Genomic DNA, 47,569 nt, shown 5'->3' on the forward strand with positions numbered 1-47,569 from the left:
GCGCCTGTGTTACCTTGAACACCTTGAGGTCCAGTGGCACCAGTAGCGCCTGTGTTACCTTGAACACCTTGAGGTCCGGTCGCACCCGTGTTACCTTGGGCCCCTTGAGGTCCAGTAGCACCCGTGTTACCTTGAACGCCTTGAGGTCCGGTCGCACCCGTGTTACCTTGAGCGCCTTGAGGTCCAGTGGCACCAGTAGCGCCTGTGTTACCTTGAACACCTTGAGGTCCAGTGGCACCAGTAGCACCGGTGTTACCTTGAATACCCTGAGGTCCAGTGGCACCAGTAGCGCCTGTGTTACCTTGAGCGCCTTGAGGTCCAGTCGCACCCGTGTTACCTTGAACACCTTGAGGTCCAGTGGCACCAGTCGCACCCGTGTTACCTTGAACGCCCTGAGGTCCAGTGGCACCAGTAGCGCCTGTGTTACCTTGAACGCCTTGAGGCCCAGTAGCACCCGTGTTACCTTGAGCGCCTTGAGGTCCAGTGGCACCAGTAGCACCCGTGTTACCTTGAACACCTTGAGGTCCAGTGGCACCAGTAGCACCCGTGTTACCTTGAGCGCCTTGAGGTCCAGTGGCACCCGTGTTACCTTGAACGCCCTGAGCTCCAGTCGCACCAGTAGCGCCCGTGTTACCTTGAATACCTTGAGGCCCAGTAGCACCTGTGTTACCTTGAATACCTTGAGGCCCAGTCGCACCAGTAGCGCCCGTGTTACCTTGAATACCTTGAGGCCCAGTAGCACCTGTGTTACCTTGAATACCTTGAGGCCCAGTAGCACCTGTGTTACCTTGAACACCTTGAGGTCCAGTAGCACCAGTGGCACCCGTGTTACCTTGAGGTCCTTGAGGCCCAGTAGGTCCAGGAGGCCCACCAGAAGGTCCGGTAGGTCCGGTAACTCCTATACCAGTGGCACCAGTAGCACCCGTGTTACCTTGAGGCCCAGTAGCACCCGTGTTACCTTGAATACCTTGAGGTCCAGTGGCACCAGTAGCGCCCGTGTTACCTTGAACGCCTTGAGGTCCAGTGGCACCGGTAGCACCCGTGTTACCTCGAGGCCCAGTGGCACCAGTAGCACCCGTGTTACCTTGAGGCCCAGTGGCACCAGTAGTACCCGTGTTACCTCGAGGCCCAGTGGCACCAGTAGCACCCGTGTTACCTTGAGGCCCAGTGGCACCAGTAGCACCCGTGTTACCTTGAGGCCCAGTGGCACCAGTAGCACCCGTGTTACCTCGAGGCCCAGTGGCGCCAGTAGCACCCGTGTTACCTTGAGACCCAGTGGCACCAGTAGCACCCGTGTTACCTCGAGGCCCGGTGGCACCAGTAGCGCCCGTGTTACCTTGAGGTCCGGTAGCACCAGTAGCGCCCGTGTTACCTTGAGGTCCGGTAGCGCCAGTAGCACCCGTGTTACCTCGAGGTCCGGTAGCGCCAGTAGCGCCTGCTGGCCCAGTAGGCCCGGTAGGTCCTTTAATGAATGAAGCAGAATTAACTAGAGCGGTTTGTAATGCTGCTATTAATTTAAGAAGCTCTTGAAGTGTGCAAGGGTCGATTCGGAATAGTTTTGTAATGTAAAGTAAATAATTAATTAGATTTTGAAGCTCGATAAATACAGCGCTTGCTACGAAGGTTGGATTTTTTAATATAGTTATTAAGTTTTTAATAATAGCTAACCCTTGTGCTTTCAGGGAGGAAGTAGCGTCTAGTGAACAAATAAATTTACTTAGTAGGTTCAATGTATCGATTAGATCTTCAATGTTTTGAGGAGATGGATTTGCGAAAAGTTTTGGGATTATTTTTGTTAAATCAATAATGATTGCACGGAATGTTCTAAGTTGTACCTTAGTAACTGGGATTGATGGGGTATTTGGGATTCGTCCGGCGCTACTTGGAAAGCATGGTTTGGAGAATTTGTTCTGACTGTCGTTAAAATGAGACATTAAATCTCTCCTTTCTCATGAGGATATGAACGAAACTCATCATAGTAGATGCAAAAATTAGTTAAATGGTCATAGTAAAATCGTTTGTTTAAAGAAAAAATAGAAAAAACGCCTTATGATAAGGCGTTTTTTCTATTTTCTGCGTATTGATAATATCGTTTTAGTGAAACTTTTGATTTGAATCCAGCTAGTTTTATAATTTCTGACTCCGGAGTTTCTTTTTTTATTAAGTTTAAAATATAGGTGTTACGAAAGTGTTGTCCTGAGATTCCTTTGCGTAAATTAGCTCTAGATACTTCAAGGCGAATCATTTTTTGGATAGCGATTTCTGTTAATCCCTTCGGTGCATCATTTTCGTATACCCATCTGTATGTTCCACGATTAAAATCAAATGCGATAAATAATGGGTCATGGCTATGATATTTTGGACGAACGGGTTCAGGGATGCTTTTGTAATAAGCATATAGTTGTTTTTTGTCTTCGTTAGTTAATGCAATTGTTCTTTCTACCCCTGCGGTTGCTGGGATAGATAATGTGTTAGTTTCAAAGTGGACGTGATGCAGAGTTAATGCTGTAAGTTCCTGTAAGGATAATCCATAGTCGATTAATAAGTTTAAAATAACGATATTACGATCTATCAATAAAGGGCGCACAGGACGTTGTTTTTCTGAAAGTCCTTCCAATGAAGAGACTATATGTTTTAATCTTTTTTCCTCATCAGATGAAATGAAATCTTCATCGCGAAGCCTGCGGTCTGGTTGGATAGAAATTTCCATATTCTTTAATGGATTAGGTATGTTTAGAAAGTGATGCATTCTATTTAATACAATAAATACACGGTGCATCGTTTTCTCTGAGTAATGTCGATTCTTTTTTAAGTCGAAAAAATAATCTTCATAGTCTTTTGTACAAAGTGTAGCCCATATATTACTGGAAGGGAGCTTTTGGTTTTTTTTTAACCAATGTCCGAAATCTTCAATGTCATAAACATAACGTTTAATGGTTGAAGGTTTTCGGCCTTTATTCAATAAAAAAATAGAAAAGGCTTGTATTGTATCATGGAATTCCGTTGTCTCCATAGTCCCACCACCTTCATTATTTCTTATATTATAGCAAACTTTTCTGAAAATAGTCATTTGCAAGGGAGACAGGAATAATAATATTTGGTGAGTGGATAAAGCGAAACTTTAATCAGTGGGATTTTGTTAATCCATCGCTGATCATTAGCCTGTACCAATCGGGCATTTACGGGCAATTATCTGCAGCCTAACTTCCTAATATTTGCTGAATTTTGAGGTGGGAGTCTTACTGCTCGCAAATAGCGGGATAAAATGAGGTGATTGTATGGAACAATCGATGCGAAAGAAAAATAATAATCAAATTAATATTGTGTTAAATCATCGAAAGAAAATTTCTTTACCAGCCGCAGAAAATAAAACAGTAATTTCAAATGAAACTACTACGAAACATGAGATGCTGCAAAGAATTGAAGAAGAAATGGGAAAGCTTATTGGCATGGATGATATAAAAAAGATAATAAAAGAAATATATGCTTGGATTTATGTAAATAAAAAAAGACAAGAAATAGGGTTAAAGTCTGAGAAGCAAGTACTCCATATGTTGTTTAAAGGGAATCCAGGTACAGGGAAGACAACTGTTGCTAGAATGATAGGGAAATTGTTGTTTGAGATGAATATTCTATCAAAAGGGCACTTAGTTGAAGCTGAACGTGCGGATCTTGTAGGAGAGTACATCGGTCATACAGCTCAAAAAACAAGAGATTTAATAAAAAAAGCAATGGGAGGTATTTTGTTTATTGATGAGGCGTATTCATTAGCCCGAGGGGGAGAAAAAGATTTTGGGAAAGAAGCAATTGATACACTTGTAAAGCATATGGAAGATAAACAACACGGTTTTGTATTGATATTAGCCGGATATTCAAGAGAAATGAATCACTTTCTTTCATTAAATCCAGGTCTGCAATCACGTTTTCCGTTTATAATTGAATTTGCGGATTACTCAGTAAATCAGCTGTTAGAAATAGGAAAGAGGATGTATGAAGAACGTGAATACCAGTTATCGAAAGAGGCTGAATGGAAATTTAGAGATCATTTACATGCTGTAAAGTACTCATCGCAAATTACATCGTTTAGTAATGGAAGATATGTACGGAATATTGTTGAAAAATCGATTCGTACACAGGCTATGCGGTTGTTGCAAGAGGATACGTATGATAAATATGATTTAATTGGGATATCAAGTTGTGATTTGATGCTTGAAGAGGAGACGCACAGTACGTAAACTGTGCGTCTGTTTTTTGTATAAGTGCTTTTACTCTTTTTTTGCTTTTTCTTGATAAGATTTATGGAAGTGTTCCATTTTAGCGCTTTTTTCGTGTGCAGAATTAGGATCGTGTCCAATTTGACCTACTGAGCTTTTTTGAGCGCCTTTATTAACATGGTTTGTCATTTGTATTCACCTCGCTTTGAGGATTAGTATAAACATTATGTAAAGAAAAACTCATTAGAAAAGAAAAACCTCTTTACGATATGTAAAGAGGTTAGATTGCTATTTATGCATTGAACGTTCTTTTGTATCGATACGTCTATGCGGTAAATGCCATTTGTAATGAATAGAAACCATGCGGAAGCAAACAATTAAAATGAATAAGGTATATAGAGCCCAATCGCTAACAATAATTTGAGCGCCGATTAAGAAACCTGCTAGAATCGTCCAAAAGGCATATACTTCAGCTCGAAGGACGAGAGGTTTTCTGCGGGCTAAAAGATCGCGGATGATACCACCGCCAATACCAGTTAAAACAGCTGCTACGATTGTAGCGCTAATTGGTAAATTTAATTTTTGAGCATATAATGCTCCTTGTACGGCGAATGCTGATAAGCCGATAGCATCAGTGATATTTTCCCACTTTTTCCAATGTCTAATTAATTTATTAGGAAAAAGAAAAATAATCGTCATTGATAGTAGTGCGATTTGGAATAACATGTCTTGTTGCCAAAACGCGACAATCGGATAACCGATTAATAAATTACGAAGGGCACCTCCCCCAAATGCGGTTGCCATTCCTAAAATATACACCCCGAAAATATCATAATCCTCTTCCATTGCAACAATGGCTCCGCTTAGTGCGAAAGCGATTGTGCCTATGATGCTAAAAATCTCCCATGCCATGAATTTTCTCCCCCGCTAACTAGATGAAATGTGCTTCCTCTGCTATTATATTAGAAGGTTTAAATTTCGAAAAGGATGAGTGAACATATTTGATGGAAGAAAAAGAAAAAGTCATATTAGTAGGCTGTCAATTGCCACAAGATGATGATGAAAAGTTTATGCATTCCATGAAAGAGCTTGCATCGCTAGCGAAGACTGCACGAGCAGAATTGTTAGTGTCTACAACGCAAAAACGACCGAAGTTTCATCCGGCGACTTATATAGGTAAAGGTAAATTAGAAGAGCTTACAATGTTAACGGAAGAATTAGAACCGGATGTTATCGTATTTAATAACGAATTAACGCCGAGTCAAATTCGGAATTTATCCTCAGTATTAGATGCGAGGGTAATTGATCGAACGCAACTAATATTAGATATTTTTGCGCAACGTGCGAAGTCGAGGGAAGGTAAGCTTCAAGTAGAATTAGCTCAGTTGCAATATACAATGCCACGTCTTATGGGGCAAGGATTGTCTTTATCACGTCTTGGTGGTGGTATTGGAACGAGAGGGCCGGGTGAGACGAAACTGGAGACGGATCGTCGTCATATTCGATCACGCGTTGATGAAATAAAGAAACAACTTGCAGTTGTTGTGGAGCATCGAAAAAGATATCGTGAGAGAAGAAAAGATAATAAAGTATTTCAAGTTTCATTAATAGGGTATACGAATGCGGGAAAATCTACACTGTTTAATAGATTGACGGAAGCAGATACGTTTGAAGAAAACTTGTTGTTTGCAACGCTAGACCCGACGACAAGGAAGATGCAGTTACCTTCAGGTTATACAGTATTACTAACTGATACGGTGGGCTTTATACAAGATTTACCTACGTCATTAATTGCTGCTTTTCGTTCGACACTAGAAGAAGCTGGTGAAGCGGATGTTATTTTACATGTAGTTGATTCAGCGGATCCTAATTATGTAGGGCATGAGAAAACAGTAAAACAATTATTGTCAGAACTTGAAATTAATCATATTCCTATTATTACGTTATATAATAAAAAAGATGAATTACATCAAAACTTTATTCCGTTTCCGAAAAGTGACTTCTTAATGACTAGTGCCTTTGAACAAAGTGATTTATTGCATATAAAAGAAGCGATAGAAACGAAAATGAAGGAAGAAATGAATCGTTATCAAGTGGAAATTCCACCGAGTGAAGGTAAGTTGTTAACGCTATTAAAGACGGAGACGCTATTAACAAAGATGGAGTTTCTGGAAGATAAATTTGTATATAATTGCGTGGGGTATATTTTTGCTCATTCATCGCTTAATGTACAATTAAAGAGATTTTTAGTGGAAGAAGGAGAAAATAAAAATGTTTGATCGTTTGAAAAATGGAGAAAAAATTGCTCCAATCGTAAAAGAAGTAGAGAGCCAGATTACAGAAGTACATAAACGCGCGGATGAAGTAATTGAAAGCAATCAGTTTCGAGTGTTAGAAAGTTTCCGTAAACATAAAATTAGTGACTCGCATTTTATTCCGACGACAGGTTACGGTTATGATGATATTGGCCGTGATACGTTAGAAAAAGTGTATGCGGATGTATTTGGAGCGGAAGCTGGTCTTGTTCGTCCGCAAATTATTTCAGGTACTCATGCTATTTCTACAGCGTTATTCGGTGTTTTACGTCCGGGAGATGAGTTATTGTACATCACTGGCAAACCGTATGATACATTAGAAGAAATCGTTGGTGTACGCGGAAAAGGTGTAGGTTCATTTAAAGAATATAATATTGGTTATAATGCAGTTCCGCTTACTGAAGAGGGGCTTGTTGATTTTGGAGCTGTTGCGACTGCAATTCATAGTAATACGAAGATGATTGGGATTCAGCGCTCAAAAGGTTATGCTACTCGTCCATCGTTTACTATTTCTCAAATTAAAGAGATGATAGCATTCGTTAAAGAAATTAAACCTGATGTTGTTGTGTTTGTAGATAACTGTTATGGTGAGTTTATTGAAGAGCAAGAGCCATGTCATGTAGGTGCAGATTTAATGGCAGGTTCGCTTATTAAAAACCCTGGTGGTGGAATTGTTAAAACTGGTGGTTACATTGTTGGTAAAGAACAGTATGTTGAAGCGTGTGCATATCGTTTAACATCTCCGGGAATCGGTGCGGAAGCAGGGGCATCTTTATACAGTCTGCAAGAAATGTATCAAGGTTTCTTCTTGGCGCCGCATGTAGCGGGACAAGCGCTAAAAGGTGCGATTTTTACAGCTGCATTTTTAGAGAAGTTAGGAATGAATACATCACCAGCATGGAATGCACCAAGAACAGATTTAATTCAGTCTGTTCAATTTGATGATAAAGATCGTATGATTGCATTCTGCCAAGCGATTCAATATGCATCTCCAATTAATTCTCACTTCACTCCATATGCCAACTATATGCCGGGTTATGAAGATGATGTAATTATGGCTGCGGGAACGTTTATTCAAGGTGCAAGTATTGAATTGTCAGCTGATGGTCCAATTCGTCCGCCTTATGTTGCTTACGTGCAAGGTGGGTTAACTTATTCACATGTGAAGATTGCAATTTGTTCTGCAATTGATGCGTTAATTGAAAAAGAATTATTAACAATTTCTTAAGGGGAAGCTGTCGATTTCGACAGCTTTTTTCGTGTGAAAGTAATGATTAATCTCATTAGAAAAAAGAATGAAAAAATTTATAAAAAAATCATGTAAGAAAATCTAACATCTATTGACACTAAACATAACATGGTATAAAATGAGAAACAGTTAAGGCGAAGGAGGAACTGAAACAATGAAAGAAGATAGACGTTCTGCCCCGCTGTTTCCTATTGGTATTGTTATGGATTTAACACAATTATCTGCACGTCAAATTCGCTACTATGAAGAGCATAATCTTGTTTCTCCAACCCGTACAAAGGGGAATCGTAGATTATTTTCATTTAACGATGTAGATAAGTTGTTAGAGATTAAAGATTTATTAGATCAAGGCTTGAATATGGCTGGTATTAAACAAGTGTTACTAATGAAAGTAAATCAAACAGAAACAGTGAAAGTAAAAGAAGAAACGAAAGAAATTTCAAAAACTGAGCTTCGCAAAATACTTCGAGATGAACTACAACATACAGGTAGATTTAATCGGACTTCATTGCGACAAGGTGACATTTCAAGGTTTTTTCACTAAAGATAACTGATTCTGAAGGTGTTTAGAGGGACTAAGGAGGAATTTATAATGGCTAGGTACACAAGAGAAGATATTTTCCGTTTGGCGAAAGAAGAGAATGTAAAGTATATCCGCTTACAATTTACGGACCTTTTAGGAGTAATTAAAAACGTAGAAATTCCAGTGAGCCAATTAACAAAAGCTCTTGATAACAAAATGATGTTTGATGGATCTTCTATTGAAGGTTTCGTACGTATTGAAGAATCTGATATGTACTTATATCCAGATTTAGATACTTGGGTAATTTTCCCTTGGACAGCTGAAAAAGGAAAAGTAGCTCGATTAATCTGTGATATTTACAATGCAGATGGCACTCCATTTGATGGTGATCCACGTAACAACTTAAAGCGTGTATTAAAAGAAATGGAAGCATTGGGATTCTCAGATTTCAATCTTGGACCAGAGCCAGAATTCTTCCTATTTAAAGTAGATGAAAAAGGAAATCCAACATTAGAATTAAACGATAACGGTGGATACTTCGACCTTGCGCCGATGGATCTAGGGGAAAACTGTCGTCGTGATATCGTTCTTGAACTTGAAGAAATGGGCTTTGAAATTGAAGCGTCTCACCATGAGGTTGCTCCAGGGCAACACGAAATTGACTTTAAATATGCAAATGCAATTCGCTCATGTGATGACATTCAAACATTCAAACTTGTTGTAAAAACAATTGCTCGTAAACACGGTTTACACGCAACATTTATGCCAAAACCATTATATGGTGTGAACGGTTCAGGTATGCACTGTAACTTATCACTATTCAAAAATGGTGAGAACGTATTCTTCGATCAAAACGGTGACTTACAATTAAGTGATGATGCTCGTCACTTCATCGCAGGTATTTTAAAACACGCACCAGCATTTACAGCGGTAGCAAATCCAACTGTAAACTCTTACAAGCGTTTAGTACCTGGATACGAAGCTCCTTGTTACGTAGCATGGTCTGCACAAAACCGTAGCCCATTAGTACGTATTCCTGCATCTCGTGGTATTAGTACACGCGTAGAAGTACGTAGTGTTGACCCAGCTGCAAACCCATATTTAGTAATGGCTACATTATTAGCAGCAGGTCTTGATGGAATTAAAAACAAATTAACTCCACCAGCTGCAGTAGACCGTAACATCTATGTAATGACAAAAGAAGAGCGCGAAGAAGCAGGTATCGTTGACTTACCAGCAACATTAGCGCAAGCATTAGTTACATTACAATCTAATGAAGTAGTATGCGGTGCACTAGGAGAACATTTACTTGAGCACTTCATTGAAGCAAAAGAGATTGAGTGGGATATCTTCCGCACACAAGTTCACCAATGGGAACGCGATCAATATATGTCTCTATACTAAGAGGCTCAAACCCTTGACACATAACGTGTTGAGGTTTTTTTTATTTATCGGGCATTTTTATAGGAGGAATATAAAGGAGCAAATAAATTCAAAAATGTACTTGCTAATACTTATACGAAATGAATATCATTTGAAAAAGTGAGTTATTTAATATATATGGCCTATTTAAATGGGTTAAAAAGCCTAGCTCAATTACGTTTCAATACAAAGAAAAACCCCTTGATACTGCAGTGATAGGGGATTTTCGTCATTTATCTACAGTGAATTATGAAGAATATTGTCGTAATTTTTGAGCTGGAATTAAGAAGTGATTAAACAAAAATAAATTATATTGACTCGTTCTATATAAAGAACTAAAATGACAGTAATTAGGAAGTTTTGTATATTCGAAAAATAAAAATAATAATCTTGTTTTTGTTTTTTTATGGAATGCTCAACTGAAATCTCATTGGTATTAAATGAGGGGGAGAAGTAATGAATAAGGAAATAAATTTGAAAAATCTATTCACTTTAATGCGGAAAAGGGTGTGGATACTACTATTGTTTACGACGCTCACAACGGTAGGAGGAGTCCTGTATAGTATGTATATGAAAACGCCTTTGTATGCTTCTTCGGCAAGGGTAATTGTTCAAGCTAATGCCGAAACGATGAATACATTGAAAGCAATGGTAAATGAGCCTGTAATATTAGAAAAAGTAGCTGCTGAATTGAATATAAACAGATCAGCAGGTGCATTAAGTGGACAAATAAGTACAGAAAGTGTACAAGGCTCTCAAATTATGAGGATAAATGTAGTGGATATGGATCCTGTGCTTGCACATAAAATTGCAAATACTACAGCGGCTGTTTATAAGCAAGAAGTAGCAAATATACTGAATTTTAATAATGTAAGTATATTACCAGAGGATCCAGTTCAAAAAAATTCTATGCCTATAAATATAAATCACTTTAAGACGATACTAATCGCATTCACGTTAGGTATGGTGCTCAGTATCGGTTTTATTTTTTTATTGGATTCATTGGATGAGAGAATCCAATCAGAACGACGAATTGAACAATTGTTAGATATCCCTGTTTTGGGTGGAATTTCTAAAATGAATAAGAAGAATATGAAAGATAAATTTAGTGGGAAAAATACAGTGTTATTGGGGGAGGGAACGGAGTGGCATACAAAAATAGACGGAAAACAAATAAAGTTAAAGGAGAAAGTATAGTTGCGTATACCGCCCCAAGATCGAAAATCTCGGAGCAGTATCGTTCGCTTCGAACAAACATTCAATTATCTTCGTCTATGCATAAAATCAGGACGATAGTGATTACTTCTCCGAGGTACGGTGAAGGGAAATCAACGATTACAGTAAATTTAGCAGTCTCAATAGCACAAAAAGGTGAAAAAGTATTGGTAATAGATGCGAATTTACGAACACCAACGATTCATGAAATGTTAGAAGTAGAAAATACAATTGGATTAACTGACATATTGAACGGAAAAACAAATTTGGTAGGTGCTGTAAAAAAAACAAGGATGGAGAGTCTGGATGTATTAACTAGCGGTCCAGTACCATTCAATCCGTCAGAAGTACTTAGTTCAGAGGAAATGGATATGTTGATTCAAAAGGCGATGGAACGGTATGACATCATATTATTTGACTCTTCCCCTGTATTAGAAGTAACAGATACGAGCGTATTAGCTGATAAGTGTGAAGGAGTACTTTTGGTGATCCGATATAATCGCACTGTGAACGAAGACGCACTTGAAACGAAAAGGGCACTAAGTTTTACGAAAAGTAGAATGTTGGGTGCGATTTTGAATGGGAAAGTATAAAGGCTATTTTTAAATTAAACTTTCACAAGTGGAATTGTTCGTTATAAAGAAGAAAATAAAATCGTGATGTGGTGATGTCTCCTGACCGCTATCAATGGAGGCACTCGATTATGCTGTGGGTTGTGAAAACAACCTTAGATGCCAGTCGTCAAAAGTGTAATGTGAGGGAGGGTTAGATGCCCATGTTTTATTAAAGTTTCTAACTATGTGTTTTTAATAAAGAGAATATAGTTAGAAACTTTAAGTTTGAAAGAGTTAAGTAAGGAATTGATTAAAGGAGGAAGTTATATGACGTATCGCCGGAGGATATCGTTATTGCTTTTAATGGATTCACTGATAGTATTAACTGCTATTTTTTTTAGTTATTTTTTTGTAAATGCTAGCTTCAGTGTTATCACTTTATCATCAGTTATTAGCTCTATCACTTTATTAGTTAGTCATCATTTGTTTGCTTTTATTTATAAGTTGTATAAAAAGGCATTGGAATATGCAAGTATAGGAGAATTGCTAATTATATGCAAGGTTGTTACATTTTCTATACTTACTACAGCGGTTGTACAGCAACTAGTCATGGGGAAAATGTATTTTCGATTGTTAGTTGTTACTTGGATGATTCATATTTTATTAATAGGTGGTTCTCGCTTTATTTGGAGAATGTACAGAGATATTTATTATGTAAAAAAAGGAAATAAGAAAAGAACGTTAATTGTTGGTGCGGGATCCGCTGGGACAATGGTTGCAAGACAGTTGTTGAAGAATAGTGCTACGGAATTAATGCCAGTCGCGTTTATTGATGATAATGTCAAAAAACATAATCTTGATATTTGGGGGATTCCGGTAATTGGTGGTACGAACCAAATTGATTACGTTATCAAAAAACTGAATATTGAAATGATAATTTTAGCAATTCCTTCGCTAAACAAGAAAGATAGAAATAATATTTTAAAAGATTGTTTAAAAACAAATGTAAAAACGCAAATTCTTCCAATGTTAGAAGACTTAGTAACAGGTAAAGTTTCAGTGAATGAATTCAGAGATGTTCAAGTAGAAGATTTATTAGGGCGTGATCCTGTAGAGTTAGATGTGGATATCATTTCAGATTATATAACGGATAAAGTCATTTTAGTTACTGGTGCAGGTGGATCAATAGGTTCAGAAATTTGTAGACAAGTTGCGAAATTTAAGCCGAAAAAATTGATTTTATTAGGGCACGGAGAAAACAGTATATATTCAATAGAAGTGGAATTAAATGAAAAACATAATGATAAAAAAGGCGTGTTTATTCCAGAAATCGCAGATATTCAAGATGAAAAGAAGATGCATTTAATCATGAATAAACATCTTCCTCATGTTGTATATCATGCTGCTGCACATAAACATGTACCATTGATGGAAAACAATCCTGAAGAGGCAGTTAAAAATAATTTGATTGGGACTATGAATATAGCAGAGGCGGCAAAAATACATGGAGTAGGAACGTTTGTTATGATTTCGTCGGATAAAGCAGTGAACCCAACGAGTGTTATGGGGGCGACAAAGAAATTAGCTGAGATGGTAATACAACATAAAGATAAAATAAGTCATACAAAGTTTGTTACGGTACGATTTGGAAATGTCTTAGGAAGTAGAGGGAGTGTTATCCCGTTATTTAAGAAGCAGATTCAAAAAGGGGGGCCAGTTACAGTTACTCACCCAGATATGGTTCGTTATTTTATGACTATTCCGGAGGCATCTAGACTGGTAGTACAAGCCGGTGCGTTAGCAAAAGGTGGAGAAATTTTTGTACTCGATATGGGAGAACCAGTAAAAATAGTGGATCTTGCTAAAAACCTCATTCGATTATCAGGAAACTCTGTGGATGAAATAGGAATAGAATTTACGGGTATACGCCCTGGAGAGAAATTGTTTGAAGAATTACTAAAAGAAGATGAAATGAATGAAAAGCAAGTCCACCCGAGAATTTATGTAGGGCAAGAAATGAATGTTCGTATAGATGAGATAGAAAAATTTATTTCTGAATATTCAGTGTTAAATGAATTAGAATTAAGAAAGCGATTGTTAAATTTAGTGAATCAGCGTAAAACTTTAAAGCTATTAATACCAGTATCAGGTTAAAGGCAAAAATTTATAATAAGACGGGTGCGTGGGATGGTGTCTAAAAAAGTTCTGTTTTGTGCAACTGTGGATTATCATTTTAAAGCATTTCATTTACCGTATTTGAAATGGTTTGCAGACCAAGGTTGGGAAGTACATGTTGCAGCGAATGGGAATATGCACCTTCCGTACGTAACTCAAAAATATAATATTCCTATTCAAAGATCACCTCTTAGCATACAAAACCTTCATGCATATAAAAAACTAAAATCAATTATTCACCAAAATAAATATAAAATCATTCATTGTCATACGCCTATGGGAGGTGTAATTGCTCGAATAGCTGCCCGGAAAGCACGGCGGGAAGGGACAAAGGTCATATATACGGCGCATGGATTTCACTTTTGTAAAGGATCGCCGTTTATAAATTGGCTTTTATACTATCCAATCGAAAGAAGTTTAGCTACTACTACAGATTGTCTCATAACAATTAATCAAGAAGATTACAATTTAGCGGTTAAACATCGTTTTCAAGCTAAAGATATTAAACTCGTTCATGGTGTAGGGATAGATATAGAACGATATGTTCCTGTTACTGAAAGTGAAAAGGAGAAAATAAGACATAAAAATGGTTATAAGTCTAAAGATTTTTTAATGTTTTATGCTGCTGAATTTAATAAGAATAAAAATCAAAGCTTTTTAATCCATGTATTAGCACAATTGAAAAATGAAATGCCACATGTAAAGCTTTTGCTTGCTGGAGAAGGTCCATTAATGGAAGAGTGCAAAAAAATAGCGACGCAACTAGGTGTGAGTAGTATGGTGCACTTTCTTGGTTATAGAAATGATATAGCCCATTTGCTACTGATGTGTGATCTAGCTGTTGCATCCAGTTACAGGGAAGGTTTGCCAGTTAATATTATGGAAGCCATGGCTTGTGGACTTCCGGTTGTAGCTACAAGTAACCGAGGGCACAGGGAGTTAATTATTAATAATAAAAATGGTTGGACTATAGAACGCGATGACATACAGACGATGGCTGAAAGAATCAATACTATTTCTAAAAATACTAAATTACAAGCGCAGTTTGGACAGTATGGACGTACTATTATTGCGAATGAATATTCAGTTAATGAAGTATTGAAAGAGAAAAAGGAAATTTATACAAGTTATATGGATGAAATGGAGGATTTAAATTGGGCACTCCATTAAGAGTATTACATGTAGTCGTAAATATGAATAGAGGCGGAGCCGAAACTTTAATTATGAATTTGTATCGTAATATAGACCGCTCAAAAGTACAATTTGATTTTTTAACTTGTAAAGAGGGAGTATTTGATGAAGAGATAGTAAAGTTGGGCGGGGAAGTTCATAGAATTCCATACGTTACAGATGTTGGTCATAGAGGTTATATAAAGGCTCTCAATACCTTCTTTAACTCTCATCCACAATATAAAATCATTCATTCACATATGGATAAAATGAGCGGATTTGTCCTTCGTTCAGCAAAAAAAGCAAGGGTGCCAGTTAGGATTGCGCATAGTCATAGTACAAGCAGTGAGGGTGGGGCTATAGCAAAAATATATAAATGGTATGCAGGAGCATTTATTACGTCGTGTGCTACACATTTTTTAGCGTGTTCAGTAGCTGCAGCGCAATGGTTGTTTGCTAATAGAGAAAGTGCAACAAAAATATTAAAAAATGGAATTGAATGTGATGAATTTACATTTAATCCAGACATTAGAGCGCAGGTAAGAAAAGAACTCAACCTTCATGGGGATGTTTTTGTGATTGGACACGTGGGAAGATTTGCACATCCAAAAAATCATACTTTTTTAATTGATATTTTTGCTCAATTAATAGAATACAGGCCGAACTCTATTCTTCTATTAGTTGGAGATGGGTCGCTTCGATTAGAAATGAAGAAAAAAGTAGAGAAACTGAATCTAACAGATAAAGTTAAATTTTTAGGAATACGTAGTGATATTAATCGTTTATTACAAGCATTTGATACATTTATATTTCCATCTATTTATGAAGGTTTACCAGTTACTCTTATTGAAGCACAAGGGGCGGGTTTGCCATGTATTATATCGGACACTATTACACAAGATGTGGATTTGGGGTTGAATTTAGTTGAACAGTGTTCATTGTTAGAAATAAGAAATTGGGTAGGTCCATTACAAAATATAGCGAACAAGCAGGTATCGCGAAGTGTGGAACAAAATGTATTAGCTGAAAAAGGATATGATATAAAAAATATTACAGGGTTTATCCAAAAGTTTTATGTTGAAGTATCGAGGTGAGCATATTGAAAAAGCTAACGATTTTTACCCCTACATATAATCGAGCATATTGTCTTCACGGGTGTTATGAAAGTTTGAAGCAGCAAACGTGTAAAGATTTTATATGGTTAATTATAGATGATGGGTCTGATGATTATACAAAGGAGTTAGTGCATTCTTGGATTTCTGAAGGTTGTATAAGTATAAGATATTATTGGCAAGTAAATCAAGGGATGCATGGTGCTCATAATAAAGCTTACGAGATGATTGATACTGAACTTAATGTGTGCATTGATTCAGATGACTCAATGCCTAGTGATGCCGTAGAGAAGATCATTTCGTTTTGGGATGAAAATGGAAGTGACCAAGTAAGTGGAATCATTGCTCTTGATTTATATAAAGATGGGACAGTAATTGGTTCAAAGCTACCATTAAATCTTAACCGCTCTACACTGTTTAATCTTTACAATAAACATGGTGTAACTGGAGATAAGAAATTGGTATATCGTACAGAACTAACTAGGGAGTATCCTTATCCGATTTTTAAAAATGAAAAGTATGTAGGTTTGGCATATAAATACTATATGTTGGATCAGAAATATGAGATGTTACTCATGAACGAAGCACTTTGTTATGTTGAATATATGCCTGATGGTTCTTCGATGAACATGTTAAGTCAGTATCGTAAAAATCCAAAAGGTTTTGCTTTTTATCGTAAGGAACTGATGAAGCTACCATTTGCAAATAGGTTATTTAAATATAGACAAGCTGTACATTATGTCTCAAGTAGCTTTATAGCGAAAAATAAAAAATTTATAAAAGAGTCACCATGTAAAGTGCTTACCCTTTGCGCAGTGCCATTTGGGGTTATTCTATATAGTTACATTACATTGAAAACAAGAATAAAAGTAAATATATAGGGATTTACTTAGGATTGATAAGAGGGAAGAATAATGACTATACTTTGGATGAATTTTTTTATAGTGTTCATACTAGCGTTTTTCGCACGGTATTTTGCTATGCCAGTAACTTCAGAAATGGTGATGTTAAAACCGAATCGACTATTGATTTTAATGGCGACGACATCTCTTGTACTAGTATCTGGTTTTAGAAATAATATTGGTGATACGTATTTTTATATGCATGCTTTTACAGTTACTGATTTTAATTGGGATTATATTCAAAGTAGTAAGGATGTTGGATTTAGTATTTTGCAAATGATTTTAAAGGCATATACGAATGATCCGCAAGTTTTGATTTTGATAACAGCCCTAATAACAAATATATTAATAGTAGCAGTTCTATATAAATATTCAAGAATGATTGAATTAAGTTTATATGTGTATATCGCATCCGGCATGTATTTAGTGTCAATGAATGGAGTAAGACAGTATTTAACTGCAGCGATTATTTTTACTGCTACAAAATATATTTTAGATGGGAATTGGAAGAGATATTTTTTGATCGTACTATTTGCTTCTACTTTTCATCAAAGCGCCCTTGTATTAATTCCTATTTATTTTGTAGTCCGAAGAAAAGCATGGTCGACAATAACATTTATATTACTCTTTATTGCGGTACTTATAGTAATAGGGTTTAATCAGTTTGCAGAAATTTTCTTTGCAACGATAGGGGATACACAATATGGTCACTATAAGGATTTTCAAGAAGGAGGAGCTAATATTCTTCGGGTTGCTGTGGATGCAATACCGCTCATTCTCGCTTATGTTGGAAGACATAAATTAAGAGAGATTTTTCCGGAAAGTGATTATATCGTAAATATGGCATTGTTAGGTCTAGTATTTATGATTATTTCAACTCAAAATTGGATTTTTGCAAGATTCTCCATATATTTTGGGTTATACCATTTGATATTGATATCGTGGGTTATAAAGTTATTTATAGAAAAGGATCAAAAGTTAATTTATTATGCAGTAATATTATGTTATTTTGTTTACTTTGTATATGAACATATTATTACTTTAGGAATAGTTTATAAGAGTAGTTTTTGGGGATAAAATATATATTTGAAAATCGTTCTTAGATGGGAGTAATTTTCAATGTTTAAACAAGAACGACCAAAAAGAGTGTTACATATCGTTAGTGCGATGGACCGAGGTGGCGCTGAGGCATTATTAATGAATGTATATAGGAATATAGATAGAAAAATGGTGCAATTTGATTTTGTTTCCCATAAAAGTGAAGAAAGTGATTATGATAAGGAAATCATTGCGTTAGGTGGGAAAATACACCGAATATCAAGCTTAGGACAGCTAGGCCCTCTTTCATACATTAAAGAGCTTGTTAAGGTAATGTCTAATAATCAATATGTGGCGGCCCATGCACATACTGATTATCAGGGGGGGATTGTGGCTATTGCTGCTAGAATAGCTGGCATAAAAATAAGGATTTGTCATTCACATAGTAATAATTGGCCGATGGGATCGGGGATAAAAGGGAAAGTTTTATTGAGTTTTTTACGAACAGTTATTACTTATGCGGGAACAAATTATTGTGCGTGCAGTATAGAATCTGCACGTTTTTTATTTCAAAAAAACATTGATAATTCAAAGGTAAAGATAATGAAAAACGCAATAGATATTAATCAATTTGTTAATGCAAATATACAGGATGATAATGCAGTAAGGAATGAATTCAATATACCAGTTGAACAGAAAGTTATTGGTCATATTGGGCGTTTTTCTGAATCTAAAAATCATATATTTATATTAAAAGTTTTCAATGAAGTCTTAAAATATGATCCTAATTTTATGCTTGTTTTAGTAGGGGATGGACCGTTAAAGAACTCTATTGAGCTAGAATCCAAAAGACTAGGTATCTATGAAAAAGTTAGATTTTTAGGAGTAAGAAAAGACATTCCAAGAATTATAAGGATGTTTGATGTTTTTCTTTTTCCGTCACTTTTTGAGGGATTTGGAATTGTTGCATTAGAAGCACAGTGTGCAGGTGTTCCGTGTGTAGTGGCAAATACAATAACTAAAAATGTTGATATGGGATTAGGGATAATATCATTTGTTAGCTTAGATGAAAATTTTAAAATATGGTCTGCAGAAATTCAAAAGGTTTTGGAAAAAGAAAAATTAAATACAGAAATAATAGCTGATACGATCTCGAAGCGCGGTTTTGATATAAAGAGTAATATTCCAGAGTGGTTATTATTATATGGATTAGAGTATAGGGAATCATAGTTAAATGTACTTACTTTCATAAGAATAAAACTAGTAAAATAAATCGGATGAGGGAGTAAGAAATGAAAAAGAAAAAAATTCTCATTACATCATTTGATATGGCAATTGGAGGAGTAGAAAGAAGTTTAATTGGTTTATTGAATACAATCGACTATAGCAAATATGATGTAGATTTAATGTTATTTAAACATGAGGGAGAGTTTCTTTTTTTATTACCTAAACTGCCTAATTTGTTAAAGGAAGTAAAACAATATACTACTTTTAGAAAATCAATTAAACAAATATTGCAAGAAGGGCAAATTACAATTGGAATGGCAAGGACTTTAGGGAAAATTTTTGGGGATGTGCATGGGAGATATGTGAAAAGTGCAGAGGTGGGATATTTCGTTATTCAGTATGGATGGAGAATAACTTTACCATTTATACCGAAACTGGAAGAGGAGTATGATGTAGCAATTAGTTTTTTATGGCCCCATTATTTTGTTGGAGATAAAGTTCGAGCGAAACGAAAGATTGGTTGGATTCATACAGATTATTCAAATATAAATCTTAATGCAAACATGGAGTATAAAATGTGGAGCAAAATGGATAATATCGTAGCAGTTTCAGAAGGATGTCGAGATTCATTTCTTAGTATTTTACCCAATGTAAATAAGGATGTTGAAATTATAGAAAATATATTATCTCCGGAGTTCGTACGTGAGCAAGCATACAGGGAAGATGTTATGAAAGAACTACAGATGAAACCTGGAAAAATAAAGCTTGTTACTGTAGGGCGGTTATCATATGCAAAAGGAATAGACGTTGCTATGCATGCCTTAAGAAAGTTATTAGATGAGGGATATGATATGGAATGGTATGTAGTTGGGTATGGAGCACTAGAAGCTGAACTTAGAAAGTTATTAGCTGAACTTAAACTGGAAAAACATTTTTTTTTATTGGGTAAAAAGACAAATCCCTATCCATATATAAAAGCATGTGATATATATGTGCAGCCATCGAGGTATGAGGGGAAAGCTGTAACAGTTCGTGAAGCACAAATCATCGGAAAGCCAGTACTTATTACTAATTTTTCAACTGCCAAAAGTCAGGTACAGGATGGAATTGATGGATTAATAACTGAGATGGGAATAAACGGGATAGTTAATGGAATAAAGAGACTTATTGAAGATAAAGAATTAAGGGAAGCACTGGTAGACAATACTCTGAAAGGTGAATATGGAAATCGTAATGAAATCAATAAATTATATGCATTATTTTCGTAAAGGGAGAATAAGCAAATGGTTTTTAATATTTTGAGTGCAATAAAAACACTTTAGGGTAGTGATAGTTATGAAGAAAAAAATTTTATTCGTTATAGATTCGCTACAAAGTGGAGGAGCTGAAAAAAGTTTAGTTTCTTTACTTTCTTCATTTGATTATACGAAATATGAAGTTGATTTGTTAATGTTCTCTGCTAGTGGATTGTATTTACCATTACTTCCAAAACAGGTAAACGTTTTAGAAGTACCGACAATTATTAAAAGACAGGCTGAGAAATTTAATTATTTAATCAAACATAAATACTTTAAAGAGTTATTTCTTAGAGTTGGGGCTTCTATATCTCTTAGAAATCCATACATAAATAAAAAATTACATGCAGCTCAAGTAGTTTGGAGATGGGTGTCTAAAGGGATGGATAGTTTAAAGGAGACATATGATGTTGCCATAGCTTATAGTCAAGGAATGCCAACATATTTTGTGGCAAATAAGGTTTACGCGTGCAAAAAAATCGCTTGGGTGAATACGGATTATAGGTTAGCTGCATTTAATAAAGATTTTGACTTGAACTATTATGAGGAATTTAATGAAATAGTAGCTGTTTCCGATGGTTGTAAGGAAGTATTGATTCAAGAAATTCCTAAAATAGAGTCGAAAATTCAGGTTGTCTATGATATTATATCGCCGACGTTAATTAAATCGATGGCAAATGAGAGTGAAGGATTTAGTGATAAGTTTGAGGGATTACGAATATTAACGATTGGTAGATTAGTCTATGAAAAAGGATATGAATTGGCCATAGAAGCTTGTTATAAATTAAAGCAAAAAGGCTATAGATTTAAGTGGTATGTAATCGGCGAAGGAAATCTTCAAAGTGAACTCGAGGATAGGATAAGTAAATATAATTTACACGATACTTTTATATTATTAGGTACATACAAGAATCCCTATCCTTTTATAAAACACAGTGATATATATGTACAACCCTCTCGGTATGAAGGATTTGGCTTGGCGATAGCAGAAGCTAGAATATTTCAAAAACCTATAGTAGTAACCGATTTTGTTACAGTTCATAATCAAATCAAACATAGAGAGAATGGTTTAATAGTGAAGATGGATTCGGAAGCAATATATGAAGGAGTGAAAGAAATTATAGAAAACGATTTGCTAAAAAAACGGTTATTTGAAAATTTAAGGAAAGAAAAGGTTGGAACGGAAGAGGAAATTGAGAAGATATATGCTTCTTTCAATTAAAGGATTTTATAAATAGAAAGAATGGGGGAACTATGAAAAAGAGAATGCTTTTTATGATTATAAATATGAATATAGGTGGTACGGAGAAGGCCTTATTAAATATGGTAGCAGAAATCCCAAAAGAAAAATATGAAGTGACAATTTTAATGTTAGAGAAAAAAGGAGATTTTTTAAATTTTATTCCAAAGGGGGTTCGTATTGAGTATGTAAAGGGTTACGAGGAAATGCAATATATATTAAATAAACCAACACGAGTAGTTATAGCGGATTTTATAAAACAAAGAAAAATTGTAAAAGCGCTGCAACTGGCAGTGTTGTACGTAATCTCTAAGATTATGAAAGAACGGAGTGTTATTTTTAAATATTGTTTACAGAATTATGAAGATGCTTATAAAAATTATGATATTGCTATCGCTTATGCTGGGCCAATGGATTTTATTAGTTATTTTGTGGCAAATAAAGTAGAGGCTAGACGAAAGATTCAATGGATCCATTTCGATATTGAAAAGATATTTTTTAATAAGCATTTTGTTAACAAAGTATATAAAAAATTTCAACATGTTTTTGTAGTTTCAGATGTAGGAAAGATGAAACTTACTCAAACTGTTCCAGAATTGATAAATAAGGCAGAAACTTTTTTAAATATTATTTCACCTGAAATGATATGTAAGATGGCAAATGAAGGAATTGGGTTTGCGGATGATTTTGAGGGCGTAAGAATCCTTACTGTTGGTAGATTGAGTATAGAAAAGGGGCAGGATTTAACAATATCTGTGTTAGCTAGACTTAAAGAAGCTGGCTTCAATGTTAGATGGTATTGTATAGGGGATGGAAAGGAAAGAGGAATGTATGAAAAGCTTGTGAAGAATTACGATGTCCAGGGTGATTATATATTTTTAGGAGCAGTTTCGAATCCCTATCCATTTATGAAACAATGTGATTTATATGTACAACCGTCTCGATATGAGGGATACTGCATAACACTTGCAGAAGCTAGATGTTTTAATAACCCAATTATTAGTACAGATTTTACAGGAGCAAGTGAACAGATAATCCATAACCACAATGGATTAATCGTTCAATTTGACGAGCAGCAAATGTATGATTCTATTGTACAAATATTAAGTGATACATTGCTGGATGGACGGTTGAGAGAAAATATAGAAAAAGAAGTGGTAGATACGAGAGAAGAGTTAAAAAAGTTATATAGAATAGCCAATTCTAATATGTAACTTGTTTTAGAAGGTATTGTTATCGTATTACAGAAATATGGGCGGTTCGCTATTATAAATTATGTTTTTTGTGAAAACATCTTCGAGGGTGTTTTTTATTTTGATATAAAACTTTTAGGTGGTAGAAGGAGATAATTATGAAAAGAGTGCTATTTATGGTAAGTAGTATGAATATAGGTGGTGTAGAAAAATCACTTCTTTCTTTATTATCTGTAATACCAAAAGAAAAGTATGATGTCACAGTATTGATGCTGGAGAAGCGAGGGGGATTTTTAAAACAATTACCAAGTTGGGTAAAGATAGAAGAAGTTACTTGGTTTGAAAATATAAAGCCTAAAATTATGCAACCACCAAAGAAAACGATTAAAGAGTACTTTGAAAATGCAAAGTATATTAAGGGTTTAAATTTTTTATTCACTTATGTGGTATCAAAAAATTTAAAGGATAGATATGTTTTCTATAAAGAGATTTTTAAAGATATTCCACATAATAAGAATAATTATGATATAGCAATAGCATATCAAGGTCCTACTGACATAATTGATTATTATATAGTTAATAGAGTAACTTCAGAAAAGAAAATTTCTTGGATCCATTTTGATGTTTTTCAACATCAAGTTAATACAAAATTATATGAGAAATTATATAATCAGCTGGATAATATATATGTAGTTTCTAAAGAAGCACAAAAACATTTAATAGAGAAGTTTCCTAAAGTAAAAAGTAAGACAAGTGTCTTTTTAAATATTGTACTTCCAGATTTAATAAATGAAATGGCGAAAGAAAAAGTAGAATTTGATAATGAATATAAAGGTATGAAGATAGTAACAGTAGGTAGACTTTCGGAGGAAAAAGGTCAAGACATTGCAATTAAAGTTTTGTCAATGTTACGTAAGGAAGGGTATGAAGTACGGTGGTACTGTATTGGAGAAGGGGAAAATAGAACGTATTATGAGACGCTAATATGTAAATATAATTTAAAAAAGGACTTTGTATTAATGGGATCAACACAGAATCCTTATCCTTATATACATCGATCAGATATATATGTTCAAACATCTCGGCATGAAGGGTATTGTCTTACATTAGCTGAGGCAAAATGCTTAAAAAAGCCTATTGTAACGACTAATTTTACAGGCGCAAATGAGCAAATAATAGATGGATATAATGGTTTTGTTGCTGAATGTAATGAGGAAAGCCTATATTACAAGATTAAATATCTTTTGGATCAACAAAGAGTGCGTGAAGAGATAACGACTAATTTGTTAGAAGAGGAATTTAACAACTTAGAAAAGGTAAATCGTTTTTTAAGTTAATTGTAAATGAAAGGGTGCAATTATGAATCCTAAAATTAGTATTATTGTTCCCATTTATAAAGTTGAGCAATATATTCATAAATGTATTGATTCTATATTAAAGCAAACGTTCAAAGAGTTTGAGTTGATACTTGTTGATGATGGATCTCCTGATAGTTGTGGTGAGATTTGTGAAGGGTATGCGACTCAAGATAGTCGAATTAAAGTAATCCATAAGGAAAATGGTGGATTATCTTCAGCAAGAAATGCAGGATTAGAAGTAGCACAGGGAGATTATATAGGATTTGTTGATAGTGATGATTGGATAGAAGTGGATATGTATGAATTGTTATATGGTATGTGCCTAGAACAGGATTGTGATATAGCTATTTGTAGTAGTGAAATTCATTACAATGATAAAACGGTAATTTCAAGCAATCATCCGTTTGTTATTCATGATAGATATAGCGCGATGAAAGCGATGCTAGAAGGGAATTTGTATGATGAAGTTGTTTGGACTAAACTTTTCAAAAGACAGTTATTAGAGGGTATTAAATTTCCAGTAGGTATGTCATATGAAGATACAGCATTTACGTATAAAGCTATTCATAAGTGTAACAAAGTATGTTTTATAGGAGAACCTAAATATCATTATATAAAGCGTGATAATAGTATGATGGATCAGGCTGTAAAAGAGATTAAAATTGACTCAGTCTTAATTTATGATGAAATGTGTAAATTTATGGAGCGATATTATAAGGAGTTATATAACTTAGTTATATTAAAACTAGGAAATTGTTCGATGGTAGTATTAAATTTAATATCATTGAGTGGAAGACTTAATGAGCATAAGGGTAAATATTATAAGGTTATTAGTATATTGAATCGTTATTTTTATAAAACAATACGTTTAAAAGAGTATGGAAAAAGTGTAAAGTTTTTATTATTGGCAACCAAGTTACATCCATTATTGTATAAATTTTTAATTAATAATTTTGCAAAAAGGGGATAGATATGAAGAAGTGGCAGCTACAACTGGGATTTTAAAAAATAGGAGTGAGTATTATCCAAAATAATACAATTTTAATATTCACCTATCGATAGTTTAGTTTAACTTATGAAGGGGATTAATCATGCGAACGATGCATTCAATCAAGAATATATCAATAAGTATATTTTCTCAAATGGTTATTGTTATTCTAGGGTTTATATCTAGGAAAGTTTTTTTAGATAGTTTAGGAATAGAGTATTTAGGGATAGATGGCTTGTTAATTAATGTTTTATCCATGTTGGTGTTAATTGAAGCTGGTATAGGGGCAAGTATAGTATACAATTTGTATAAACCATTGGCAGAAAATAATCAGTATAAAATTATAGCTCTAGTTCAATTATATAAAAAAATTTATCAGATTTTAGCAATCATTATTCTAGTAATAAGTGCTATGATATATCCCTTTTTAAGTTATTTAATGAAAGATGGGGCGTCTATATCGAATGTTGCGATAATCTATTCGATATTCGTGGTAAAAAATGTAGTTACCTATTTAAATGCTCATAAGAGGTCTTTAATACAAGCAGATCAAAGAGGATACATATTGGCTAGGATGGATCTCTTATTTCAAGTGGTAACTACAATATTCAAAATATTTATACTGATGTACACGAAAGATTATATATTGTATTTAATTATAGAGTTGAGTATATATGTAATTCAAAATGTGGTAAACGGTAGGATTGTGAATAAGAACTATCCTTATATAAAGACAAAAAAGAAATATTCTATAGATAATGATACGAAAGAAAAATTAATTATAAATGTAAAGGCGATGTTTTTGCATAATATTGGAGGATATATTGTATTTGGAACTGATAATATACTGATTTCATCTTTTGTAGGTCTTGCTATGGTAGGGATATATTCGAACTATACAATGATAATAAATCAATTAGCAGCTGTAGTAAATCCTATATTAAATGGAATTGAAGCAAGTGTAGGAAATCTAATTGCAACTGAGAATAATGACAAAAATTATGTAATATTTAAAGTGGCTTATTTAGTGAATTTTTGGATCTTTTCTTTTTGTACCATATTTTTATTTAATCTGTTAGAGCCATTTATAGGGTGGTGGCTTGATAAGAAGTATTTATTAAATAACATAGTTTTTGTAGTGATACTCATTAACTTTTATTTAACAGGGATGCGAACCGCGATAGCTATTTTTAAAAATAAAGCGGGATTATTTGTACAAGATAAGTATATTCCATTAGTTGAAGCGATAATCAATTTAAGTTTATCTATTCTATTAGCTAACATATTTGGGTTGGTAGGTATATTCATAGGAACGGCGATTAGTACAATTGCTACTGTACTTTGGATTCAGCCTTATATTGTATATAAAAATCTTTTTAAGAAATCAGTTTGGAGTTATTTTACAACATACGTATTTTATATATTTTTAACTGTCGTAACAGGTTTCATTACTACAAGTATATGTAATTATTTCATAGAAGGTAGTACTTTTATTTCGTTAGTCGGAAAAGGTGTGATTTGCTTATTAGTACCAAATGTAATATACGTATTAACTTTTTATAAAAGCACAGAATTTCAATATATAAGGAATATCTTTAGTATGATGTTTTTACAAATTAAAAAGAAACGAAACGTTATTTAGGTATAAAAATTATGTACATTATATTGGTTTGAATTATTAAGGAAGTATATTGTTGTTGAAGCCTGTTAGTATGAAATGAAACTTGATTTTAATTAGAAAACGTGAATCATTAGCCCTAACATAGTATTTATATAATGCATAGTATTCTATTAAAGGGATACGTATGTAAGCATAATATAAAATATTTGTCCCCATGCACCGATAGAAGTTTGAATTTTCTGTCAAAATTTAACTTCTATCTTAGTTGGAGGTTATATATAAATCATGGCAAAATTTCAAGTGACATGTGTTTTGAAAGGGAATCTGCCTGTGTTAAGCGAGGGAGAATTTTGTTTTTGTATAGATACTTGTGAGTTATTTATTGGGACGAAAAAAGGGAATGTAAAAGTATCAACGGAGAATACATTTGAGAGGTTAGTAAGTAAACTTAAAAGCAATACATTTGGAAGTTCTAAGTCTAGAAAATCACTGATTGGAGAAACAGAATCTGCTAATGTGGTTTCGGGCACGTATTTTCTTGAGTTAGAGAGATGGAATGTTAAAAATGATGGAACGGACGCGGAGAATACTTCTAAAGGGATTAATAATGCATTATCATGGGCATCTCAACAAGGATTTATAGAAGTTGTTTTACCCATGGGGACATATTTAATTGATGAAAATACACCAGTTGAGCCACAAAGCTTTATGACTTTAAATTTAGGTGGATCGACTTTGAAAATAAGAAGTAATGGATTAGTAAAATATGCAATCGTACGATATCAAAGAAATCAAAAATTTTCTCGAGTTACGAATGGAAGGATTCAAGGGGATAAAGATACACATGATTATACAACGATTCCTCATACTCATGAATGGGGATATGGGATTGAAGTAGGAAATACGACTCCTGTTGAGGGGAGTAATATGAATTACATTTCAATAGATAATATGGAAATCTTAAATTGTACTGGCGATGGGATAGCGATGGAAAGTACATGGGGACAAATTGGAGAATATGATTTTGCTGGTACATTTGAAATAGGGGGGATTAGTGATGTCAATGGTTCCCTAATAGTAGATGATAATAAAATTAGATCGAATTTAAAAATAGATTTACATCATAGTAGCATTATAAAATGGGGATATTTCGGTTTGTATGGAGATGGCTATGGTGGAACTGGTTCAGAAATATATACAGAATTATATGATGTGTTATTTTATAAGACTGATAATACTTTTGTAACGGCTGCGAAGAGAGTAAAGTTTTTTGAAGAAGTGAGTGTTCCAAAAGAAGCAGATTATGCGAAAATAGTACTTCACCAAGGTACAATACCTGCAGAAAACGGTTGTAAAATAACTGTTAGAATTCCGGAATTTTCCCGAAATGTATTTATTGAGAAATGTAAAATACATGATTGTAGAAGGCTTGGGATAAGCGTATCTGGCGCGAAACAAATTTATATTAGAGATTGTGAAATTTACAAAATGAAAGGTACAGCGCCTCAGGGAGCAATAGATATTGAAGATGGATATCGATTAAATCAATATATAAACATTGAGCGTAATAACATATATGATAATCAGGGATATAACGTTGTTGTAGTCGGTGGTAGATATATTAATATCATTCAAAATAAATTAGTTAATAATTCATTAGTAGTAGGCGAAAATGTAGAGAAAGTGATTGTAAGCAATAATCACTTAAGGGAAGTAAGTTGTGTTTTAAGCGGAGAAGTAACTTTTACGAATAATCAAATGTATGCTACTCGAGTCACGATAGATCAAGGGGATAAAGAAGCACTTATTGGTAACTGTATTTTCCATAATAGCGCATTGTTAATGGGAAGAGATAAAGCATATTGTATTCAAGTGAACCAATGTGAATTTTTTAGTGATCGAGATTTATTTCATTCTTTTTCACAGTTAGGTTCAATAATTGGTTTTTCAGCAGAACCGCAAACTATATCAGATTGTGTTATTAAAGGAGGGGCTGTAGAGGGTACAAGTTTGACAGGCGTATCACCTGGTATGAAAAATGGATGGAGATTAAATAATATTTCTTTTATAGATACGAAACACCCGCAAGGAATCATTACGAATTTACCGCCAGGAGTATATACGGGATGTAAATTTGAGAACAGCGGTACAATATCATTTGTTACAAAAACTCCTCAAGCAGAATATGAATTTAATGGATGTTCATTTAGTTGGGATGCTTATAATCTTTTTACTGTTGAGTCTTCTCAAAGGATAGCAATGCTAAAAGTGAAAAATAGTAATTTTAGAGGAGGAAGATGGGGCTCAGCATTTTTTTTATGGGACATTGGTGGGAGAATAGAATTTAATAATAATGCATTTGAATACCTTAATTCGGAATCGACAGACAGTATAATTAATTTTTGGAATGAAACATTTACGAGTGAGTTTATGTTAATAGAAAATAATATATTTAGGTCAAATAAAAGTATGATAGGCGTGAATGCAAATCAGATTTCATCCTCAATCACTTTAATTTTTAAAGATAATATTGTTGACACAGTAATTATCAAATTAAGGGATGAACATATAAAAAAGGATAATTATATTAATGGCGTCTTTGATCCGTACATGTAAAGTTATAGAAACTAATGGAGTAACAGGTCCTTTGTAAATAAGCAGTGCTAGCCTATGGGAATATTCACATAGGCTAGCTATGTTTAAACTATTTGATGAGATAGAATTAATGAAAGATGACGTAATTAAACAAAACAAGGGGCAACTAACTGTAGTTGTCTTTTGTTTTGTTTAATTGCATATAAAGTTTTAAATGGTTCTTCGTGTTAGGGGTATTAAACGTAAATAAGTAAGGAGGATAGTACATGAAAAGAATTTTTGATGTATGTATTTCTTTATTGTTATTATTTGTATGTTTGCTTCCTATTCTTGTTGTAGCGATTTTAGTTAGGCTTAAATTAGGATCTCCTGTGCTATTTAAACAACAGCGTCCAGGACTGCATGGAAAACCGTTTAATGTTTATAAGTTTCGAACTATGCTAGATAAGAAAGGGAGTGATGGGGAATTACTTCCAGATCAAAATAGATTGACTACTTTTGGGGCAATTCTTAGAAAATATAGTTTAGATGAGTTACCCCAACTGATGAATGTTGTATGTGGTGATTTAAGTTTAGTAGGTCCAAGGCCATTATTGATGGAATACTTACCCCTATATTCTAGTAAACAGGCTAAAAGGCATAATGTAAAACCAGGAATTACGGGATGGGCACAAATAAATGGTAGGAATTTGATTACCTGGGAAGAAAAATTTGAATTGGATGTATGGTATGTGGAGAATCACTCTTTTTTACTAGACTTGAAAATAATTGTACTTACAATATTAAAAGTATTTAAAACAGAGGGAATAAATCATGTAGGGCATGTGACAATGGAGAGATTTACTGGAGGGAAAATAGAAATAAAGGGGGAGGGAAAATGAAAATTTTAATAATAGGATGTGGTGGGCATAGCAAGGTTGTGAGGGATATAATCTTATCAAATGAAGGATATGAAATAGTCGGTTATTTAGATGATTTGTACACAGATATAAATATTGTAGACAATCTTTATTTTGGAGCAATTGCAGATGCAAGGGAAATTATCAATAATTTTAATAATGTAAAGCTCGTGATTGCTATAGGAAATAATAAAATAAGAAGAGAAATTTCAGAAATATTAAATCAACCAAGTAGCATATATGCTACTTTAATTCATAAAACAGCCATTATAAGTTCAAATGCTTATATAGGAAACGGAACGGTAATTATGCCAAATGTGGTTGTTAATGCGGATACTTTCATCGGTAACCATACTATAATAAATACAGGCTCAATAATAGAACATGATAATATAATTGATGATTTTGTGCATATTTCACCACATGCTACACTTACAGGTTCTGTCACTATAGCAGAGGGGGCACATATAGGAGCATCAGCTACTATAATTCCAGGTGTTCAAATTGGTAAGTGGTCGATTGTTGGAGCTGGTTCTGTAGTTATAAACGATTTTCCATCTAATTGTACTGCTGCTGGTATTCCAGCCAAAGTTATTAATGTAGTAAATTGAGAGGAGATGAAGAATGATGATAAAAAATAAGGAGAAAATCTATCTTTCCTCTCCACACATGAGTGGAAATGAACAGAAATATATAAAAGATGCTTTTGATTCAAATTGGATTGCGCCTCTTGGTCCAAATGTAGATGAATTTGAAAGAGAGCTTGCTTCTTTTGTAGGAGTTAAAGGTGGGGCTGCGGTTAGTTCAGGGACTGCTGCCATTCATCTAGCTTTACGATTATTAAACGTTCAAAAGGGAGATACAGTATTTTGTTCAAGTTTCACTTTTGTAGCAAGTGCGAATCCGATTGTTTATTTAGGAGCTGAACCGGTATTTATTGACTCAGAACCGGAAACATGGAATATGTCACCACAAGCTCTAGCACTTGCGTTACATGATGCTGATAAAGCTGGGAAATTACCTAAGGCTGTCATTCTTGTTCATTTATATGGTCAGAGTGCGAAATTAGAAGAAATTCTTTCTCTTTGTAATCATTATGATGTTCCTATAATTGAGGATGCAGCAGAATCTCTTGGATCTACATATAAAGGAAAAGCAAGCGGTACATTCGGGAAGTTTGGTGTTTATTCATTTAATGGAAATAAAATTATTACAACTTCAGGTGGTGGAATGCTAGTTTCTAATGATGTAGAAGCATTGGAAAGAGCGAGATTTTTAGCGACACAAGCAAAGGATCCAGCTCCACATTATGAGCATAGTGAAGTAGGGTATAATTATCGAATGAGTAATATATTAGCTGGTATTGGAAGAGGACAATTAGAAGTGTTAGAAGACAGGGTGAAAGCTAGAAGATCTATATATAAACGGTATTACGAAGCACTATCTTTCATACCAGGCTTTTATTTTATGCCTGAATTAGAAAATACTTGTTCAAATCGTTGGCTCACTACATTGACAATTGATGAAAAGGAATCCGGGATTTCTATTGGAAAAGTGTTGAGCACTTTAGCAGAAGAGAATATTGAGGCGCGTCCTATGTGGAAGCCACTTCATATACAGTCGCTCTTTAAAAGGAAGAAGTATTATTCTCATAGTAAAAATGAAGATGTGTCGCAGCATCTATTTCAAAGTGGGATTTGTTTGCCTTCAGGATCTAATATGTTAGTTGAAGATCAACAAAGGGTCATTCAAGGCGTTTTAAAAGCTCTAAAATGAAAGAAATAAAGAGTAACTAAAAGTGGAATTAGATTTGTATACGTACGACTAACAGTTCTTTATAATGAATTTTTTGTGAAAAATATTTGAGGATATTCAGTTTAAATTGACATAAAAAGGATATAATGCTAGGTTTTAAATATCTAATCCTTAATCTACAAGCGAATTAAAGTAAATAATTGGGAAGGTAATAAAATAAGTGATTTTGTTCGTTAAAAAGAATGATAAAGAGGTATGTTTAACGAATTTAATATATAAATAGTATTTGTATTAACTTTTCATGTATTAGGAGGGAAAAATGAGCGCTATAACTGGCATTATTCACTTTAATAATGAACCTGTATCAATTGAACATGGCACGCGATTAATGAGTGACTTACAAAAGTACCCTGCTGATGATATTCAAATATGGCATAAGGAAAACGTTTTCTTGGGATGTCACGCACAATGGATTACACCAGAGTCAGTTGGTGAACAATTACCCTTCTATAATTATGAAAAACAACTGGCAATTACAGCAGATGCTATTATTGATAATCGTTATGAGTTGTTTGAAAAATTACAAATAGATTATGCGGATAGAAAAAACATGACAGATAGTGAGTTGATTTTACTCTCTTATCAGAAGTGGGGAGAAGCAGCACCGAAATATTTGGTGGGTGATTTTTCTTTTATGATTTGGGATGAGAAAAAACAAATACTGTTTGGAGCTAGAGATTTTTCTGGGAGCCGAACACTTTATTTTTATCGTAGTGAGAACAAATTTTCTTTTTGTACTAGTATAAAGCCGTTATTTACTCTACCATATGTTGAGAAAAAATTGAATGAGCAGTGGCTTGCTGAATTTTTAACTATACCTGTGAATTTTGAATCAGTAGACCCTTCTTCAACAGTATATAAAACTGTTGAGCAAATTCCACCTTCCCATTCTGTTACTGTGAAAAATGGAAAGGTGAAATTATCGAGATACAATACACTAATCGCCGGAGAAAGGCTTCAACTCAAATCAAACGAAGAGTATGAAGAAGCGTTTTTGGAAGTGTATCAAAATGCGATAAGATCACGTTTACGTACCCATCATCAAGTAGGGGCTCATTTGAGTGGAGGACTTGATTCGGGTTCTGTAGCCAGCTTTGCTGCACGAGATTTAAGTGCAGCAAATAAACGTCTACATACATATAGTTATGTCCCCGTAAAGGGTTTTGTAGATTGGACGCATAGAAGTAGAATAGCTGATGAACGACCTTTTATTCAATCAACTGTACAGCATGTAGGAAATATTAAGGAGCATTATTTGGATTTTGAAGGAAGAAGTCCTCTATCAGAAATAGATGATTGGCTTGAAATTCTAGAGATGCCATATAAATTCTTCGAGAATACTTTTTGGCTTAGGGGAATTTATGAGGAGGCCCGGTTACAGGGGATTGGAGTACTCTTAAACGGACAGAGAGGAAATTGGACGGTGTCATGGGGTCCAGCTGTGGACTATCAAGCTATGCTGTTGAAAAAGATGAATGTGCGTCGCTTTTTGCAAGAGCTATATTCGTATAGTAGAAATATTGGTGTAAAGAAATCGCGAGTATTTTCAGTAGTGAGAAAAAAGGCATTTCCGTTTTTAAATCGAATATCTTCATCAAAAAATCAAATTGTTTTCCCTAGATTTATTAATCCAGAATTTGCAAATAGGATGAATGTGTTCGATAAGCTCCTAGAGCATAATGTTGATATAACAGGCGCCTCAATAACAGATGCATATGAAGTAAAGAAGAGGCAATTTGAACAGTTATTCTATTGGAACATAACTGGTACATATGGATCTAAATTATCTTTGCGCTATTCCTTATGGGATCGCGATCCAACGAATGATTTACGGGTTGTTCAATTTTGTTTAGCGGTTCCAGAAGAACAATACGTTCAAAATGGTTTAGATCGAGCACTAATTCGAAGAGCAACAAAAAAATTCTTACCTGATAAAGTAAGGTTGAACCAGCTCACTAGAGGTGTTCAAGGTTCTGATGGTGTTTACCGTATGGCACATCAATGGAGTGAATTTATTGAAGAGCTTGAGCAGCTTAGTAAGGATCCTGTAATTTCAGAATTTTTGGATATAGAGGTTATTAGAACTGCGATTTCTAAGATTAAAGAAGAACCTCATCCAGAATATGCATTTGATTTAGATTTTCGAATTTTAATGCGTAGTTTAATAGTGTATCGATTTATGAAAAAAATTATTTGAAGGGAGGTGACATAATGAAAAAAGATTGGACAATTCCTACATTGGAAGTACTTGATATCAATATGACAATGGCTGGACCGGGTATTAAAATACCTGATGGTGTTCAACCGGATGAGGACGAAATGGTTCACCATAGCTAATTTATCAATTAGGATGCACATTGTTATCCCCTTATACAGTAAAAGTATAAGGGGTTTTTATAAAAATTTTGAAAGCAATTTGGAGTGAGAGAGTTGATGGAAAATACAAATAAAAATGTATATAAAGTTTTTGGGTTAAGAGTGTTGAGTGAAATGAAATTGCCGGAATTACCTCAAATCAATGAACAAGAAGAGAATGTAGAAATTGTAATTCGATTAACTAATTTATCTCAGAAGTGGAGTGAACTTGCTAGCGCAAAACAAAACTTTGTAGTTGATAAAAACGTAGTTATGATTTGTATACCTGATACTGCTATATTTTCTATACAAGGAGGAAAGCAAATATTTGTTTCACCAATGAAGGACGCTTGTGAAGATAAGATTCGTCTTTATATACTTGGAACTTGTATGGGTGCCTTACTAATCCAAAGGGGAATATTACCATTACATGGTAGTGCAATAAATATTGATGGGAAAGTTTATGCCTTTGTAGGTGATTCAGGAGCAGGTAAATCAACTCTTGCAGCGGCTTTTTTAAGTAAAGGATACAAAATTTTGAGTGATGATGTAATTGCTGTGACAGTTTCGTCAGATAAGACTCCAATTGTGATTCCATCTTATCCGCAACAAAAATTATGGGCGGAGAGTTTGAATGCTTTTGGAATGGGAACGGCAAGTTATAATCCATTGTTTGAGCGAGAAACAAAGTATGCTGTGCCTGTACAATCTCATTTTTTCTCTGAACCATTACCTCTTGCTGGTGTTATTGAGTTAACGAAAACAGAGGATGAGAGTGTTGAGTTGATTCGAATTGAAGGACTTGAACGATTGCGTACATTGTTCTTTCACACATTTCGTAAGTTGTTAATTACGCAATTAAAATTGACAGAGTGGCATTTCACTACTTCTACAAATGTGATAAACAAGGTAGATATGTTTCATTTGAAACGTCCAAATAATAGGTTTACAGCGCATGAACTTGTATCAATTATATTAAAAACTATACACGGAGGAGGAGTAATAGATGATGTATACAGAGAGAATTTCTCTAGAGTGTCAGATTGTGCAAAGTGAAGAGAATATTGTGAGTGATATGGATGGGGAAAAAGTAATGCTAAATGTTCAAAAAGGGAAATATTATAATTTGGGAGAAACAGGGGGAGAAGTTTGGGAACTAATAAAAACTCCAATTATGGTTACTGAACTCGTCAGTACATTGTTGTCAAAGTACAACATTGAACGGGGCGATTGTGAAGAGCAAGTTCTTTCCTTTTTAGAGTGTTTGTTTCAAGAAGATTTAATTCAAATAAAAGATCAATCTAATAGATAAATTCGTAATTTCAAGAGAACTGTTAGGAAGGGATTAATGAATATTGTGAAAAGGTTAAGGGTATTTTTATCGCTGAGCATGGAAACAAAGCTTTTATTTTTAGAGGCTTTTATTTTTTTAGGGTGGGCGCGTGTACTAAAAAGTATTACCTTTTCCAAAGTTGCACCTTCTTTAGGGGATTACATGAACGAAACATCAGTTGCCCAAATTCAGCCACATGGGGATACACTAAAGAAGGTGTCTGAAGCTATTTCTATTATGAGTCGTTATACTTTTTGGGAAAGTCAGTGTCTTGTTAAAGCTATAGCTGGGATGAAAATGCTCGAAAAACGTCACATTGAGAGTACTCTTTATTTAGGAACTGCTAAGGATAGTCATGGGGATTTAATTGCGCATGCATGGTTACGGAGCGGTTCTTTTTATGTTACTGGATCAGAAGGAATGAAGAAATTTACTGTCGTTGGATCATTTGCAAAGAGGCTAAGTGAGGACATTATTAAAGGAGAATAAAATGGAGAAAGATTTTGGTCTTAATGTAGAGTTCATGTCTAAGGAATTGAAACTTCTTTTTGCAATTTTGAAGTTACAAGATGACGAAACAGTGCAAACTTACAGTAATGAATGGTTTTCCGATATTGATTGGGAGGTATTTCTTGAGCAAGCTGTGCATCATCGCGTTTATCCGGTGATATATCAAAAACTTAAACAGGTGGATGAGGAACTAATTCCTTCACATATTGTACAAACCTTGAATAGAAAATATAAAAAAAATACATTTCAAATGCTTTATTTAAGTGCTGAAATGGAACGAATAAATAAACTATGTAATGAAAATGAGATTCGTATGATTTTTCTAAAAGGACCTGTACTATCTCAGGACTTATATGGGGATATTTCTTTACGAACATCCTGTGATTTGGACGTTCTAATTCCGATGCAAAATTTAGAAAAAGTAGAAATGCTACTTTTAGAGCAGGGGTATGTAAAAGACGACTATATTCAAACGATATTAAATGATTGGAAATGGAGGCATCATCATATAACATTTTTTCATCCAATAAAGCGGATCAAAGTTGAAATTCATTGGAGGTTAAACCCCGGACCGGGTAAGGAACCTGGGTTTGAAGAGCTTTGGGGGAGAAAGAGAAAAAGTACCCTTACGAGTAATTCTGTATATATGTTAGGAAAGGAAGATTTATTTTTATTTTTGGTATCTCATGGTGCTAGACATGGTTGGTCCAGATTACGCTGGTTAGTAGATATAAAAAAAATTGTCGATCAAGAACTTAATTGGAGTGAGATCCATAAGTTAATGAGAAAATATCAAATGCTTCATTTAGGAGGACAAGCATTAATTTTAGCAGCTCAATTGCTAGGTGTACGACTAGATGAAAGGATGATGGAATTAGTAGCGAAAAAACATTCAAAGCAGTTAGCTCAAGAGGCGCTGTTTTATTTCAAGCAAATGATAAACTTGCATACCGATCCTGTCCCTGAAGAAGTATTTATCTATCATAGTCGATATTTATTTTCACTAATGTCTAATCAGCAAAAAATTTTATATATTATGAGCCAACTATATCCTTATCCAATTGATGCAAAAACATTACCGTTACCTAAATTTCTTCATTTTTTATATTTTCCTCTACGTCCGTTTTTATGTCTTTGGAGGAAAACAAAGAAGCTGGCTTTGTTATAGGGGGAACATCGATGAATCATATTATATATTTTATGAAGAAACTATACTCTTCGGCGGGAAACATACTGTATGTGAATTTATTTGGTATGGTTTTAATAAGTTTACTTGAAGGGATAGGTATTATTTTATTAATTCCTATGATAAGTATGACTGGAATAATTAATATAGGCGAGGAGACTACTTTTATTGCACCTGTCTCTAGGTTTTTGCAGGATTTTCCTAAAACAGCAAGTCTAGTTTCTATTTTAGGTATATATATACTAATAGTGTTAGGTCAAAATTTACTACAAAGAAATATAACGCTAAGGGATGCGAGAACGCAACAAGCTTTTATAAGAGAATTAAGACTAGAAACATATAGTATGATTTTAAAAGCAAAGTGGAGTTTTTTTTTAGAGAAAAGGAAAACAAATCTAATAAATATATTAACTACAGAATTAGCTCGTGTAAGTTATGGGGTTAATTTAATTTTACAATTGTTAGCTGCTATTCTGTTTACATTTATACAGGTGGGGATTGCGTTTTTATTATCTCCTCAAATAACTATATTTGTTTTGGTCTTTGGTTTATTATTCTTGGTAGCTTCTCGTGTTTTTATAAAAAAAGCACGAATACTAGGCGGTAAGACCTCAGAATTGGCAAAAGACTATCTTTCTGGTATAACAGATCATTTTAATGGAATTAAAGATATAAAGAGTAATACTTTGGAAGCATCACGTTTAGATTGGTTACAATCTATAACAAAAAAGATGAGTAATGAGCAAATGGAGTATATGAGAATAAGATCGAACTCTCAATTGTTTTATAAAGTTTCAATGGCTATATTAATTGCATTTTTTTTATTATTATCAGTAAGTATGTTTCAAGCGCAACCCACCCAATTACTATTAATCATCCTCATTTTCTCCAGACTATGGCCAAGATTCATGACGATTCAATCAAATTTAGAACAACTGGCTGCAAGTATTCCTGCTTTTAAGTCATTATGGGAGTTGCAAGAGGAATGTAAGGAAGCGATTGAAATGCAGGATATACATCAACAAAAACATATAGAGCCGATTCGTATAAAACAAGGTATGGAGTGTAAGGATGTTTACTTTCGTTATAATAAGCAAGAATCTTTATACGCACTTCAAAATATTAATGTGCAAATTCCAATAAACAGTATGACGGCCATTGTGGGGCATTCTGGTGCAGGCAAAAGTACATTAATTGATGTATTAATGGGATTAATCCAGCCAGAAAAAGGTCAAGTGTTAATAGATGGTACGCCCCTTACAACTGATAATTTATTGTCATTAAGGCGGGCTATTAGTTATGTACCACAAGATCCTTTCTTATTTAATGCAAGCATAAGAGAAAATTTATTGATGATTGAGCCAAATGCAAGTGAAGAACAAATTTGGTCTGCATTAAATTTTGCGGCCGCCGCTGAATTTGTACAAACGCTTCCTAAAGGGCTTGATACACTGATTGGGGATCGAGGAGTAAGGCTTTCAGGTGGTGAACGTCAACGACTTGTACTAGCGCGGGCTATTTTAAGAAAACCGTCGATTTTAGTATTAGATGAGGCTACGAGTGCATTAGATACTGAAAATGAAGTGAAAATCCAATCAGCAATAGAAAGGTTGAAAGGAACAATGACAATTATTGTGATTGCGCATCGTTTATCTACTATACGCAATGCAGATCAAGTTATTGTCTTAGGAAAAGGTGAAATTGTCCAAAAAGGTGAATTTAATCAATTGGCTAAAGAGAGAAAAGGTGTATTTCGAAGTTTGTTAGGGTCACAAATGGAAGTTGGTTCTTAGAGAGGAAAGAGTGAATGAATTTTTGTATTCATACAGTTCGAATCGAATAAAAGCCTGAGTGATGGCCAGTTATAACAGGGCATTATTCAGGCTTTTATTTGTACGTTTTCTAAATTTAGGGAGTAAATATAAATGAGTACCTTGCAATGAATAATACTAAGTGGTATATTATGGATATAATGGGTACCGTGTATTGAATAGTACTGAAATGAGAAAGGGGGATTGACCTTGAACGTTCAGTTTAAAAAAGGCGTGTTAGAACTGTGTGTTTTAGCACTTGTGAAACGTAAAGATTGTTACGGCTATGAACTTGTTCAGCAAATCTCAAATAAATTTTTAATATCGGAAGGGTCAGTGTATCCTTTATTACGTCGTTTAACGAAAGAAGGATATTTTCAAACGTATTTAAAAGAATCTACAGAGGGACCGCCTCGTAAATATTATCAACTAACTGAGCAAGGGGAAACGCAACTGAATTTGTTAGTAACGGAGTGGCGTGATTTTGCAAAAGGCGTACAAGAAATTATTGAAGGAGTGGAATGGGATGAGTAAAGAACAGTTTCTTAAAGAATTATCAAGTCATCTTAGAAAGTTACCGGAAGAAGAGAGGAAAGATATTTTATTTGATTATGAAGAGCATTTTCAGTTTGGAATAGAAGAAGGAAAAACTGAATCGGAAATAATAAAGGGCCTTGGCTCTCCGAAAGTAATTGCAAAAGACTTACTTGCTTTGTATCGCTTTGACGAAATGAAAAAGGACCCATCAACTACCAATATAACAAGGGCTGTTATGGCAGCGATTGGACTTAGTTTGTTTAATTTTATTATTGTGTTAGGCCCGTTAGTTGCAATTATTGCTTTTATATTTTCCTTCTGGCTCGGTGGAATTGCTAGTGTAGTGACACCATTTTTCGTTATTGGAAAAGTATTTATGGGTACTTTTATATGGTTGGATTTATTCGTTAGTATAACGTTTGTTGGGGTAGGTTTGTTGTTATGTATTATCGCTTATTATAGTACGAATTGGTTTAAAAAGTTATGCGTACGTTATGTACTATGGAACTTCAAAATGATAAAAGGGGAGTAGATGATGAAGAAAATATTGTTAGTAGCTATCGCTTGTATCATTATTGGAGTAATAGGGATTTCACAAACATATGAAAAAGCCGTGCAAACTGCAGAAGAAGGAAATAAAGAAGACGTAATTAAAAACGAAACACTAAAAAATATAGAAGTTAAGTTAGATGCTGGGGATATTGTTGTCCAAAAATCTCCCGACTCTTCTTTTTATGTAAAGCAATCAGGAGATGTACGTAAACACGAGGTTCGTATTGCTGAAGATGGTGACACATTAAAAATTATTGGGGAAAGAGAAAAAGGTGCTTCATTTGATTTTTCTTTTTACGATTTTAGATTTCAAACGTCTACAATAACTCTCCTTGTGCCTGAACGTTCATACCAAGAGATAAAAATAAATTCATCAGCTGGACAAATAGAAATAAGTGATGTGAAAAGTGACTGTGTAAGTGTTGGGACACTCGCTGGAGAAGTAGATTTGAAAAATGTCACAGCAAAAAGTGTGGAAGGATCTTCAAAAGCTGGTGAGGTGAGCTTTAAGAAGGTAATAGGAAAAGTAACTGTGAAGTCGGCTAGCGGGGAAGTGCATATTATGGATCATGATCCTAAATATGATGTAGAGGCAAGTTCAACCGCTGGGGATGTAGATATTACTTTATTAGAAAAACCACAAGATGCAGTTATAACGGGGCAAAGTGCTGCTGGCGAAGTAATGATTTTTAATGAAGAAAATAAAAATATAACAATTGGCAATGGTAGTAAAAAGATTAGTGGTAAAACAGCTGCTGGCGATGTGACGATTGAAACTCGTTCATAAGAAATAAAATGTATGGAAATCTATCAAAATACAAAAAAAGAAGATAATTACCGTATATAAATAAGGTAATTATCTTCTTTTATTATTCTTAATGTAAATCACGATATACGCCAATTACTTTTCCGATAACTGACACTTGTTTTAAAATGATAGGTTCTAATGAAGAGTTTTCCGGTTGTAGACGGAAATGGTCTTTTTCTTTATAGAAACGTTTAACAGTTGCTTCGTTATCTTCTGTTAAAGCGACTACAATTTCACCGTTGTATGCAGACTGTTGTTGGCGAACAACAACTAAATCCCCATCGAAAATACCAGCTTCAATCATACTATCTCCGGAAATACGTAACATAAATACTTGGTCTGCTCCAGCGACAATGCTAGCTGGAAGTGGGAAATGATCTTCTACACTTTCAACTGCTGTAATAGGTAATCCAGCAGTAACTTTTCCGATAATTGGAACTTGAATAACAGATTGTGTCTCTGTATCCATTCGGTTGTCACCTAAAATTTCAATTGCTCGTGGTTTTGTTGGATCGCGTCGAATATATCCTTTTTCTTCTAGTCGTGATAAATGTCCGTGCACTGTAGAACTAGAAGCGAGGCCGACTGCTTGACCGATTTCACGTACGGAAGGTGGATATCCTTTTTCTTGTACTTTTAGCTTAATAAAGTCGAGAATGTCTTGCTGGCGTTTCGTTAACTTTTCCATGTTTTCTAACACCTCGTTTTCTTTCATTTTTCTTATTAATAAGTATAACATGCGAAAAAACATTCTACAAACATAAGTTCGAACGAAAGACGAATTTATGATACACTATAAGGAAAATATAGTGAGAAAGAAGGGTTCAAAATGAATGCAATTATTTATGCACGTGTGAGCACAACAAAAGAAGAACAGGAAACATCATTATTGCGTCAAAAAGATGAATTATTGCATTTAGCTGAGCGCTATCAAATGAATGTTGTAAAGGTGATTGAGGAGCAGGCTAGTGGTTATACAATTGAACGTGATGGCATATTAGAAGTGCTAGATACAATTCGCGATGAACAAGTTGATGTACTTCTCATACAAGATGAAACGCGGCTTGGTAGAGGGAATGCAAAGATTGCATTAATGCACTGTTTACATAAAGAGGGAATAAAAGTATATACGCATACGCATAATGGAGAATTAGAACTCTCTGACTCTGATTCGATGGTACTAGATATAATTGGGATTGTTGAAGAGTATCAAAGAAAGATTCATAATTTGAAAATTAAACGTGGTATGCAACGTGCAGTAGAAAAAGGTTATCGTCCAGAAAATAATTTGAAGAATCGTCATTTAAGCGTAGGACGAGAGAAGAAAGAAGTGCCGATTGAGGAAATTGTACGTTTGCGCAAGAGTGAACTTACTTTCGAAGAAATTGCGGCAACGCTTCGCGGCTTTGGTCATAATGTTTCAAAAGCGACTGTACATCGTAGATATGTAGAATATACAAAGCAATTGCTTGATAAAGAGGACTAACTATTGTATGATAATAATCAGTTTTGAGTAAAAGGGGGATTCGAGATGCAAAGTCACGAACTCATTGAACGCATTAACTTCTTAGCGAAAAAAGCAAAAGCTGAAGGCTTAACTGAAGAAGAACAACGTGAGCGCCAATCGCTACGTGAACAATATTTAAAAGGATTTCGTCAAAATATGTTAAACGAACTTAAAGGAATTAAAGTTGTTAACGAAGAAGGTACTGATGTTACACCGGCGAAATTAAAGGCTTTAAAAAAGCAAGATAATGCAAAATTAAACTAAAAGATGGGCGAAGCCCATCTTTTTTATTTATTATATCGGTTATTTAATAACTTTCCAGTTATTGTTGACTGATGCCTCTATCTTTTTGTGCTTCAATATATAGTTAGCGATAAGTTCAGACATATCTGTTGGTATGTCTTTTATTACGGGCTTATTTTGAAACATAAAGAAGTTTCCTCCGCCGCTTGCGCGATAATTATTCATAACGACGTCATATTCTTCATTCATATGAAGAGGAGCGCCTTTATACTGTAAAGATTCTACTCTCTCGCCAATAGGTTTGGAAATGTTTAATACGTACGAAATCCCTTCCCACATATCGTAATTATAGTGTTGTGGCTTCGGTTCTATGAAGGTAGGGTTTACAATGATAGTTCCATCTGCATGTAATGTGAAATAAGAAGCAGAAAGTTCAAGGGCGTTTTTTATATCTGCTCCAGTTATTCTAATTACTTTTAATGTATTTGGATAAATATAATTAGAAACGATGTCACGCATTGTTACATGACCAGGGAAACCTGGAGATGTATTATGGAATAAGCTTGTACAAGAAATAGAAACATTAGCTATATCCATCTGTATCTTATTTATGAATTCAATAAAAGGATGGTCTTGCAAACGAGTTTGCATAGCGTCTGAAATTTGCATATCCCCATAGATTAGTCCAATAGGTTGATCGAGCCAATTTTGTGTTTTCTCTTCATAATCGGTAACCAAGGAAAGCATATGTTGGTCCGCCACAATTCCTCGCACGGGCAATAATTGTGAATAACTCTCTTTTTTTACCCATTTTTGTTCTGTTTTCTCGAATGTTACTGTTATTTTTCCGACGGAGTGTCCATTGCATCCAGTCTGTAAAACTGTTACACCATTTATTACGGTGTGAGCGATTTCCCGGTGTTGATGGCCTGTTAGTAAAATATCTATGCCTTCAATTTCATAGCACATTGCATAACCTTGGTTTTCACCTGTTAAAACTTCAGTCGGTACCCCGGTTTGTAAATCGCGTTCAAATCCTCCATGATACGCTACGACTAGTAAATCTGGTTGTTCTTGTTCGCGAATGTAAGAAACCCATTTTTTTGTTGTTTCTAATGCATCTTCAAATTGTAGATCTTGAATGTGATGAGGTTGTTCCCAATTAGGAATGTAATGCGTTGTTATCCCTAAAATAGCAATTTTTATATTTGATTCAATATGTTTTATTATATATGGTTTCCCGAAATAAGGTTCTTTTCTGTCGGTATCTAAAATATTTGCTGATAGATACGGGAAGTTCGCAGTAGAAATAGCATGATTTAATACGTCCATTCCATAATTAAATTCATGATTCCCGATAACTGCAGCATCATAACGTAAATAGTTCGCTAATAAGGACATTGGATTTTGCTTATCTTTTGCATATGTAGCGTAATGATAAGTAAAGGGTGTTCCCTGTATGAAGTCACCGTTATCAATTAAAAGAACGTTTCTGTTTTGGGAACGTTCTTTTTTTATAAGAGTAGAAATTTTAGCTAAACCAATTTCAGCTTTGGAGTTATCTTGGTAGTGAATTGGATAAACAGTACCGTGTATATCACTTGTTAATAAGATGTTTAAAGTTACAATTTGTTTTTGATTCAATATCATTCACCTTTTCTATTGTTATCTACTAGTTAAGCATATCAAATATATGAAGAGAATTTTAATGAGAATGTATAGAATGTGTAAAGATTCTGTAAATAAGCAATTATTAATAAAAATGTGTGATATATTTCTTCATGTTTACGGAAGGTAATTTATAACAATAAAAATGGAGGCTTTAATATGTTGAAAAAAGTTTTTGCAATGAGCACGACAGTTGTACTGGCGGCGGGATTATTAAGTGGCTGTGGAACAAAGGAATCTAGTGCAAGTAAAACTGAAGATACGAAAAAAGGTTATGTACCGAAGACGTTAAATGTACAATTTGTTCCTTCTCAAAATGCAGATACGTTAGAGGCGAAGGCGAAACCATTGGAAAAGCTATTAAGTGATAAATTAAATATCCCGGTAAAAGTTAGTATTTCAACGAATTACAATACAATTGTAGAAGCGATGGCATCTAAGCAAGTAGATGTAGGCTTTTTACCTCCAACAGCATATGTGCTAGCACATGAGAAAAAGGCTGCAAACGTAATTTTACAAGCACAACGTTTTGGGGTAGATGATGAAACCGGAGCTCCTACAAAGGATTTAGTAGATTTTTATAAATCTGAGTTTGTAGTGAAGAAAGATTCAAATATTAATAGTATAAAAGATTTAAAAGGTAAAAAAATTGGTTATCAAGATGTAACGTCATCAGCGGGATACGTATGGCCTGCAGCTGTATTGTTAAAAGAGGGGGTTGATCCGTTAAAGGATGTGAAACCTGTTACATTAAAAGGTCACGATCAGTCGCTTATTGCTCTTTTAAATGGTGATGTAGATGCAGCTGTTGTATTCCAAGATGCTCGTAATATTGTGAAAAAAGATTATCCGAATATATTCGATCAAACAAAAATAGTGAAATTTACGGAAAAAATTCCAAACGATACGATTTCGGTACGCTCTGATTTAGATGAAGAGTGGAGCAAGAAATTACAGGATGCTTTCATTGAAATAGGAAAGAATGAGGAAGGTCACAAAATCATTAAAGAAGTATATTCACATGAAGGATATGTTAAATCTGATGATAGTAAATTTGATATCGTTCGTGAATATGGAAAGAAAGTAAAAACGCAATAATACATATGGAAATGGCAGCTAACTGGAAGAAGGGTTATTTTCAGTTAGTTTGCCGTTTTGAATACATAGAAGGTAGGTAAGATGTGTGATAGAGTTTCGAAATGTCTCCAAAGTGTATCCGAATGGTACAAAAGGATTAAATAATATAAACTTGAACATTCAAAAAGGTGAGTTTGTTGTAATGGTAGGGCTGTCTGGGGCTGGAAAGTCTACACTTCTAAGATCGGTAAACCGTCTTCATGAGATTACAGAAGGCGAAATCATGATTGAAGGTGAATCTATAACTGCTGCAAAAGGAAAAGGCTTACGACGCATGCGCCGAGATATTGGTATGATTTTTCAAAGTTTTAACCTTGTAAAGCGATCAACGGTATTGAAAAATGTATTAGCTGGCCGTGTAGGGTATCATTCGACACTGCGTACAACGTTAGGTTTATTTCCAAAAGAAGATTTGGAGCTTGCTTTTCAATCGTTAAAAAGGGTGAATATTTTAGAAAAAGCATATGCGCGAGCTGATGAATTATCAGGAGGACAACAGCAACGTGTATCGATTGCTAGAGCGTTGGCGCAAGAAGCGAAAATCATATTGGCAGATGAACCTGTTGCGTCGTTAGATCCGCTAACAACGAAGCAAGTATTAGATGATTTGAAAAAAATTAATGAAGATTTTGGAATTACAACAATTGTAAACTTACATTCTATTGATTTAGCTAGGCAATATGCGACACGCATTATTGGATTACATGCAGGTGAAATTGTTTTTGATGGCTCAGTAGAAGAGGCAACGGATGAAAAATTTGCTGAAATTTATGGAGACGTAGCGCAGCAAAGTGAATTGTTAGAGGTGGCAGTTAAATGAATGACGTGACGATATATTCGAAATCGATACCGAAGCCGCCGAGTAAGTTAAAACATATGTTAACGGCTATTCTAGTCATTTTACTGTTGTGGGGAAGTAGTGTACAGGTCGACGCATCATTTTCAAAACTAGTAGTTGGTTTTCCTAATATGATTGATTTGTTAAAAGAGATGGTGCCGCCTGATTGGAGTTATTTTCAAGTTATTACAACAGCGATGTTAGATACAATACGTATGGCGATTATTGGGACGACTTTAGGAGCGATTTTAGCTATTCCACTGGCACTATTTGCGGCAAGTAATGTGTTTACTAGTACATTTTTGTACGGTTCAGCTCGATCGGTTTTAAATTTTATCCGAACGATACCAGATTTATTATTAGCGGCAATTTTCGTAGCTATTTTCGGAATAGGACCACTTCCAGGTATTTTAGCTCTTACTTTTTTCTCAATTGGGCTCGTGGCGAAATTGTTGTATGAGTCAATGGAATCGATTGATCCAGGTCCATTAGAGGCGATGACAGCAGTAGGAGCAAATAAAGTGCAATGGATTGTGTATGGGGTAATTCCGCAAGTGAAAGCACATTTTGTCTCCTATGTTCTTTATACATTTGAGGTGAACGTACGTGCAGCAGCTGTTTTAGGTTTAGTAGGAGCGGGTGGTATTGGGTTGTATTATGACCGTACACTTGGATTTTTACAATATCAACAAACTGCATCTATTATTATTTATACTCTTGTTGTTGTATTGTTAATTGATTATGTAAGTACATTGTTGCGGGAGAAATTATAATGAGTAAAACGACGATGATTGTACCAAAACCGAAGAAACCGAGTGTGTATCGCTGGTTTATTTTTATAGCAATTGCATTTGTTTATGTATGGGCTTTTTCAGGAGTCCCGCTAGAGGGTAACTAACTGTTACGATTTATTTAACCAATTATAACGAAAGTTAATTAAATATATCAGTAAGCCCTGCTAGTC

The 47,569-nt window shown here is 34.5% G+C and carries 44 protein-coding genes and 1 pseudogene; 39 read left to right on the forward strand and 6 right to left on the reverse strand.

The features are described from left to right. Both AC1Q8N_RS27990 and AC1Q8N_RS27995 read right to left on the reverse strand, forming a co-directional pair. Positions 1-1,934: collagen-like repeat preface domain-containing protein (locus tag AC1Q8N_RS27990; RefSeq protein ID WP_493521501.1), on the reverse strand; the 1,934-nt coding region annotated here is incomplete at its 3' end. Between the two features lie 113 nt (positions 1,935-2,047). Continuing rightward, positions 2,048-3,013, reverse strand: a complete 966-nt coding sequence (locus AC1Q8N_RS27995) for a tyrosine-type recombinase/integrase (RefSeq protein ID WP_098069042.1) — start codon at positions 3,011-3,013, stop codon at positions 2,048-2,050. 265 nt (positions 3,014-3,278) lie between these two features. Between AC1Q8N_RS27995 and spoVK the strand changes: the two genes are divergently transcribed. Continuing rightward, positions 3,279-4,235, forward strand: a complete 957-nt coding sequence (gene spoVK, locus AC1Q8N_RS28000; RefSeq protein ID WP_087982006.1) for a stage V sporulation protein K — start codon at positions 3,279-3,281, stop codon at positions 4,233-4,235. A 30-nt stretch (positions 4,236-4,265) separates the two neighbouring features. On the opposite strand, the gene AC1Q8N_RS28005 is transcribed toward spoVK, so the two are convergent. Together AC1Q8N_RS28005 and AC1Q8N_RS28010 are read right to left on the reverse strand one after the other, a co-directional pair. Continuing rightward, positions 4,266-4,403 (reverse strand): hypothetical protein, encoded by a 138-nt coding sequence (locus tag AC1Q8N_RS28005; protein ID WP_165775587.1) that lies wholly within the window; start codon positions 4,401-4,403, stop codon positions 4,266-4,268. A gap of 99 nt (positions 4,404-4,502) precedes the next feature. Next, positions 4,503-5,126 carry a trimeric intracellular cation channel family protein gene (locus tag AC1Q8N_RS28010; protein ID WP_000312270.1) on the reverse strand — a complete coding sequence of 208 codons (624 nt, stop codon included), beginning with the start codon at positions 5,124-5,126 and terminating at the stop codon, positions 4,503-4,505. 92 nt (positions 5,127-5,218) lie between these two features. Here AC1Q8N_RS28010 and hflX point away from each other — a divergent pair, with 92 nt between their 5' ends. From hflX to AC1Q8N_RS28170, 32 genes are all read left to right on the forward strand, one after another. Further along, on the forward strand, positions 5,219-6,493 hold the full coding sequence (gene hflX, locus AC1Q8N_RS28015) for a GTPase HflX (protein WP_116443126.1): 1,275 nt from the start codon (positions 5,219-5,221) through the stop codon (positions 6,491-6,493). Next, entirely contained in the window at positions 6,486-7,757 is a 1,272-nt protein-coding gene (locus AC1Q8N_RS28020) for a methionine gamma-lyase family protein (RefSeq protein ID WP_000460307.1), read from the forward strand. Before hflX ends, AC1Q8N_RS28020 begins: the two co-directional genes overlap by 8 nt. 175 nt (positions 7,758-7,932) lie before the next feature. Continuing rightward, positions 7,933-8,322 carry a transcriptional repressor GlnR gene (gene glnR, locus AC1Q8N_RS28025; protein WP_000656785.1) on the forward strand — a complete coding sequence of 130 codons (390 nt, stop codon included), beginning with the start codon at positions 7,933-7,935 and terminating at the stop codon, positions 8,320-8,322. Positions 8,323-8,370: 48 nt separating this feature from the next. After that, complete coding sequence (gene glnA / locus AC1Q8N_RS28030) at positions 8,371-9,705, forward strand: type I glutamate--ammonia ligase (protein ID WP_000135338.1); 1,335 nt, start codon at positions 8,371-8,373, stop codon at positions 9,703-9,705. Positions 9,706-10,179: 474 nt separating this feature from the next. Beyond that, positions 10,180-10,920 carry a YveK family protein gene (locus AC1Q8N_RS28035; RefSeq protein ID WP_046957676.1) on the forward strand — a complete coding sequence of 247 codons (741 nt, stop codon included), beginning with the start codon at positions 10,180-10,182 and terminating at the stop codon, positions 10,918-10,920. Continuing rightward, positions 10,869-11,531: a CpsD/CapB family tyrosine-protein kinase gene (locus AC1Q8N_RS28040; RefSeq protein WP_000323607.1), complete on the forward strand. Its 663-nt coding sequence runs from the start codon at positions 10,869-10,871 to the stop codon at positions 11,529-11,531. Before AC1Q8N_RS28035 ends, AC1Q8N_RS28040 begins: the two co-directional genes overlap by 52 nt. A 288-nt stretch (positions 11,532-11,819) precedes the next feature. Further along, positions 11,820-13,646 carry a polysaccharide biosynthesis protein gene (locus AC1Q8N_RS28045; protein WP_098080384.1) on the forward strand — a complete coding sequence of 609 codons (1,827 nt, stop codon included), beginning with the start codon at positions 11,820-11,822 and terminating at the stop codon, positions 13,644-13,646. 33 nt (positions 13,647-13,679) lie between these two features. Further along, entirely contained in the window at positions 13,680-14,837 is a 1,158-nt protein-coding gene (locus AC1Q8N_RS28050; protein WP_098080382.1) for a glycosyltransferase family 4 protein, read from the forward strand. Beyond that, on the forward strand, positions 14,822-15,931 hold the full coding sequence (locus tag AC1Q8N_RS28055) for a glycosyltransferase family 1 protein (protein WP_098080380.1): 1,110 nt from the start codon (positions 14,822-14,824) through the stop codon (positions 15,929-15,931). Before AC1Q8N_RS28050 ends, AC1Q8N_RS28055 begins: the two co-directional genes overlap by 16 nt. A 5-nt stretch (positions 15,932-15,936) precedes the next feature. Then, entirely contained in the window at positions 15,937-16,830 is an 894-nt protein-coding gene (locus tag AC1Q8N_RS28060) for a glycosyltransferase family 2 protein (RefSeq protein ID WP_098080378.1), read from the forward strand. Positions 16,831-16,863: 33 nt separating this feature from the next. Next, on the forward strand, positions 16,864-17,928 hold the full coding sequence (locus tag AC1Q8N_RS28065; protein ID WP_061677953.1) for an EpsG family protein: 1,065 nt from the start codon (positions 16,864-16,866) through the stop codon (positions 17,926-17,928). Between the two features lie 42 nt (positions 17,929-17,970). Continuing rightward, positions 17,971-19,119, forward strand: a complete 1,149-nt coding sequence (locus AC1Q8N_RS28070) for a glycosyltransferase family 1 protein (RefSeq protein WP_098643007.1) — start codon at positions 17,971-17,973, stop codon at positions 19,117-19,119. A gap of 62 nt (positions 19,120-19,181) precedes the next feature. Continuing rightward, a complete protein-coding gene (locus AC1Q8N_RS28075; protein WP_098080374.1) occupies positions 19,182-20,384 on the forward strand; it encodes a glycosyltransferase in 1,203 nt (400 codons plus the stop codon). Between the two features lie 67 nt (positions 20,385-20,451). Beyond that, positions 20,452-21,633, forward strand: a complete 1,182-nt coding sequence (locus tag AC1Q8N_RS28080) for a glycosyltransferase (RefSeq protein WP_098080372.1) — start codon at positions 20,452-20,454, stop codon at positions 21,631-21,633. 32 nt (positions 21,634-21,665) lie between these two features. After that, positions 21,666-22,865, forward strand: coding sequence for a glycosyltransferase (locus tag AC1Q8N_RS28085; protein ID WP_048544217.1), 1,200 nt, complete (start codon positions 21,666-21,668; stop codon positions 22,863-22,865). 137 nt (positions 22,866-23,002) lie between these two features. After that, the gene (locus tag AC1Q8N_RS28090) at positions 23,003-24,181 is read left to right on the forward strand and encodes a glycosyltransferase (protein WP_098069038.1); all 1,179 of its coding nucleotides are present in this window, start codon (positions 23,003-23,005) and stop codon (positions 24,179-24,181) included. A gap of 22 nt (positions 24,182-24,203) precedes the next feature. Continuing rightward, positions 24,204-25,172, forward strand: a complete 969-nt coding sequence (locus AC1Q8N_RS28095) for a glycosyltransferase family 2 protein (protein ID WP_048544214.1) — start codon at positions 24,204-24,206, stop codon at positions 25,170-25,172. A gap of 121 nt (positions 25,173-25,293) precedes the next feature. After that, positions 25,294-26,832 carry a lipopolysaccharide biosynthesis protein gene (locus tag AC1Q8N_RS28100; protein ID WP_048544212.1) on the forward strand — a complete coding sequence of 513 codons (1,539 nt, stop codon included), beginning with the start codon at positions 25,294-25,296 and terminating at the stop codon, positions 26,830-26,832. Between the two features lie 264 nt (positions 26,833-27,096). Further along, positions 27,097-29,427, forward strand: coding sequence for a right-handed parallel beta-helix repeat-containing protein (locus AC1Q8N_RS28105; protein ID WP_404519544.1), 2,331 nt, complete (start codon positions 27,097-27,099; stop codon positions 29,425-29,427). Between the two features lie 245 nt (positions 29,428-29,672). After that, the gene (locus tag AC1Q8N_RS28110; RefSeq protein WP_098080368.1) at positions 29,673-30,287 is read left to right on the forward strand and encodes a sugar transferase; all 615 of its coding nucleotides are present in this window, start codon (positions 29,673-29,675) and stop codon (positions 30,285-30,287) included. After that, positions 30,284-30,916, forward strand: a complete 633-nt coding sequence (locus AC1Q8N_RS28115) for an acetyltransferase (RefSeq protein ID WP_048544208.1) — start codon at positions 30,284-30,286, stop codon at positions 30,914-30,916. The genes AC1Q8N_RS28110 and AC1Q8N_RS28115 overlap by 4 nt, the downstream gene beginning before the upstream one ends. Before the next feature lie 16 nt (positions 30,917-30,932). Continuing rightward, a complete protein-coding gene (locus tag AC1Q8N_RS28120) occupies positions 30,933-32,081 on the forward strand; it encodes an aminotransferase class I/II-fold pyridoxal phosphate-dependent enzyme (RefSeq protein WP_048544270.1) in 1,149 nt (382 codons plus the stop codon). A 298-nt stretch (positions 32,082-32,379) separates the two neighbouring features. Beyond that, positions 32,380-34,317 carry an asparagine synthase-related protein gene (locus tag AC1Q8N_RS28125; protein WP_404519545.1) on the forward strand — a complete coding sequence of 646 codons (1,938 nt, stop codon included), beginning with the start codon at positions 32,380-32,382 and terminating at the stop codon, positions 34,315-34,317. A 14-nt stretch (positions 34,318-34,331) separates the two neighbouring features. Continuing rightward, entirely contained in the window at positions 34,332-34,457 is a 126-nt protein-coding gene (locus tag AC1Q8N_RS28130) for a paeninodin family lasso peptide (RefSeq protein WP_002199627.1), read from the forward strand. A gap of 96 nt (positions 34,458-34,553) precedes the next feature. After that, positions 34,554-35,531 (forward strand): aldolase, encoded by a 978-nt coding sequence (locus tag AC1Q8N_RS28135; RefSeq protein ID WP_048544203.1) that lies wholly within the window; start codon positions 34,554-34,556, stop codon positions 35,529-35,531. Next, on the forward strand, positions 35,482-35,787 hold the full coding sequence (locus AC1Q8N_RS28140; RefSeq protein ID WP_048544201.1) for a lasso peptide biosynthesis PqqD family chaperone: 306 nt from the start codon (positions 35,482-35,484) through the stop codon (positions 35,785-35,787). The genes AC1Q8N_RS28135 and AC1Q8N_RS28140 overlap by 50 nt, the downstream gene beginning before the upstream one ends. A 36-nt stretch (positions 35,788-35,823) precedes the next feature. Beyond that, a complete protein-coding gene (locus tag AC1Q8N_RS28145; RefSeq protein WP_098080364.1) occupies positions 35,824-36,297 on the forward strand; it encodes a lasso peptide biosynthesis B2 protein in 474 nt (157 codons plus the stop codon). A 1-nt stretch (position 36,298) separates the two neighbouring features. Then, entirely contained in the window at positions 36,299-37,486 is a 1,188-nt protein-coding gene (locus tag AC1Q8N_RS28150) for a nucleotidyltransferase domain-containing protein (RefSeq protein ID WP_048544197.1), read from the forward strand. 11 nt (positions 37,487-37,497) lie between these two features. Further along, on the forward strand, positions 37,498-39,297 hold the full coding sequence (locus tag AC1Q8N_RS28155) for an ABC transporter ATP-binding protein (protein ID WP_048544195.1): 1,800 nt from the start codon (positions 37,498-37,500) through the stop codon (positions 39,295-39,297). Positions 39,298-39,525: 228 nt separating this feature from the next. Continuing rightward, positions 39,526-39,849 carry a PadR family transcriptional regulator gene (locus AC1Q8N_RS28160; RefSeq protein ID WP_001102620.1) on the forward strand — a complete coding sequence of 108 codons (324 nt, stop codon included), beginning with the start codon at positions 39,526-39,528 and terminating at the stop codon, positions 39,847-39,849. Then, the gene (locus AC1Q8N_RS28165) at positions 39,842-40,384 is read left to right on the forward strand and encodes a DUF1700 domain-containing protein (protein WP_048544191.1); all 543 of its coding nucleotides are present in this window, start codon (positions 39,842-39,844) and stop codon (positions 40,382-40,384) included. Before AC1Q8N_RS28160 ends, AC1Q8N_RS28165 begins: the two co-directional genes overlap by 8 nt. Further along, positions 40,385-41,191, forward strand: coding sequence for a DUF4097 family beta strand repeat-containing protein (locus AC1Q8N_RS28170; protein ID WP_048544189.1), 807 nt, complete (start codon positions 40,385-40,387; stop codon positions 41,189-41,191). It abuts the gene before it with no gap. A gap of 88 nt (positions 41,192-41,279) precedes the next feature. On the opposite strand, the gene lexA is transcribed toward AC1Q8N_RS28170, so the two are convergent. Beyond that, a complete protein-coding gene (gene lexA, locus AC1Q8N_RS28175) occupies positions 41,280-41,900 on the reverse strand; it encodes a transcriptional repressor LexA (protein WP_048544187.1) in 621 nt (206 codons plus the stop codon). 141 nt (positions 41,901-42,041) lie between these two features. Here lexA and AC1Q8N_RS28180 point away from each other — a divergent pair, with 141 nt between their 5' ends. Both AC1Q8N_RS28180 and AC1Q8N_RS28185 read left to right on the forward strand, forming a co-directional pair. Then, on the forward strand, positions 42,042-42,698 hold the full coding sequence (locus tag AC1Q8N_RS28180) for a YneB family resolvase-like protein (RefSeq protein ID WP_048544185.1): 657 nt from the start codon (positions 42,042-42,044) through the stop codon (positions 42,696-42,698). A gap of 45 nt (positions 42,699-42,743) precedes the next feature. Continuing rightward, complete coding sequence (locus tag AC1Q8N_RS28185; protein WP_001190582.1) at positions 42,744-42,983, forward strand: DUF896 domain-containing protein; 240 nt, start codon at positions 42,744-42,746, stop codon at positions 42,981-42,983. A 39-nt stretch (positions 42,984-43,022) separates the two neighbouring features. Here AC1Q8N_RS28185 and AC1Q8N_RS28190 read toward each other — a convergent pair whose 3' ends face one another. Next, positions 43,023-44,606 (reverse strand): bifunctional metallophosphatase/5'-nucleotidase, encoded by a 1,584-nt coding sequence (locus AC1Q8N_RS28190; protein ID WP_098080362.1) that lies wholly within the window; start codon positions 44,604-44,606, stop codon positions 43,023-43,025. A gap of 183 nt (positions 44,607-44,789) precedes the next feature. On the opposite strand from AC1Q8N_RS28190, the gene AC1Q8N_RS28195 reads away from it, so the two are divergent. The 4 genes and pseudogenes from AC1Q8N_RS28195 to AC1Q8N_RS28210 form a co-directional block, all read left to right on the forward strand. Continuing rightward, complete coding sequence (locus tag AC1Q8N_RS28195; protein ID WP_098681965.1) at positions 44,790-45,728, forward strand: phosphate/phosphite/phosphonate ABC transporter substrate-binding protein; 939 nt, start codon at positions 44,790-44,792, stop codon at positions 45,726-45,728. A gap of 85 nt (positions 45,729-45,813) precedes the next feature. After that, complete coding sequence (gene phnC / locus AC1Q8N_RS28200) at positions 45,814-46,587, forward strand: phosphonate ABC transporter ATP-binding protein (protein ID WP_048544181.1); 774 nt, start codon at positions 45,814-45,816, stop codon at positions 46,585-46,587. After that, positions 46,584-47,378, forward strand: coding sequence for a phosphonate ABC transporter, permease protein PhnE (gene phnE / locus AC1Q8N_RS28205; protein WP_098080356.1), 795 nt, complete (start codon positions 46,584-46,586; stop codon positions 47,376-47,378). Before phnC ends, phnE begins: the two co-directional genes overlap by 4 nt. Then, a pseudogene (locus AC1Q8N_RS28210) lies at positions 47,378-47,497 on the forward strand (phosphonate ABC transporter, permease protein PhnE); the annotation flags it as partial. The gene phnE and the pseudogene AC1Q8N_RS28210, both read left to right, overlap by 1 nt. Between the last annotated feature and the right edge of the window lie 72 nt (positions 47,498-47,569).

Source organism: Bacillus sp. GW823-FHT06B01 (assembly GCF_058952315.1).

Bases quoted from the DNA above. Each gene is read 5' to 3' on its own strand.
- AC1Q8N_RS27995 (WP_098069042.1), bottom strand. From the start codon at position 3,013: ATGGAGACAACGGAATTCCATGATACAATACAAGCCTTTTCTATTTTT.
- spoVK (WP_087982006.1), top strand. From the start codon at position 3,279: ATGGAACAATCGATGCGAAAGAAAAATAATAATCAAATTAATATTGTG.
- AC1Q8N_RS28005 (WP_165775587.1), bottom strand. From the start codon at position 4,403: ATGACAAACCATGTTAATAAAGGCGCTCAAAAAAGCTCAGTAGGTCAA.
- AC1Q8N_RS28010 (WP_000312270.1), bottom strand. From the start codon at position 5,126: ATGGCATGGGAGATTTTTAGCATCATAGGCACAATCGCTTTCGCACTA.
- hflX (WP_116443126.1), top strand. From the start codon at position 5,219: ATGGAAGAAAAAGAAAAAGTCATATTAGTAGGCTGTCAATTGCCACAA.
- AC1Q8N_RS28020 (WP_000460307.1), top strand. From the start codon at position 6,486: ATGTTTGATCGTTTGAAAAATGGAGAAAAAATTGCTCCAATCGTAAAA.
- glnR (WP_000656785.1), top strand. From the start codon at position 7,933: ATGAAAGAAGATAGACGTTCTGCCCCGCTGTTTCCTATTGGTATTGTT.
- glnA (WP_000135338.1), top strand. From the start codon at position 8,371: ATGGCTAGGTACACAAGAGAAGATATTTTCCGTTTGGCGAAAGAAGAG.
- AC1Q8N_RS28035 (WP_046957676.1), top strand. From the start codon at position 10,180: ATGAATAAGGAAATAAATTTGAAAAATCTATTCACTTTAATGCGGAAA.
- AC1Q8N_RS28045 (WP_098080384.1), top strand. From the start codon at position 11,820: ATGACGTATCGCCGGAGGATATCGTTATTGCTTTTAATGGATTCACTG.
- AC1Q8N_RS28050 (WP_098080382.1), top strand. From the start codon at position 13,680: ATGGTGTCTAAAAAAGTTCTGTTTTGTGCAACTGTGGATTATCATTTT.
- AC1Q8N_RS28065 (WP_061677953.1), top strand. From the start codon at position 16,864: ATGACTATACTTTGGATGAATTTTTTTATAGTGTTCATACTAGCGTTT.
- AC1Q8N_RS28070 (WP_098643007.1), top strand. From the start codon at position 17,971: ATGTTTAAACAAGAACGACCAAAAAGAGTGTTACATATCGTTAGTGCG.
- AC1Q8N_RS28075 (WP_098080374.1), top strand. From the start codon at position 19,182: ATGAAAAAGAAAAAAATTCTCATTACATCATTTGATATGGCAATTGGA.
- AC1Q8N_RS28080 (WP_098080372.1), top strand. From the start codon at position 20,452: ATGAAGAAAAAAATTTTATTCGTTATAGATTCGCTACAAAGTGGAGGA.
- AC1Q8N_RS28085 (WP_048544217.1), top strand. From the start codon at position 21,666: ATGAAAAAGAGAATGCTTTTTATGATTATAAATATGAATATAGGTGGT.
- AC1Q8N_RS28090 (WP_098069038.1), top strand. From the start codon at position 23,003: ATGAAAAGAGTGCTATTTATGGTAAGTAGTATGAATATAGGTGGTGTA.
- AC1Q8N_RS28095 (WP_048544214.1), top strand. From the start codon at position 24,204: ATGAATCCTAAAATTAGTATTATTGTTCCCATTTATAAAGTTGAGCAA.
- AC1Q8N_RS28100 (WP_048544212.1), top strand. From the start codon at position 25,294: ATGCGAACGATGCATTCAATCAAGAATATATCAATAAGTATATTTTCT.
- AC1Q8N_RS28105 (WP_404519544.1), top strand. From the start codon at position 27,097: ATGGCAAAATTTCAAGTGACATGTGTTTTGAAAGGGAATCTGCCTGTG.
- AC1Q8N_RS28110 (WP_098080368.1), top strand. From the start codon at position 29,673: ATGAAAAGAATTTTTGATGTATGTATTTCTTTATTGTTATTATTTGTA.
- AC1Q8N_RS28115 (WP_048544208.1), top strand. From the start codon at position 30,284: ATGAAAATTTTAATAATAGGATGTGGTGGGCATAGCAAGGTTGTGAGG.
- AC1Q8N_RS28120 (WP_048544270.1), top strand. From the start codon at position 30,933: ATGATAAAAAATAAGGAGAAAATCTATCTTTCCTCTCCACACATGAGT.
- AC1Q8N_RS28125 (WP_404519545.1), top strand. From the start codon at position 32,380: ATGAGCGCTATAACTGGCATTATTCACTTTAATAATGAACCTGTATCA.
- AC1Q8N_RS28130 (WP_002199627.1), top strand. From the start codon at position 34,332: ATGAAAAAAGATTGGACAATTCCTACATTGGAAGTACTTGATATCAAT.
- AC1Q8N_RS28135 (WP_048544203.1), top strand. From the start codon at position 34,554: ATGGAAAATACAAATAAAAATGTATATAAAGTTTTTGGGTTAAGAGTG.
- AC1Q8N_RS28140 (WP_048544201.1), top strand. From the start codon at position 35,482: ATGATGTATACAGAGAGAATTTCTCTAGAGTGTCAGATTGTGCAAAGT.
- AC1Q8N_RS28145 (WP_098080364.1), top strand. From the start codon at position 35,824: ATGAATATTGTGAAAAGGTTAAGGGTATTTTTATCGCTGAGCATGGAA.
- AC1Q8N_RS28150 (WP_048544197.1), top strand. From the start codon at position 36,299: ATGGAGAAAGATTTTGGTCTTAATGTAGAGTTCATGTCTAAGGAATTG.
- AC1Q8N_RS28155 (WP_048544195.1), top strand. From the start codon at position 37,498: ATGAATCATATTATATATTTTATGAAGAAACTATACTCTTCGGCGGGA.
- AC1Q8N_RS28165 (WP_048544191.1), top strand. From the start codon at position 39,842: ATGAGTAAAGAACAGTTTCTTAAAGAATTATCAAGTCATCTTAGAAAG.
- AC1Q8N_RS28170 (WP_048544189.1), top strand. From the start codon at position 40,385: ATGATGAAGAAAATATTGTTAGTAGCTATCGCTTGTATCATTATTGGA.
- lexA (WP_048544187.1), bottom strand. From the start codon at position 41,900: ATGGAAAAGTTAACGAAACGCCAGCAAGACATTCTCGACTTTATTAAG.
- AC1Q8N_RS28180 (WP_048544185.1), top strand. From the start codon at position 42,042: ATGAATGCAATTATTTATGCACGTGTGAGCACAACAAAAGAAGAACAG.
- AC1Q8N_RS28185 (WP_001190582.1), top strand. From the start codon at position 42,744: ATGCAAAGTCACGAACTCATTGAACGCATTAACTTCTTAGCGAAAAAA.
- AC1Q8N_RS28195 (WP_098681965.1), top strand. From the start codon at position 44,790: ATGTTGAAAAAAGTTTTTGCAATGAGCACGACAGTTGTACTGGCGGCG.
- phnE (WP_098080356.1), top strand. From the start codon at position 46,584: ATGAATGACGTGACGATATATTCGAAATCGATACCGAAGCCGCCGAGT.